Origin of the sequence: Priestia sp. YIM B13491, from assembly GCF_042787605.1 — a bacterium.
Taxonomy (GTDB): Bacteria; Bacillota; Bacilli; order Bacillales; family Bacillaceae_H; genus Priestia; species Priestia megaterium_E.
Map to the genome: position 1 here is coordinate 1 of NZ_JBHZOR010000010.1, position 57,671 is coordinate 57,671.

Here is a 57,671-nt window from a genome sequence, read left to right on the forward strand (position 1 = left end):
CCGTATGAGTTGAAAGGCTCACGTACGGTTCTTAGGGGAGTCAGGGGCAGTGATGCCCCTCGCTTACCCGACTAAACCCAATTTTTTCTAATACAAAAGCTTACCCTATTTTTGGGTAAGCTCATTATTACTACTGTTAATAGTAGAGCAGTAAAAACGGAAGGGAATTCCCTAGCACAAACTAGATAAAAAAATCTCAGATCCTCATCACGATTATTCTCTACTTATTCATGACTAAACTTTTTATTAGAAATCCAATAATTTGTTATAAAGAGTGTCAATAAAATCCAAACGAATGTCAATAGTAAATTACCTACTGCATTTGAATCTACTAATCCCGTCATTAGTGTTTCCATTGCATGCTTACTCATACTGGCTGGATTTAATTGATCCATTATTGGGTTCAGACCGACGATTATCCTACAACCTATAAGGAAAATAATTGAAATTAATGCAATAATACCTTGACTGTAAAAAATAGCACTTATCATTGTTGTGAAAGATACGATAAAAAGAACCCATACTAGATAAAATATTAACCCAGTAATCATGTGTGAAAATGGAACAGCAGTAAAAAGATAATTTACATATAGGTAAGAGGTAAAGTATCCAATTGTTACACTAAAAGCTGCCATCAAATAATTTGATACTATTTTTCCACCTATATATGAAGTAACAGTAACAGGTCGTGTTAAAATAAAGGCCAGCATACCGTTGGCTTTATCTGTTTGAATGATACCCATCATAGAAATTGCAAGAATCATAAGACCAAGCTGATCAAACTGAGATCCTAAAGTACTTGCTAGTACTTCTCCTCCTTTTTGTGCTGTCATACTCGGATCAATGGTAATTCCCTGACCACCGCCTCCTAATGCTTCTAGAATTGATGGCAAGTAATGAGTTATTACTGGCTGCGTTGCCCCTAAAAATACAAAAACAATCGGTAGCCAAATTACCTTAAAATCACGTAACATTTGAACATATTCTTTTTTTATCAGTACAATTAAGTTATTCATTTCTGCACCACCAATTTTAAGAAGATTTCTTCTAAAGTATCGTTATTCATTTCAAATTTAACGATGTCCACTTTATGTTCGAGTGCATTTTGCAGCAATAAATTTTTATTTTTTTCGATACTTTCAACCTTTACTTTGACTTTAAGCCCAATAACTTCTACGTCCTTTACGTAAGGCAGTTTTTTTACATGGTCTACCCACTTTCGGTCCTTCGCTGTGATTTCCACAATTAACTTATTTTCGCTATTGCGGTTTAAAAGTTCGGTAATCTTTGTATCTTCTATTTTTGTTCCATCTTTCATAATGACAAATCGTTCACAAATTTCTTCCGCATCGCTTAATATATGGGTTGATAATAAAATGGTTGTATCTTTTTTTATTTCTTCAATCAGGTTTAACACTTCTCTTCGACCGATTGGATCTAATGCGGATACCGGTTCATCCATAACAATAAGAGAAGGTTTATGTAGTAAGGCTTGTGCTATACCAAGTCGTTGTTTCATTCCTCCAGAAAATGTACCAACCTTTGAGTTTTCTTCGCCCTTTAGCCCAACTTTTGTCAGAATCTCCGGTATCGAGTTTGTTAATACTTCTTTTTTCAATCCCGAAAGTTGACCCATAAACGTAAGAGTTTCTCTTGCTGTCATCCAATGAAAAAAATTAGGGTACTGTGGTAGGTAACCAATTTCTCTTTTCATTTTAGATATTTTTTTCCCATTCAATAAAACTTCACCAGTATTTGGATCGATGATATCTGAAATCACTTTTATTAATGTAGATTTGCCTGCTCCATTTGGCCCGATTAACCCGACACATTCCCCTGATTTCAGTTCCATCGAGAAATTATTGACAGCAATTTTCTCTTTAAATGATTTTGTTACATTTATAATCTCTAATTTCAAGAGTTCTCACCATCCTTTCTCCCTATAACAAAGTAAAGAATAGGTCCAAGTGTATTAACAAAAAGAATAATTAGGGCCCATATAAGGACATTTTCTCTTGTCTTTCTATGTCGGTATAAATCAATTAGTGCGATTAAAACTAAAAGCGTCCCCACTGCAATAACTGGCAATATAACGGGCAGAAAAGCCATAAAATCAAGATCTTTAAGGTCGTTTAATCCATAATGTAGTTGCATTTTCAACATTCCTTCCTAATCTCATTATCATTATTAATAATGATAAATCAAATGCAGATTCGTTGCAATCATTATTCTCATTATTTATAATAAGAATTAAATTTAATAAATAATAAGGTGATTGGATGAGTACTAAAGTTGAAATATTAATGCATCCGGTGAGAATAAAGATTTGCCAAGCATTAATGAGAAATAGAGAAAATGGGTTAACACCATTAGAAATGGTGAAAATTCTTAAAGATGTGCCCCAAGCAACTCTATATAGGCATCTTCAAACTATGTTTGATTCTGGTATTGTTTGTGTAATTAAAGAAAAAAAAGTAAAATCGGTTTCCGAAAAATATTACGCTATAAATGAAGAAGAGGCAAAAATTGACGGAAGTGAATGGAGGGAATTATCTAGCAAGGAAAAGTTAGACTATATTTCTTATTACCAGTTATCACTTATGACACAATATCAAACTTATCTTAAGAAATTAGGGGAACAAAACAGCCAAGAGGACGGGGCAACTTTTTCTGTAGTGGAATTAAAGATAGATGAGGAACATTTTATACAATTTCAAAACGAATTAAACGAATTAATGACTAAATACTACCATACCCAGAGTAAGGGAAACGAAAAAGAAGCCCCAGTTCGGACCATCGCTATTACAATTATTCCAGATACTTAAACTAAGTAAATATTTAGGGGGATTTGGTAATTAGAATACCGGACAAGTACCCATTATTTACTCGACATTCAATTGATCGATTATGGTAGCTTTAAATCTTATAAAAATATAGGCTGATGATTCCTTAGCGCAGGAGTCATCGGCTTTCTTTTTGTCTAATCTTGCTAGGCTTATGTTAGCAGGGACCCTTACAAAAAGTCGTAAACAAACAACTAGAAATCCCTTAACCTGTTTTAGCAGAAGATTAAATGTAACAGGTTAATTCCACCTTCAATTTTCATGTTTCTTTTTATACCAGCCCTTAGTGTATAAATTCTCATATAATTCATTCGTAACTGATCCCTCAAAGATAAAAAATATGTAGAAATCCTCTTTTACTAAAAAACCATTTATTTCATCTTATTTTTTCTTTTGAATTCAAAACTCACCATATAAGCTATTCCTAACGAAATAACAGCAGCAATACTAATCTTTATGTAAGAAATCTCTAAAGCCCAAGGACCGTATTTATGTGGGTTCAAACGATACATAGACCACCACTGTCCATTTTCACCTTTAAAGAATGAGACGATAATCCATAAAAGAACTAAGAACAAAAACCATGAAAAAAAGATAATATAACTAGACAGTTTTTTATTCATTGATCAACCCTCCGTCTTCTCAATTCATATACAATGTTCTTCTCTCTTATTATAGTAACAATAATCGGGAAAACTTTAGAGTTTTTGTTGAATAAAGAACGTTTGTTCGTATATAATGAATGAAACAAACGTTCTTTTATTTAAGGAGTTCTTTTAATGGATTATGGGCAGCTACCAAACAGAATCATTATTTGTATCGACATGAAATCGTTTTTTGCCTCAGTCTCCTCTGTCATACGGGGGGTAAATCCATTGAAAACAAGGCTTGCGGTGGTAGGAGATACCAAAAGGTCAGGATCGGTTGTGTTAGCTGCCACACCCTTATTAAAGAAAGAAGGGATCAAAACAGGAAGTCGCCTTTTCGACATTCCTAAAAGGAAAGATATCCATGTGGTGAATCCATCCATGGAGAGATATATCAAGGCTTCGAACTATATTTCGAGTTTAGTGTTACAGTATGTGGCTCCTGAAGACTTTCATGCCTATAGCATTGATGAGTTGTTTATTGATGCGACAGCTTCTCTGCATTTGTTCGCTCAAACACCAGAAGAATTAGCTCACAAAATCATCAATGAGATTTATCGTAAGACACGGCTGACAGCTACCGCAGGCATCGGTCCGAATCTCTTACTGGCGAAGGTGAGCTTAGATCATGAGGCCAAGAATAGCCCAACAGGAGTTGCGTATTGGCGATATGAGGATATTCCCTTTAAGTTGTGGTCCATTCATCCGATGAAGGATTTCTGGGGGATCTCGTCTGCTACGGAAAGGCGCTTGAATCGTTTGGGCATTCACTCCATAAAAGAACTCGCTCTTTCTTCTGTAGAGATGTTACGTAAAGAATTTGGTGTCCTGGGGGAAGAGTTGCACCAACATGCGAATGGGATTGATTTTAGTCGTATTTCTGATGTGTACATTCCTAGCTCTCGTTCTTTCGGAAAGAGTCAAATTTTGTTTCGGGATTATACAAACCGAAAAGAAGTGGAATTATTGCTGTTGGAGCTATTGGATGATGTGTGTTTTCGTTTACGCATGCATCAAGTGGTGGCTCAAACAATCCATTTATCGATTGGCTACAGCAAACAAACAGGTAGAGGCTTCTCCAGACAAAAGAAAATGGGGAGAGCTTCGAACTTGAGCCAAGATATCTTTCCGTATTGTTTAACTATTTTACATACGCATGATAGTGGAATGCCGATTCGCTCCATTGGCATTTCATTATCCAATACAAGCATCCAGGAAGAGGAGCAAATGAGCTTATTTGAGGATATTGACCAACGTGAAAGAGCCTATGCTCTTGCTAAAACGATTGATGACATTCGGCTGCGTTATGGGAAGAATAGTGTACTACGTGCGTCTAGTCACCTTCCTCATTCAACAGCTCGTTATCGAAATGGCCTTATGGGTGGCCATAAAGCGTAAGGAGGAAAAAGAGATGGAACCTAGAGGAATGAAAAAATGGCGGCCATTCGCCACTATGCCAGAGCAATACATAGGGTTAAAGGAGATTATAAATAAGCAAGTAGAAGTAGCTCAACCTGTTTTAACAGAAGAGCAAATGAAACAAATCAATTTCATCTTGATTGAAGCCTTACATACAAATAAACAAGTATACCTTACCTATTACAAGAAAGGCCAATGCATAACAGAGACAGGATTCATTCAGTTTGTTGATTCCCTTGGGGATTTATATTTTAACCAGTGTGACACCTAAAAGAAAGCTGCCTCTTTATACATTCCGAGGTAGCTTTCTTCTTTGATTCTAATTCTCTCTAACTGGTTTTTTATAGAAGTTACAGGTGCATCAATCCGTATTGTAATTCCACCATGATACCTTCTTTATAAGGATAATTTCAATTTATAAACTTTAACTTCTCTTTTAGTTCTTCAACTTTCCTTTATCCAATTCTTCTCTCAAATGATTTTTCACATAGTCGTTCACAAACTCCTTCATATTATGGACATTCACTTTAATTGGGAACGTCTTACCTAATATTGAAGTAAAATCTAATGCGTATAAATAAAAAAAGATGTCTATAGATATTTAATTAAGATCCTTGTTTTATTATTATAAAATCATTGGTGTTATCTTTTAATTTTATAGAATTAGTCACCTTTTTCTGTTTTAAATCATATTTTTCAAGAGTTTTACTTTCTGTGAGATAATAAAGGCTATCTTTCCAGTATTTTGTTTTAATGATTGCTTTATTAATTTTTAATTCTGTTTGATATCTATAACTATCATTGTAAAGAACAAATGTTGTAGTATTTTTAGATGTATTATGTTTTATTAAAAATCCTTCTTTTAATGGAATAACTTCATTACCATTATTATATTTTAAATGAATCTCCCTTAGCTCGTTACTTTTGAGATTATAAATCAAAACTTTGCTTTCACTTTGCTTACCTTCTTCTAAATTAAACATTGTTAGATAAATTTTATTGTGTTTAACGTTCATATCTGACAGAGCGTATGGAATGCCTAATTGCACTTTCTTTAAGACTCTTAAATCTTTTGCCGAAAGAATATTCAAAGAAAATTGCTTATCTATGGGTTCATTCATATTTCTAGCTACAGTATATATTTTCTTACCGTATTCCTGTACTGAAAATGGTATGCCTTCTAATCTTTTGCTAACAAGTTCACCAGAGCTTTTTTTTAATTCATAAGTATAAAAATTTATATCATTTTTTTTATCAAAATTATAAACCATCAGTTCCCAATTACTATTATAAATACTAAATAAGGGATAAGGTAAAGAGGAATTTTGTTTCTTTACTTTTTCATTAGAAAGAGTAATTATTTTAGAATTATAGCTAGACAGTATATTGTACTCCTCTTCATCATAGGATATTTGAGTTAAACCTGATTCGTTTATATTTTTAGTTTTTATATTATCCAGTTCTTTGTCTAAAATTGTAACTTTGCTATTATTGCTATCTAAATCACTACTTAATACAGCTATAAATTCTCTGTGATTAGTACACCCGGTTAAAATACTTAAGAGTATACATATTATGGTTATATTCTTATACATTAAAATACTCCTAATTAAAAAGAAAGCGATATAAACTCATCGCTTTCTTTTTTTATAATATTACTTCAATTTATTACTTTTCCGAATATCAACAGGGAATACACCTGGGACACTACTTGAATCTAAATCATACCCTTGTTCTTTCCAAGCTCTCCATACCAACTGTGAGCAATACCATGAATCTGTTTTATTCTTGGAAGCAAAATTATAATTGTATGGCTCATATAGCTGAGCTTTAGTATATTTGACAGCTTTTGCTCTTTGAGAGGCCGTAGAATTTTTTACTCTTTGTACCTTCGCATCTTTCCATCTATTTTTCCAATTGTTGGACCAATAGCGTACTCCATCTTTAGATGGCCCTTTATTTCCATAAGCTTCAATGGTGTTAGCTGAGTCTACGACTATTGCAGCATGACCTCCTGGCCAGGCATTGGCGGTAGAACTACTTCCTTTCATAGTAGTCAATACATCCCCAGCACTTCCCATGGAACCAGACACAGCCGACGCATGATAATTATTTTGCTGGTCTGAAGATAATGACTCTTTTCTTATTTGGTTAACAGTTTCTTCTTTGACACTTTTTAGTTCTTTACTGTATTGACTGGAAAAATCACTATACTGTAATTCTTCACCCTTTTTTTGGTAGTAATCATCAGAATTTATTTCTTCAGCACTAGCGCTATTATAATTTCCCATTAACAAAGAAGTGCTTAAAGATAAAGTAATTATGGACAATAAAGCAGTTTTTCTGTTCATATAACATATCCTCCATTTTATTTTTTACTTAAAGATCCGTTACCACTTGTACCTTTGACATAAGGTGACATATTAAGTTGTTGTAACCTAATTGAATATGTACCATTTGTAAGAGATACTGTTTTGTTCAAGCTCTCTCCTGATTTTAGAGTCCAAAATTTAACTTCTCTATCAGGATAGCTATCGTAGGGGAACATTATAGAAACTCGCATACTAGCCTTTCCAGTGTTCTTAGCTTTGATAACGGCTGTGGTTTTTGTTTCTTTAGGCTTCGTAGAAAATATTTTCACCCATGACCCACTCGAACTAGTCTGGTTAGAAGTTAATTTTGCACTAGAACTGGCAGCTTGAGCTAGTGATGACGAAGTAAACACTAGAACAAGCATTAAAATTAATGCAGTTACCAACTTTTTAAATTTTGTAATTTTCTTCATAATTTATCTCTCCTTTCCATTTAACATATTACAAAAAAGTAAAATAATTGTAAATGGTATTTTGTTATTTTTTGTTATTTATTAGTTCAAATGTGATATATTCATTGTCGTATATTAAGATAAAATGGGAATGAAAATGCATTTAGTGTAAATTTACACTTTATGTATTGAAAATAAGCGCATATCCTGTATAATCTTAATAGTAAAATAAATCCAAAGGAGTATTAATAAAGATGAAAAGTATTTTTATTACTATCTTGTATTTAATTATAATAGTTGGGCTTATATTAATTTTTATTAATGATTTTTTTATGGTAAATCCAAGCATATTTCATTTTTCTGTAACAGAGAAGTTAGGGATTTCCCAATATAGCTATCTGGCTATATTTCTAGCTGTTTTTGTCCTTGCTTTATATTTACGCTTTGAAAAAAAGTTTTCGTTAAAGAAAACTATGATCATATCTTTAATTTTGTGTGTAATTATTATTCTAATTATGTTGATATTGATAGGAAGCGTTGCTGGTAATATATAAGCTATAAATTATATACCTATTCTAATGATAAGCATTTTTAATCAACATTTTATAACTAGAAGGACAAACATGAACAAAGATAATCAATTTTGTTCATGCTTGTCCTTTTATATACATGGAGAGAAAAGAGAGAGTACATATAAGGCTCAAAGAAAAGATATGTCAGATAGAAATACTATATAAAAAATAGCTGAAAAATTTAAATAGTAACGGGGAATAGAAAAGAATCATTTCTGTAATGCCTAACTTTGTTAGCTTCTCTTGAACAATCCTTCCTTCTTCATTTTTCTTTTATTTTTGCAACTTAACTTATAGCTTATAATTCGACTCATTTGTAACTCCCACTGCAAATATAAAAATTATTTTAAAAACCCTCTTTTCTCAGGAAACACTGTGCTAATCTTATTTTTTCTTATAAATCCAAAACCCATAATATAAGATATTGCTAACAAGATAACAACAGCAATAATAATCTTTATGTAAGAAAACCCTAAAGCCAAAAGACTGTGTTTTAGAAGATTAGACCCTTTGAAAACTAAGCTTGCTGTTGTAGTAGATACTAAATGGTCGAAATCTGTTGTATTAGCTGCCATACCATTAATAAAGAAACATATGCTTTTTGCTTTGGTGAAGAATACTACTCCTCTCCATCATATTTAATTGCTACCCTACTTTCCTTTTTGATCATCAAGATGAAGAAAAGCATTTAATTATAAATGTTGTAATAAAAGGAGAAGGCAAGTACCTTCTTTTTTATATAGCTATGTTTGTTTTTTAAATCTGGGATCTAGAATCTCTGACCAGCAAAAGAAAGCGTTGACATTTTCTTATATCATAAACTATAATAAGCGAAAGAAACCGGTTCCAAGTTAACTTCTTATTTACGAAATTGGCTCCTATGAAAGGAATCATTTAATTATATATATGTTGTTTTTTTAGTTTTTTTGGAACCGGTTCCTATTTGTTTGGGCTATATATTTTATAGATAGCAAGAAATATAGTCACAATCGAATCAGAAATATTAGTTTTTTTCTTATCAAAGTTTCGTTATACTATCATCACCAAAGGGGTGTTATCATCAAGTGGAAAAGGGTTACAAAGACATAGCTAGCAAAGTAGTTGAGGCAATAGGTGGAAGAGAAAACATTTCATCATTTGCTCATTGTGCAACAAGATTGCGTATTATGGTACATGATCAAACAAAAGTAAATCAAGAAGCAGTCGAAAATATAGAGAAAGTAAAAGGTGCATTTTATAATTCAGGACAATACCAAATTATCTTTGGTACAGGAACTGTTAATAAAGTATATGAAGCAGTGAATGAGTTGGGTATTAAAGGCACGTCTACATCTGAAGTAAAAGCAGAAGCTAAGAAACAAGGAAACGCTTTTCAACGAGCTATCCGAACCTTTGGTGACGTTTTCGTTCCAATTATTCCAGTTCTTGTTGCAACCGGATTATTTATGGGTTTACGTGGGGTACTAACGCAAGAAGCAGTGTTAAATTGGTTGGGTTATACACCCAATGATATCCCTGAAAACTTTATAATGTTTACACAAGTTGTCACAGATACAGCTTTTGCATTCTTACCAGCATTAATTGCATGGTCAGCCTTTAAAGTATTTGGTGGAAGCCCTGTTCTAGGAATTGTCTTGGGATTAATGTTAGTAAATCCAGCACTTCCAAACGCATATGCAGTAGGCTCAGGAGACGCACATCCTATTCACTTCTTTGGATTTATTCCAGTTGTAGGGTATCAGGGTTCTGTTTTACCAGCTTTCTTTGTAGGTCTTTTAGGGGCAAAATTAGAGCGTTGGATTCGTAAAAAAGTGCCCGATTCCATTGATTTAATACTCACGCCATTTCTAACATTATTGATCATGATTACATTAGGTCTCTTCGCTATCGGACCAGTTTTTCATTCATTAGAAAACATAATTCTAACAGGCACAAAAGCAATTTTAGATTTACCATTTGGTTTAGCTGGTATTATTATTGGTGGCCTACAACAAGTTGTTGTAATTACTGGCGTTCATCATATATTTAATTTACTTGAAATTCAATTATTAGCTGATACAAAATTTAATCCATTCAATCCATTAATCACTAGCGCAATCGTAGCTCAAGGGGCTGCAACGCTAGCAGTTGGATTGAAATCTAAAAATAAAAAAGTGAAAGCATTAGCATTCCCATCAGCATTTTCAGCCTTTTTAGGAATTACAGAACCTGCTATATTTGGAGTAAACCTAAGGTTCTTTAAACCCTTTATAATGGGCCTTATAGGAGGAGCAGTAGGGGGATTCTTAGCCTCGATTTTTCATCTAAAAGCAACAGGAATGTCTGTTACAGCTATTCCAGGATTATTATTGTACTTGAATAATCAGATTTTTATCTATATTTTCGTTAATTTGATTGCCTTTGCTGTATCATTTATTCTGACATGGCTGTTTGGTTATAACGACAAGATGCTTAAGAATCGGTAATTATATATAAATTATAAATTGTAATTAATAAACTACAATGAATGACATTAGAAAAATCCTTATATCTAGATCCAGTATAAGGCCTTTTTAGCAAAGCTCAATCATTGATGTTGTAGGAAAAGAGAAGATTAAAGCCCTTCTCTTTTTTATATAATTTTATTTACTTATTTTTAAAATCTGAAATATACAATCCTTCACGCTGCCACTGTTGCTCATTATGTTCTACTTTAGACGGTATATGTTAACTTTCTCGTATGGTATATAACGACATTTCCATCACGCAAATGACCTTCTACCGGAAAGGAGTAAAAGGTTTTTTGTTATCAATTATCATCAACATCTATACTAATTGCTAAATTAACTACATTATTTAAAGTAGCTTTATTTTCACTGTCTAACTTATTGCGCAAACGAAATAATATGTAGCTTTGTTGATTTTTCAATCTCCATCATTATTTCAGCCTTATTAATCAGGATTACATGTTATTTTTCCATACCTCAATGCATCGTAAATAGCACGTCCATCGCTTGAAGTTGTTTCTGTAAATTTAATAGGCAATAGCGAGAAGACAATATAATAAACAGAAAAATAGACAAACTGGTAAGAAAAGAGACTTGTTGAAAGAATGTCATCCATAACTAAACCATTTATAAGGAAAATAGAAGCTAAATTAGCAATGGCACCTCCAGCATAGACACAAGCATGGGTAAATCGATTGTCGTATTTTAGTTTTTCATATACACAAAAAGAATCCAAAAAATAAACGGATTTTATTTTAATTTTCTTCCATTTAAAAATCGTTTTTCCTTTTCCAATGGTAAAATCCACTCTCCCTCCGAAAAAGATCGCCATGATAGAATGACCTAATTGATGAACAAGAGACACAAGTGGTAGTACAAGTAAGAAAGAAAACAAGAACTTAGGCATATCACTGAATCCAAACACACTTCCATCTCCTTTATTATGAAATGATTTACTAAATGGTTCGCTTATTAAAATAGATAAAATCTACGTAATAGTGGACAGACTTTTTTTAACAGAGGTTGTGCCTTTTTTAATCATATGTACAATCCTCCGTTTGGCACTCTGAAAGGCCTTTAGTCAAAAGCTAGAGCCAATTAATTTTTAATAAAGCAGTAGTTAAAGGGATTAATAATCTTTGAGCATTGCCTATAAAGAAGAATATCTTCGCTGTGTTTTTGAATATTCTCCATAACAATAAACGACCCTATGTATCGTAAACAAAGTTACTAAGGTCGCTTATGCTATATTCTGATTTATTATTTTTTTATCTTTTTCTTTGTAACGAAATATCTGGTTTCTCATTAAGTTTCTGACAGAACTTCACTATCATGATTAATTTGATCGAACAAATAAGTAAGGTAAGATTCTAATTCGAATTGATCATCTTCAACAAAATCATCTAACACAGGCTTACTTTCTTCTCCCATTTTTAATCACTCCAACTTAATTTTTTTCGGTTTATTTTGCATGATGACCATGATTGTTTTTTTGTCCCATTTTTCTTAGAACAAAGCTTACAATTAACACCAGAATGATTGCTCCAATAATGGCTGGAATGATGGCAAAACCACCAACGACTGGTCCCCAACTTCCCAAGATCAGACCACCTAACCAAGAACCAATAAAACCAGCGATAATATTACCAATAATGCCTCCAGGAACGTCACGCCCTGTAATTAAACCGGCAAGCCAACCGATAATTCCACCTACAATTAGCATCCATAGAATTTCCATATACCATTCTCTCCTTTTAAAATAGTTAGTTGACTTTACCCTCGTCTAAAATCCATTAATCCTGTTATTTTTTTCCTCAATAAAGTTTTTCTCCTGATGTACTAAGATCATATAGCTCTGCTTGCAATCTATTTTTGTTCTTTTGGACACCTTCTAACGTCTCGTCCATTTTATGAAAAATATAAGTGACTAGACTAACCCCCAGCGTATAAATTGCTATCTTATAAACCATGACATCAATATAGGCTTTTTTTCATACTATATTTTGGGGGTGAGTAAATGGCAAGAGTAAGTTACCGAAGTGCAGACATTAACTTAATGGCAAGGATGATGCGAGCAGAAGCTGAAGGTGAAGGAAGACTAGGGATGTTATATGTTGGAAATGTAATTGTTAATCGTCTTGCAGCAAATTGTATAGACTTTAAAAATTTAAGAACCGTTTCACAAGTCATTTATCAAGTACAGGGGGGGAACTTTTCGTTTGAAGCTGTTCAAAAAGGCAATGTATTTTATCAAAGAGCGAGAGGTGTTGAAAAAAGATTAGCAAAGCAGAATCTGGATTATTGGAGACAACACCCAGCGAAATTTGCTCTTTGGTATTTTAATCCACATGCTCCGTGTCCTCCAACATGGTACGGTCAACCTGCATCTGGTCAATTTAAAAATCATTGTTATTATGAACCAAAACCTGATACATGTGCTAGTGTTTATAGAGGTTAGATTATCAAGAAGTTATGATTAATTCTGGAGTAATATGGGGGATCTGCGAATATAACATTTTAGTCGTAAGTGCTGGTAGCTAGCGTTATTTATTCAATGCAACTCCTATAGATTATGTGACAGTAGTCCGTTTAAAAAAACTTCCCCCCCACTGTAGCCTATTTCTTTAATCTTTGTTTTGATGTATTTTTATCTTGCGAAATAAAAAGGGAACTTCCTAGTTAGTAGGTATTCCCTTGTTTCGCATAAGCAGTTAATCAAATGAAACAAGAAATAGTACTAATAAGGTAAATAAATCATAAAAAAAGAGGAAGAAAGTTCTCTTCCTCTTTTTTATAGCGTTATCATTAACATTCCCTGTAATAAGCATATTAAATAATGTAATTACACGATGATAGACTTAATGAATTTCAGTAATGCCTGATAAACGAATAGAGAATATATTGTGTTGTTCATCCTCTAGAGAAAGAGTTTGATCATGAAGATTAAGATCATTTACACGTCCCTTACATGTTTGTAATAAACCGTTTTGATAATAGTTAATGGTAATGACACCTTTCTTTCTTAATGCTTTCAATATCATGCTCCGTTCCCCTTTCTTCCTAATAACTAATGTAGGAATGTGTTATTCAAATAAGTAATTATCATGCAGAATTTGTGAGAAAATCATACAAGTTAAAAGTTATATTGTTTTATATTATTTAGTATACAATAAACCTATAGGAAACGCTTACATTTTATTGTGTAAACTTTGTGAACTTTCAACAGGAAGAAAGCTCAAAGAATAAAAGAGGAAAAGAAATATATGTCTAGAATCTATATCTATGTTTCAATCCATCTATTGTACCTTCTTATAAATGAGCTTTTATTTAATGCTTAAAATATCATTCCGATTTTTAGCGCAAATTCTTTTTAATTGTTTAACAGGTGGAAATTCCCTGTACTTAATTCGTTTTAACTTCCATACTTTATGTATGTAGCATACCCTTGTCAATTTACCTCATTGCTTTAACTCGTAAGAGCATTGGTTTTAGAATCCTTCTAATGGATACACAAATTAATAATTGTACTTGGAAACGGAGCGATACGATGAATAAGACGTATGATGTCATCATTACCGGTGCTAGAGTTGCCGGCTCTACTCTTGCTATTTATCTTGGGAAGGCAGGTTTCCGTGTGTTGTTAGTAGACCAAGCGACCTTTCCAAAGGATACTTTATCAACCCATACTTTTTTCAATAATACTGTCGCTCTTCTTCGAGAGATCGGTGTCATGGACAAATTATTGAAAACAAACGCCCCACCGGTACAGGATATTAAATTTCAATTTGAGGATACCGCGATAGAAGGACTCATCCCTAAGGTTGACGGAGAAGAAAGTTGTTACTGCATTAGAAGAACTTATCTCGATCAGATCCTACTTGAACAAGCCAAATCACAAATGAATGTAACTGTTCTAGAAAGGTTTCGTGTGACGGATGTTATTCATGCTGACGATACAGTAGTAGGGGTGGAAGGTCTAGATGGCAATAACGAGAAACAAGAATTTTTAGCTGGCCTGGTAGTCGGGGCAGACGGCCGATCCTCAATTATTCGCAAGCTGGTAAAAAGTGAACTCAAAATAAGCATTTCGGCAAAAGTCGGCATCTATTTCGGGTACTTCTCTGAATTTCGCCATGACAATGTCCCTAAATTTGAAGTATACAAGATAAAAGATAACACAGCCATTCTCTTTCCAACGAATGATAATTTATATGTTATTGCCGGCATTTTCCCATTAGAAAATAAGGAATTGATAGGACGATTGAAATTAAATCCAGAAAGCAGTCTACGCAATTTCTTAACAGATAACTTTCCGAATACAACAATAGGGACGCGTTTAAAAAATGCGGAATTAGTAGAACCGATTAAAGGCATTCTCAGATATAATAATTACTGGTATAAAGGAATGGGAAAAGGGTGGGCGTTGGTTGGAGATGCAGTTTGTTTTAAAGATCCTGGCATGGCACAAGGTATCCATGATGCTATATGTGGAGCACGTATATTATCCAATATTCTCTCAAAATATAAGGGACAATCCAATCAATCAAATCAAATATCTGAAGAATATCAAAAGGCAATAGAAGACGAGTTTATGGTTCGGTTTCACATGGGATGTCAAATTTCGCAGAATGAACGCATCTCTGAACAACAGAATGCTGTCAATAAGCTAATCAGTTCTCATCCAGAGGCTATAGAGAAGTTTTTAGGGATTTATAATTACTCAAACGAGCCCGATGCTTTAGAAAAAGAACTCACACGAATTATGCAATCAATCTAGCAATGAGGGGAAGGTAAACCGAGAGCAGGAAGGGATATATCGAAAACAAAGATTTTATTCTGTTACGATTAGTACATTTTATCTAAAACATACTCAATATAAAGAGCCACTTGTTTCATACAAGTGGCTCTTTGTTACGTTGAATACATTAAATCATTCCCATCACTATTAGAGAAGTTTATGAATCTGCAAAGAATGGTGTTAGCTAATAATAGTCAGATAGCAATGGAAGAGAAATAACGGCAAGAAATAGCAAGAGCAAATGTGTATGTGTGTGATTTATAGGATGGCATATACACACATAATAATGAAAATAGCCAATACATAAAGTTCCACCATGTAAATATAGTACTTTCTCATTATTTCATATAATAAGTAACTAGCTCGTAGCAACGTTCTCTAGTCATTTCGTGTAAAATTCGAGCTTCTTCAGCATAAGCTAAAGTTCCTCCTCCAGCTTCTTTCAACTCTTTTTGAGAAGCAGCATCTCTATCTTTAATCCATTGGCGTTGTTTGATTTTCAAGTTGTTCATTTCTGATGCAGGTAATTGATTCTTTAATTCACCATAGATATCATTCAACATCTTGTCCCACATTTGATAATTTTCCCCTGAAGCTTGTCTTCTGTCACCATCAATCTGATCGTTAACTGGTTGTACTTCACTAGCTCTAGTCTGCTCTAGTAAATCAAAGTAATAAGCTTTTTTGCTATTAGTTATTGTTGTAGCTGGACTATTTGTTGATGGAGTGCTTGTAGTTGGACCAGTCTTTGATACAGTAGTAATCGGCCCATTTTTAGCTATATCAGTCAAGTATAATTGATTATTGATAAGCACGGCTGTGTACATCCAATTGTATTTATTTGTTTTTTGAGATCCATCTGGTTGTATAACAGATACGGTCTCTACAGTTTGTATTTTATAAAGAGGCCCATCAGAAGAGTTACCTGCTTTCGTAAAATTCACTACAGAATAATCTATCCAGTTCTCTTTAATACCCTTCTTATATAAATTGCTTACTAATGATTGTTGGTCACTATATAACGAACCTTTTAAAACATGCGCAACGTTACTGAACTGGCCTGTATTAATTGCAGTTGTTAGTCCATTTATGTAGTCATCCATTACTAGAGCTGCTGTATCTTTAGTAACAAAAGCGTCATCGGAGACTGTATTTGAATTAGTTGAGTTTTGCTGATTACTATTTTTGTGAACAACACTCGCATGATCGCTACCTTTTATAGTTGAAGGTTCCCCAGTATTATTTTCTGTAGCACTGTTACTATCTTGATTCGCTTTATTAGCACTATTATCACTGGTCTCCTGGCTACTAACCTCTCCAGTTTCCCCTGATTTCGAATCAACCTTTTCTTCTTGTTGACAGCCAGAAACCAGTAAAGAAGTTGCCGTAATTAATAAAAAAACACCTTTTTTATACATAGCTGTTCCCCCCTCTAAAAGTTGTTAATTTCCTGTGTATTTTACCAATATTAAAAGATAGTATAACAACGTTTTATTCCTTAGTAATGATATTATTTAGCAGTGAAATATTATAATTTTTTCAAAACAGTTTATTAATAATTAATTCGTAAAAAACAGTCTCAAAGTAAGAGACTGTCATCTTATTCCTTATGCTAGAGCAAGAATACTTTATAAATAGGAATTAGTTTTTAATCTTCCCATAGCTCATTCATCAGGTCTTCAATTTCTTTTTCTCTTTTCTTAGTTTCTTGCCTATCAATCGTCACTTTATTTCCTGTAATGTAAACAACATCTCCAACTTGTGTATCCTCAGGAAAGATATCTTTTGGATAATCTTTTGTTATGCCTTCAATTTCAACAACGGCAAATCCCTCTTCAAACCGATCAATAATCCCTTTTATCTTTTTCATAATTACCTCGATTTTTTAACAGAATAAGATGTTCCATCACCAGTGATAATAATCGTACCACTTTGGTCTGTTCGCAGAATACTTGCTTTTGAATTTTTTAGTAAGTTCACAACCTGAGAAGTAGGGTGTCCATAACTATTTTTACCCACACTAATGACTGCATACTTAGGCTTTACAGCGTCTAAGAAGTTTTTACTTGTAGACGTTTTGGCTCCATGATGGCCTACTTTCAGTACATCTGCACGTAGTGTTTTCTTCGCCTTAATCATGTCTGCTTCTGCTTTTGTTTCAGCATCACCTGTAAATAAAAATGTATTCTTCTTGTAAGCCATGTGTACAACAGCACTCCAGTCATTTAAATCACTGTTAGCATATGTTTTAGTAGGCCCTACAATTTGAGCATTTACATCTTTAACAGGTAACTTTACGCCTGCTTGTGCCGTTTTAATCGTTAATTTTTTCTTTTTCACAGCATTTAAAAAGTCTTTGTAAGCTTGCGTGTTATTACTTACTTTTGGTGCATAAACATTTTCTACTTTGAATGCATTAATGACTTCATCTAACCCACCAATGTGATCAGCATCAGGATGAGTAGAAATTAACACTTCTATATCATCGACTTTTCGTTTCTTTAAATAACTTACAACTGCATTTCCTTTACCTTTGTTTCCACCATCAATAACAATGTCCTCACCATTGGGAGCTTTAATATAGATACTATCTCCTTGACCAACATCAATGTAATGTACTTTCATGGTTTTAGGCGTTGCTGCGTATGAGGAAGCAGGAGCTGCAGCAATTCCTATTCCTATAGCAAGTGAAGAAACAATTTTGAAAACACGACTTTTCATTGTTTTATCCCCTTTTGATAAATGTATTTTTATTTGTATTGTTCGTTTATAGCAAAATTAATTTTACTATATGAAACCATCTGTTAATACATAAAAATTGAATATTTTTACTTATAAAAGTGAAAAAAGTCATGTTATATGTAAAGATAAGTAACAAAATGGAGGTAAATAGTAATGAAATGTGCTATTTTAAGAATTAGGTGAGATTGACATTTCAGGAGAAGTGGATCTTATGATCAAGCTACTACATATAGTTAATCGTAAATTCTCCAATATATATAATTAGCTTGAAAGAGAGGTGCTTTCGGATATTATGTTACTTTCGAATAGACAAAGATTATAATATAGAAGAGTAACAAAAAAGTGTTTTTTATAAAAGATGTTTCTATGCTACATATCTAGATAAATTTAAGCTCTGGCGTAACCGTAATGTGATTTATTTTAAAATTTTATAAAGGTGGCATGTAAATGGGGAAAGAACTCTTATTTGAATCGTATGTCTTGCTGTTTGATATTGAAATAACACTTGTCAATATAATAGAAAAAGAAATGACCACACATTACGGACATTTATGGCGACAAATTTTTTTCGCTGAAGGTGGAACTCAACTCTGCGATAATCTCCCCTTATTATTCCGATTAAATCTTCTTCAAGATATCTTCACTGATCATGAATTACACGACCTATGTATATTATCAGATATAAAAAACGCTTTAAATCAACAATCAACTATTTCTCGGGGTGATTTTGACTACCTGAAGTATTTCTCTCACCAACTAAACAGAAAAAAATTCCTCTCATTATCTGTCTAACTTTATTCAAAGTCAAAAATCTTATAAACACCTAAGCATAATAAGAATTAAATAGGGGTTATACTTTTAAGAACTTAATGAATATGAAAAGCCTACTTATATAAGAACAAGTAGGCTTTTCTGCTACGTTAAAGTCTATAAAACATTTATGGATCATTCTCAAAACAATTACAGCATCGTCTATTTACATTTGTAGAAAATCTTCTACTTTTACATCTTTCTTTAATCTTTTTAATCCTCTATTTATTTTATGCACAGTTGAGAACTTTGGTATGTACTGCTTATCGTTACACAATCTTGAAATCGTATGACGGCTCAGATTTGTTGCTTGTTCTAGTCCTAATTGGTTTATATCCTCTTGTTTATCTAACCATCTTCCAAAACGTGTTCTTTGTTTTCCTAAGCCTAGCATTACTATAACTCCTTTTTAGACCCAGTATGTCCTGTATGTTGTTTTTTTAAACTTTGGCAAAAAAACAACATATAGGACAAGCATTAGCTCATATCATAAATTAAGACGTCAAACAGAGACGTCAGATAAACCATCAGGAATGGAGCGAATAAGATGACAAAGGAACTAGCAATCTCGTTATTAAGTCGAAAAGACGTCTATTTGACGCTAAAAGGAAAACAGATGTTAGAGGATATGTTGAAAGAGAAAAACGTCTATGAAGAAAAATAAGAAGTCTAAAAATCACGTAGACACCTATAGACCAACCGTGCGGTATCATTCTATTTATCGTACATATGTAGATAATCTGTTTCAAGCTACGAAATTAGACCGAAATCAAATTATGAGGTGTGCGCTTTTTACAGCAGCGCACAACCCTGTTTTTTTAGAATTAATGAATCAATACAAAATGAGTGACGTCCCTCTCCCCTCCTCTCCATGGCAGCCTTCTTCCCACCCGTTATGGATGGAACAAGAGCCCAACATCGAAGAGAAAGGAGGAGGAGAACATGATGACCTTGAGAGAAAAGGAACGTCTGCAAACACTTCTACGTTACTTAGAACATCAACAGACAGCCAATCAATCTCTGGAACAACTATTGAGTCTAAACAACAACCCTCTAGCCATGAAAAGGCAGCACGAATTACGAGACGTCAACAAGCGATTGAGAGACGAACAAGGGCGGTTCCTACCTTACAATTATCAAACAATGGAGGAATTAGACTTGATTTTAGATAAAGAAGTGGAAATACAACGAAAACTGAAGATAGAGCCAATTGAAGGTTCTTATAATAGCTATCTAGTGGATGAGAAAGAAAAGAGAGATTGGAGTGGAAATATATATTTAGCATGTGTGGCGGCGATTTTAGTGATAGCTTTTTTTACCTGACGTCTTTTTAGAATAGTGTCGATATTTTGGTCATAAACATATAGCATGAATACAGTTAAGACCGCCTTATACACTATAAGTAATGGGCGGTCTTTGTTGTAATTATTCCATATATTTGTCAGGTAAAGACTTCCCAATCATCCAATCGTTCCAAAACGAAAGGTCAATGTTACCCTTATTTATTGCCTTTAGATTATGTTTAATTTCCTTTTGAGGAAGAGGGTTTGTTTTAACATCCTCCGGAAAAGAACGGTTTCCTGATGGATCATCCACTAATTTCAAAGCTTTTTGAAAATCTCGGTAAGTAGATGCTATCTTTACTTCCTTCCAAGTTGAACTATTCTTTTCTTTTTGTCCTATATAAACAGGAGAGTTTTTTTCATTAGCATGGATAAAGACAGGCAGCGTATATTCAATTGTGCCAATAACTAACCAGTTACCGTTCCATGCCTTTGAGGGAACCCCCTTTTCACTTACAGCGTACTGAACTTGTCCGGCAGGAATTTCTTCATTTCTGTATACGGTTAATGAATTAGCAAAAAGGTCCGCCATTTCTAAATCAAAACTTTTTCTTTGATTTTTAAAACTTTGAGGGACCGATGCATTTCCACCCTTTCGTTCAAAATGTATTGGTACTCCTTTATAATTGGATCCCTTGCTATAAACGATAGTAGCAGGAGAATACGTAACATTGAGCTGATTGTTGTGTATATCTGCCTCAAGATGTGAATCACCTTCAAGCATTCCGTAGGAAAGGATTTCTTTCTCATCTTTACCGTGATGAGTTAAAGTCAATTTATATCCAAAATCAGTAGTAGCTCCACAGTTTGTTTGATGGACTTTCATTACATAGCCACTCTTCATTTCTATTCTCTGAATGACATCATCGCTACATCCAATCTTTTGTACCATTACAAATAAGTATTTGCCACCCATCAATAAGATAAGGATACTTACAGCGATAGCTAGTAGTATTTTTTTGTTCTTTCTCACAAGTTTCCCTTTTCTCCTTATCATGTTTTAGTTTAGAGCAACGATTGATATATTGGTTAAAGAATCACAGTGAGAAGCCTATAATTCTTACTTTTGATATTCGTAAACAACAGGAACTTTATCCATTTTGACGGTTTTGGCCACAATATAACGACGATAGCCATCTTTTAAGACCTTTGAATCTTTTTCAATCGTCAACGGCTCATCTAAGCGACCTGTACGTTTTACAAAATCAATGACCTTCTGTGTTTTTTCAAGATTTGGGCGTGTTTTTAAAAACTCTTCAGGTACGATAATGTCCTCAAAGTTCAACAGATCCTGTGTTCCTTTTGGTTGATTCGGTAGGGTTTTAGGTTTTGGCTCAGCCTTTTTCTCTTGTACAGGTGTTTCTTCGGCTTCTGGTTGTACCGTTTCTACTTCTTTCTTCTGTTCATCTGCTACAGGTTTAGAAACAGGTGCTTGTTCTTCTCCCTGTTTAGTAGACTCTGTGTTCTTTTGTTCTTGAGAAGGCGCAGAATCCTCTTTTTTAGGTTCTTTTTTCGCATCTGACTCATTCTTCTCTTTGTCATTTTTGTTGGGGAGAACAGTAATCTGGAAACAGATCACCCCTACTTCACCAGGACATTCATCAATCGGAATATCCAGCGTTGGTTCCCCTTGAATTAAAATTTTTTCATGCATGATGCTTTTCTTCGTAAGCCCTGTTTTATTAAAGGCTTTCTTCGCAACAAACACCGTATACGAAATAAAGGTACTCTTCTTTAATCCTTTAGGCGCAGATGGTGACCCTTTTTCACGCATATCAAAGGCAACATAGCGATCATATTCTCGTAAAGGTCCTGTGGCTGATCCGGTCAAGGTAATTTTATGTGGCATAATAGTCTCCTCCTGCGTAGATTAGTAGTTATTGTTTATTTAGAACACAGTTCTAAATAAACATATTCTATTAAAACATCAGCTTCTAAGAGATTCCTACTTTTTTTGATTAGGAAGCTGTGTCTTTTAACTGGTTGTGTTGATGCAAACATTCTTGTTCCTCTGGCGTTAAAGCTTGTCCTAAGTCTTGCTTTACCTGAGCTATCTGCAACAAACTATACGTAGAGCTATGCTCTTGCAACAAGTTCTCTTCTTCTCGTGTTAGCTCTTGCCCTAAATCTTGCTTTAACTGAATCATTTCAAGCTGTTGATCCAAAGAAATCTCTGTTTCTTTTGGAGCTTCTTCTTGCTGCTGTTCAGCTTTTAACCAATTTGGAACTAGCTCCTTACGAATAATCCGTTTTGGTGTAGCGAATGTTGTTGTTTGACTTTCGTTATGTATAACTTCTTGTTGTGTTGCGTATACTGATGAATAATCCTGCTCTTTAGGCTTTGTTAATTCATAGAATTGATTTTTCGCAATCTGATAGATTAATCTACACATATCCCGTAGGGATAACGGGTTGCCTTGTTGATTGGCTTCATGCACATATTTATCTAATCCTACAATGGATGTATACGCAATATCATGTACTTGTTCTTTCTCAATCTTAATCTCTGTATCTTTTTTTACTGTTTTTGCAGCGTTTCGAATACGAGCATAGAAGTCTTGTAGTTGATGTCCATATTTACCTGCATAGACTTGATTGACTTTCTTAGGCACACCTTTGATGTAGGTGAATGCCTGTGAAACAGACATTAAATGATTATTTATATGATTTACAGGTAAATCAAGGTTAATAAAGGCATTCGGTGATTTATCGACCTCTAAGCTTGGTGTATCAACGTTTTCAGCACTTTCTGGATGCGTCACAGGACGTGTCACAGGAGTGGTCATTTCTTCTTGTTGAAGCGTTTGTATACCTGTTGTATCATGGGCAAAAAAGATTTCGTCGCAAATGTGATGAAAGTTCTTATGACTTTTAAGGATAAATACATAACTGTCCGGATGAGTACCTGTTGTATCTTCTTTAATGTAACGAGCGATAAGGATAAACGGTGTCGCTTTTAACGAGCGTACAAAACGAGAAACGGTACTTTTAGACACATTAAATTTCTTCATAAGCGTTTCAGAACGGATCGCTTGAATGCCCGTAGCCACTAGGTTATAGATGACATGATCGAGCATTTCCATTCTCTTTTTAGGAAATTCTTTATGTATAGCAGATTGTTGTTGTTTAAAGTGGGTACGAAGACTTTCTAAAAACTCTTCTTTCTTTTTACGAAGCGTGGACTTGTTGCTCCATAACCATTTGAACCGTCCATTGAAGGTATCTACATCTTTTAAATAACAGGTTAATATTTTTGTCATTTGTTCATCGTCTCCTTTAAGGAACACAAAAAAGACACTGTTTCCCTGGGAAAAGGAAAACAATGCCTTGATTTTGATGAACTAAGCCCTTGAAATAGATGTCAATTTCGTATAAAATAAAAACATAAGTTTTATTTTATAGAAAAACTAACTCTATTAACAAGAGACTTCGACAAGTGTTTTCCCTACCGTAACTAGGGGGAACGGTTTAAGAGTGTTGACAGCACTTCTTAAACAGTTGAAGTCTTTTTTCTATTCCGGTCCTTTTTGTTAGTTTTATTATAGCGTTAACTAGTCTCATAATTCAATAAAAATTAGCAAAATATATCAAAACGAGTATTTTAGGCTAATCTTTTTCATTTAGATAATAAATAATTTTAAAATTATTTATCTGAAAAATAAAATCTTTCTCTCTACTCTCAACCAGCATGCAAAGTGCAATTTTTAGTTTCAAGAAAAATAATCTTCCAAATGAAAGAGGCATTGCCCTTAGTTAATTCAGCTTAACTAAGGGCAATGCCTCTTTCATTTTTTATCTTTCACTAAAATTAGGTTAATCATTGATTTTATTTCATGTTATACTCTCTTTCAAGTCGATCTACTAAATGTTCACTTATGTAATCTTCGATGAAAGCACGTTTTTTATTATGATTTTCTTCCCTTTTAAAACTAAACAGACCAGTTTTCACAGTGGTAGTCCGTTCCTCTTCAGGTAAAATGCCCCATTTTTCAATGGCTTCTTTTTTTAATTTGTTCCTAATTTTCAATTCGTTTAGACGTTGCTCTTTTTCCAAGATTCTTTGGTTGTTTGTAGTTGTAGATGTTTCAGGAAGTGCCTTTAGTACATCTTGAAATTGAGATAAAATTTTTTGATTTGTTTGTCCACTTTGATTCATAAATGTTGTTAAAACCTGAACCATAGAATCAATTTTCTCAGTTGCCTCTGCTAATTGTTCTTCTAAATTCACTATTTTCTTCTCAAAAACTGTTTTCATAGGTTCATTCTTTTCTAACATCTCTGATGTTGTTTCTCCATTAAAATGTGAACGGATTTGCTTAATAGAATAACCATGTTCTTCTTTTAATCTCTTAGCCTCAAGTAACATATCAATTTCTTCTCTTTTGAAACGACGATGACCACCTTGAGTACGAATTCCTTGAATATTAAAGTCCTCTTGATATCTTCGAATTGTTTGATCAGACAGTCCAGTAAGTTTTATTACTTCACTTAATTTGAATTCTTCCTCAGTTTGTTTCAAATTAACCCCTCCTCTTCTCGATTATAATAACAATAAATTTGTTGTTATTATAACAGAACTGACATCAAATTTTGAGAGATTTAATAATGGATTTTTTGTTAGATTTACAGGTTCTTTTGCTATTTTTGATAGAATAGGCAATTCAAAGTCATAGTTCATTATAACAAAGTTCTTAAGAAGGCTAAAGAGATGAAATCTAACTGTGAATCTATAGTAAGTGACTGTTAAGTTTGGATTGGAGAAGGCTAAAGAGATGAAATCTAACTGTGAATCTATAGTAAGTGACTGTTAAGTTTGGATTGGAGAAGGCTAAAGAGATGAAATCTAACTGTGAATCTATAGTAAGTGACTGTTAAGTTTGGATTGGAGAAGGCTAAAGAGATGAAATCTAACTGTGAATCTATAGTAAGTGACTGTTAAGTTTGGATTGGAGAAGGCTAAAGAGATGAAATCTAACTGTGAATCTATAGTAAGCGACTGTTAAGTTTGGATTAGAGAAGGCTAAAGAGATGAAATCTAACTGTGAATCTATAGTAAGAAACTGTTAAGTTGAACTTATCTTCAACTACACTTTAGAAATCTGACTATAAATCTGTGATTAATTAATGTTAGGTTTAACTAAAGTTTAACTAAAGAGNGAATCTATAGTAAGCGACTGTTAAGTTTGGATTAGAGAAGGCTAAAGAGATGAAATCTAACTGTGAATCTATAGTAAGTAACTGTTAAGTTGAACTTATCTTCAACTACACTTTAGAAATCTGACTATAAATCTGTGATTAATTAATGTTAGGTTTAACTAAAGTTTAACTAAAGAGGGAGATGTTATTAAGAAACTATATTAAGTGAGCAATAAGTTTAACTTAAGTTTTACTAGCGCTAAAAAACTAACTATAAATCTATACGAGGCGGTTTCTTCTAACATAACAGGAACCGTAACCATTGAAAATCGTGTGTACCATGCGGCTAATAGCTCACTGGATATGGTCATCAAAATGGATCAAACAGATGAAGAAGAAGTAAGCTTTGTTGCACAAGAAAAAGCGAATCCAAACATCAAATTACCTGTTCATTTATTGCATGAAGATGATGGCTATTATGTGGTAAGAATCAGCGATTTATCTCCAAATTGGGAAGCACTTGCCTTTGATCTATACCAAGAGAATGAAGAAAAAGAAACGGTAAACGTAGATGATGTAACGAGTGATTCAGAAACAGATTCAACAGAAGAAATAGATGCTCATGCGTTAATTACAACGCTCTATTCTGACCAACGAAAAACAAAAAGTGAAGAAGGAAAAGGAATAAAAACCAAACAAGATTATGTGCTTTTAGTCAATGATTTGGAAAAAGATTTTGTTAAAGAGAAAATGAAAAACTATGAAAAGGCAATTAAGGTAGAAGCCAAACATAAACGTCAAACGCAACAAGAAATGAACGAATTACAACGTGATATGAAGTACCAAGTACAGGAGGAAAAAGCCGATACGGAATCAAAAATTGCGATGAAAAAGGATGCCATTCAATCGAGTGATGCAAGCATTCAGCTCTATAAAGATGAACAAAAAAGTTTACAAGAAAAGCTCCAAAAATTGAATAAAAAGCAACAGGATTTAGCCATGAAGTGAAAAAACACAGGGGGACGCAAAGGGGACATGGCTCCAAAACAGGGGGACATAAAGGGGACATCGGGATTTTAAAAGGGGACGTAAAAAGGACGTACACCAAAAAAAGGGGACGTAAAGGGGACATTTAGCGATTTTCTTTGTACCCACGGTTTTGCTAGGCTCTGCCTAGCCCCACACCTATGGTGGGGGCAAAAACCCCTTATGCTCTTCTCTCTTTTGTAGTGGTGAAGCACAATTTACAGGAAAGGAACGAATGTCATAGATATGTTTTTACAAAGTATCATTCTGATTGCTGTTGAAAAAATGGATGAGGTGACGAAAGAAAAGAATATTTCTTCCAAAGAATTTTAAAAGTGAGCTTAAAAAGGTGGGAGGTGCTGAGAGCGAAAAAGGATTATGACAAAGGGAGAAAAGAGAAATCACAAAATGGATGCATGAAATTTTTTGCACGGAATAATAGAGCATATTCTACAAATAAAAGAAATGCAACACAAGAAATGGAACGTTAAAAAAAGCAAAAGTTTGAAGACGAAATAAAGGTTGAGGCGTCTTCTTTTTTCATACTAGGAAGGTGGAAGGAGGGAAGAAGCAGCAAGCAAACCAACGAATTAAGATTTGATTATTATCAATAAGTATTACAACAAACTTGCTTATTTGCACAATAGCTATATTGAAGTATTTGATCCAGTAGCAACGAGTAAAATGTGGGAGAAAACACCTGTTGGCTTTTTTAAAGTTGTAAACAAGATTAAAAATCGTTCTTATCATATAGGTCATATACATGATATAAGGTTTGATGTAATGTCTTACTTCTTTCTCCCTAAATATTCTTTCTACTCTTTGTTTTTTCGACATTTTTTATACCTTCTCTTTTTTATAATGTAAAGTACACAAAAGCATAAAACAAGAGGAGGAGCGCAGATGAACATGGTAGCAGGTGTAGAAACAAGAGAAGAAAAGACGACCCTAAATGATGAAGAGATTGTTCAAGCGTTTCAAAAAGGCGACGAAGGTGTTTTCAATGTGCTCATAAAGAAATATGAGTATTTGGTCTGGTCAAAGGTAAAAAGATACTTCCTACTAGGAGGAGATCGAGAAGATCTCTTACAAGAAGCAAGGATAGGATTATATAAAGCTGTTCGCGATTTTAAAACCGAAGGGATGAGTTCATTTAGGGGATTTGCTGATCTATGCATTACACGTCAACTCATTACAGCTATAAAGGCAAGTGCTCGTCAAAAACATTCCCCCTTAAACAATGCCATCTCTTTAAACATACCTAAGAATTCAAAGCGATTGGAAGACGATTTGATTCTTATGGAGATGCTTCCTCACCCACGTGCTGTAAGCCCCGAACAAGCTACCGTGGAAAAAGAAAATAAAAGAGAAAGGGAACAGAGGTTACAAGAAATACTGTCACCTATTGAAAAAGATGTATTCGCTCTATATATGAAGGGACAAACGTATATGCAAATCTCTCAGGACCTACATCTTTCTCAAAAAACAGTAGATAATGCGCTTTACCGAATTAAGAAAAAAATGAAGCATCAAATGCAGTATCTGTATTTACAGCAATCATCCTGACAGACGTAGATAATTTACTGTAAGCTATCTCTCTTTAATATCTAATAGAAGAAACCTTCCCAAAAAATAGTTATTTATTTTTAATAGATTGATGATGAGTGAAACGAATATTTTGTAGAAATTTCGGGTTCTAAAAGCGTTGATTTATTACAAATAATAAATTATCCTATTACTAGTAAAAAAAGGAAGGGTGGACGTGAAACAATGATTAATTAATCCTATTTTCTAAGAAAAAATTCGTTAAATAATACGATGGTTTTTTCTGAATAGGATTAGACTGTACTTTTACATACAAATCAAATTGATCATTGTATTCCTTTCTTTCGGAATGTCATGCCAATATTGTTGTTGTATTGTACTTCCTCCTGTTCAGAAAATACGCAGGAGGTTTTTTGTTTTGGAAGAGAAATTACCCGTAAACCATTCAACAAAGTTGTTTGGAAACCGTGTTTTTCAAGCTATTATTATCTCTGGGGTATTCTTGCAAATAGGAATATGGGTTAGGAATTTTGCTGTACTTCTTTTCATAATGGAGAAGACAAACGGCGACCCATTTGCAGTATCTTTGATATCTGTAGCAGAATTTGCACCAATTTTTATTTTCTCTTTTATTGGCGGAACATTTGCAGATCGCTGGCGTCCAAAACGTACCATGGTGTGGTGTGATATTTTAAGTGCAATATCTGTATTTGCTGTGCTTGTCACGCTTATACTTGGATCTTGGCACATTGTTTTTTTCGCCACCTTAATTTCTGCAATCCTTTCCCAATTCTCCCAGCCTTCAGGGATGAAACTGTTTAAAATGCATTTACCGGAGGAGCAAATGCAGGTAGGGATGTCAGTCTATCAAACGGTCTTTGCGATATTCATGGTTCTAGGACCAATACTAGGGACATTTGCCTTTCAAGCCTTTGGTATAAATCTCTCCATTGCCATCACAGGTACAGCCTTTTTACTATCAGCAGCAGCACTCACTTTTCTACCTTCCGACCGAAAGATGGAAGAAGAGAGTGGGACTACATCACTGCTAAGTGAAATGAAAAGTGGTATTAAGTATGTTTTGGGGAAGAAAGAGTTGAGCCTGTTAGGTCTATGCTTTTTAGCAGCTGGACTAGGAATAGGGTTTATTCAGCCTCTCTCCATTTTTCTTGTAACAGAGCAGTTGGGTTTAGCAAAAGAAAATCTCCAGTGGTTACTTACAGCTAATGGAATTGGCATGATCTTAGGAGGAGCAGTAGTAATGATCTTTGCCAAAACAGTAGCACCGCAAAGGCTGCTGGCATTTGGAATGGTTGGTAATGCAATTGGGTTTGCCATAATGGGATTATCAGTAAATCTATGGCTGACGCTGGGAGCTCAGTTTCTAAATGGTCTCATGTTACCATGCATTCAGATCGGCATCAATACGATGATCTTACAGAGAACGGAGGCTGCTTTTATTGGCAGGGTCAATGGGATTCTAAGTCCTCTTTTTACAGGAGCCATGGTATTGACGATGAGTGTAGCTGGTATTCTAAAAGAGCAGTTTTCATTAGTTGCTATATTTGAGGCAGCAGCAGTCTTGTTTATTATAGGTTTGCTTTTTATATTACCTCTATATAATCTAAAAGAGGAGACAAAGCAGAAAGGTATAGAATTAGGAGAGTAAAAAACTAATTATGAATGCTTATCTAAATACCTATAATGAAAAAAAAGCATTTTTATTGTAAAGTACAACCAAAGGAAATTGAATAAAATACGGTATGTTTTAATTCTAAAAGATGTGGTACACATATAGTACAGTATCAATATCATGTAGAATTGAATGCTGTGAAAGGTTAAATACTTAGCTTAATGAAGGGACTGGTTCGGTTTTGAAAGACGTAACAGCGACTTCAGCAAATGTATTACCCCAATTGACAAGTAGGTATTGTGATTTAACGAATGGTACTCTCGTTATGAACCGTTATACGTAACGAAAGGGCCTCAAAAGGGCAATTGAACATGAGAATTATTTTATTGTAAGAGAGGGGAGCCTGCATCATTTTTGATGCAGGCTCTTATTATGTTGATGATATAAAGTAAGGTACATAAGGATTGAATCTGAATATTGCTTGTAGATACAAGTTCTACTTAATTTGAATAATTGTTGATATATGTAAGGTTTTGTAGATAACTAAATTGCTCCCACATATTGAATATTTATCCTATATCAAGTACAATAAGTTGAATATAAGTTCAACTTAAAAAAGAGGTGTTTATAAATGAAAATTTCACGTTTTAATAAAGATTGCGGTAACTCTGTTGATATGAACATTATGGATGGATATCTATTTGATTTTCCAACGAATGTAGTTGAACTTCAAAAAGAAGCTGCAGACTCTTTTTTCACAGATGCAGTTACAGCTCCAGAAGAATTCAAGAAACGCATTTTACTTTCTACAACCATTGAGGGGGAAGAGAAGGAGCGTTATTTCTTAGTAGGTGACATTGCAGCTAGTCAATTGCTGGCCAACAATCACATTAATAAATTACATAATAAAATTACAAGTCATATTCCATACATCACCTTTTTAGCTGCCATTGCGTATTACCATGCGTTACATGCAAAAAATAAAAAGGACACTACAATTGAAATTGACTATTTTTCTACCATGTTACCAATCTGGCTACTTAAGAAAGAGAGCACATTTGGGGCGGCTCAAAAAGCTATGGCTAATCGCTTCTTAGGCGACCATACGTTTACCGTGCATACGCCTGGTTTTGAAAATACTCTAAAAGTATTAGTGGAAGAAAGTGCATGCTTAAAAGAGGGAGAAAGTGCACGTTTTGCGTTAAAAAAAGACTTAACGCTTCAAGATCGGGAAGATGCGAATGAGTATGTAGAATGTGAAACAGTCATGGTGGACATAGGCGGTGGTTCCATTGATGTGGTTATTCTACCTGAAGGGTTGAAAGCTGCGAATAGCCGCGAATCATTTCAAAGCATTGAAGGCATTCCTTATTTAGCGCATATTGATAAATTGCGTAAAGAGAAATTTCTAGAATTATTTACAGACTTACGTGCCTTTGATCAATTTATTCTCGATAACTACAGCAAGCAAAAGTTTGTATTAAAAAACGAGAACACAGGTGAATCTATTGATTTAACAAGTACAATCAAATCTTCACTACGAGAATATGTGGAAATCTTATTGGCTAAATTAAATGATGTCGCACCACCACCAGCGAATAAACTACGTAAGTATGTGTACTGTGGTGGGGTAGCTCCCACTTTAGAAGTAGCGATCATGAATAGTATGCGCGAAAAAATTGGGGAAGAACGTACGGAGAAGTATCATAAGGTTCCCCAAGATAGCCGCCATTTAAATTTATTCGGCTTGGAGATTCGTAGTATTGGTTACGTTCAAAAGAAGCAAGCAGTAGAGAAGAAAGCCGTTAAATCCTAACAACGTAGGTGATAGGGATGTCAGAGCGTCAAAATGCGTTTACCATTAAGACAAATCGATTGAGTGATGAAGTTTATAATAAACTAGCTACATATGCTAAATCGCGTAAGTTAGGGGATTATATTTCCTCCTTAATTCTACGTGACCTAGACGGTTCATCTACTGAAAGAAAAGCAATTCAAGACCAAAAAACCTACGAAATGCTTGAACATATCAAGAATGAATTAGCTGATTTAAAAGAATTAGCCAAAACAACAGGGTTTGTAGGAAACGATTCCTTCAAAGAAGAAGAGCCTTCAAAGGTTCCCCAACTGAAAGAAGGAAAGGTTGCAGATTTAGCAAATATATCTGGCTCATTAGACGATGATGACTTAGAAGAATATAACGATTTTTAAATGAAAAGGCCACTAAAATTGATCAGCATCCCAATTTTAGTGGCTTTTCTATTTGAGTTACCACAGTCGGTAGTTCAGAAGGTTTAAGGAATGGATATCGTAGTCATTTGATTGAGATTTTGGCCAGATATAATCATAAACACTGGTTGGTTTTCGTTTCTACATTTGCAAACACATCCTGCTATCTTATAAAATAGGGGTAAGAAATAAGAAAGATAGGAAGAGGAATTCATGTCCACAAAATTAGTAAATTTACGAATTGATTTCGCTTTTAAACAATTATTTGGTACCAAAGGTAGCGAGGACATCTTAACAGGTTTTTTAAACGCTGTTTTAGAAAAGTCTCTAGAAGCACCCATTAAGTCTCTTCAATTGGAAGACCCACACCTTCACAAGGCTTATGAAGATGACAAGTTATCTATCTTAGATTTACTAGCTACATTGGATAACGGAACACAAGTGAATATCGAGATTCAACTTCGTAATACGCATGATATGGTCAAGCGTTCTTTGTATTATTGGAGTAAATTATATACGTCACAAATGCAAGAAGGGATGCCTTATCGTGCTTTACGAAAAACCATCACCATTAATTTATTGGATTTCATTTTATTCTCTTCAGATGAAGAATTTCAAACGACAGGTCAGTTGTGGGACACAACAAAGCAACGTGTTTTAAGCGATGATATTGAAATTCATTTTGTGGAAATTCCAAAGCTTGTGAAACAGTGGAGGGAAGAAAAAGTCAACCCATGGGAAAATGCATTCGTTCGTTGGATATTATTATTACCAGCTCATGAAGATGAATATTTAACTCAAACATTGGAGGAGATTGCGATGAATCAAGATCCAATTCTACAAAAAGCGATGGATAAATGGGAAAATATGAGTCATGATTCTTCATTCCGAAGCGCATATGAAGCGCGTGAGAAATTGCTACTTGATGAACAAGCTAAACTAGCCCATGCTCGTGAGGAAGGGCTAGAAGAAGGTATGGAAAAGGGATTGGAAAAAGGGAAAATCCAGTTGATTCGTAGCATGTATGAGAATGGTATGACTTTGGATGATATTGCAAAGTTTACCGGTTTAAGTATAGAAGAAGTAGGAAGAGTAATACGATAATATAGAGGGTGACAAAAGCTTTGCGAAAGGTTTCGTAAAGCTTTTTTATTTTATAATCGCTTCTCAACAAAATAGCCTAAAAAGGTACACCTTTTTAGACTATCTAGAATCAAATGATCAAATGTCTATTTAGTTAATAAATTTAATCTTTATGGACATATAAAAAGTATTTTACCTTTATAGACGAGATGTGATATTTAACTTTAGTTAACATAAAACGTGTTGCAAAAACATCGAAAAGTCCGTAAACGTATACTTTTACGGACGGCGAATTTAATTGTGTTCCAAACGTTAAAGCAATAAAGCCAAGGATTTTCTTTGAATTGTTGGGATTTTTTTAACTTCACCTAAATCGGTACACTTTCCTTTGTTATCTTTCATGAAATCATAGGCAAAACTATCACTCACTTTAGAAATCTGCATGTATGGCTATTAATTTCACTAGGTGTGTTAATCATTTATATTTACCAAAATTCACTCTCATTGTTACCGGACATTAGAATGATTAAATATAATTGTTTCAAAAAAACAACTCCAAATGTATATAACTATCCCTCATTCTGCGAATTTATAAAATTAGATCATTTCCCTCTATAATTATTGATAATTTTCAAATTGCAGAATATAATAATAACAAGAGTTTACCACAGGAAACTTTTTAGCGTACGGTAAATAAGCGTTTCATCATTTAAAAATGATTCCCTCATTATGAATAAAAAGAGTGAGAGGTAGCCTGGAACTATCTCTCACTCTTTTTATCATTATTTTACTTGTAGCTCAGCAATCATATCTTCTAGACGCTCTTTCTGTGCTTGAAGCTCTTCCATAGAAGGTTGATAAGATGAAATAGTTTGTTGTCCACCATATGCCTGTTTAGGTTGAACCAAACGTTGTAATTGCCCACCGTTTTGTTCATATAAACGGTAGCCTACTGCGCCTACCACTGTTCCTGATACAAATCCCATTAGAAAATCGCGATTAATCATTATAAAACTCCCCCATAATCTTAAGTTTTTTATATCAATTCATACAAAAGGTATGAATGAATATCTTACGTAATTGTAGATAGCTTTTGTGATTGCACTTTCTGCTTTTCATGTAACAATTCCAACACATTCACAATCCATGTAATCATTGCTACATATAGCATATTTGATGGCCCTAGAGATAACATCGTAACAATTCCAGTTAAAATATCTGGGTGCCTCATTTTATTGCTCGTACCATGGGATAAGACCGTATAGCCTGTCGCAACTACTGCTCCATATACGAGTGCATCTGGTTTATAAAAAGATGCTTTTCGAATACCTGCCAGTAGAAGTAATCCCCCAGAAAACAATGTACGTAGCCAATCGTTTCGTGTGGCAGGATCCATTTGAATCATAATATCATCTAATGGATCTAAACGCGTTTGCTGAAAAAAGATAGATACATAACGAAAAATGGTATTGCGAGAAAGTTGTGAAACATCATAGTAAATAAGCATGGTTTGAATAGTGGGTTCTATTCTCACACTCGTTATACCTTTTAAAGCAGAAAACATATGCTCTATTTCCACATGATTTTTCTTATCTCTCAATGCTGGGATATGAAATCGAATACGACCTGGTATATCATGCAGAACGTAGAATTTGGGATTCATTGGTTTCCCTCCCTAGCCATAAAATTCTTGCACTATTTATTACTACACCAATAGTGGCCGCATTATGAATAGCTGCTCCCACAATTGGAGAGAAGATACCTAAAGCACCGAATAAAATTGCAATACCATTAATAGCAAACGTGGCAATAAAGTTTTGTTTAATAATGTTCATGGTCTTTTTAGATAGTCCAACTAACTCAGAAAGCATTTCTGGGTTATCAGACGTAATAATAACATCACTGGCTTCTGAAGCAATGTCTGTTCGTTTAGCACCCATGGTTACACCTACATGAGCATGAGCTAAAGCTGGTGCATCGTTAATGCCGTCACCTACCATCATGACAGCTCCCGTTCTTCCATACTTCTTCACATAAAAGGCTTTATCATCTGGCAGAGCCTCTGCATGATACCAATTCAGTTTTAAGCGACGCGCCATCTCTCTTGCAACCGTTCTCTTGTCTCCAGTAAGCATAATGATGTCGTTGATACCTTGATGTCGAAGATTATTCACTGCGCGGTGCATACCAGAACGTATTTTGTCAAAAATGCTAACTACTCCTACAAGCGTTTGATCATAAGCAACATAAATCACATTTTCGTCGTTTTGCATTTGTTGAAGTAAGTTGGTTGTTTTAACTTTTAATTCATTCATAAAGCGTAAACTTCCAACAACAACTCTTTTACCATTTAGCCAAGTGGAAATTCCTTTTCCTACCGTTGTTTCTACCTGAGCATTATTGTCTCTAATAGGAATTAAAATGTTCCAATCTTTCGCTTGCTTCATAATTGCATTAGCAATAGGATGGGTAGAATTTTTCTCAGCTGCTGCAGCTAAACGAATGACATCTTCTTGATTAAAACCTTCAGCAGCAATTACTTGCTGAACCACAGGCGTTCCTTCTGTAATAGTTCCGGTCTTATCAAGAATAACTGTATTTAGTTTAGACATCTTTTCAATATGATCACTGCCTTTAACAATAGCCCCTTCTTTTGCAGCACGTCCAATGGATGCATATAAAGCTGTGGCCGTTGATAATTTAATTCCGCAAATAAAATCAATAACTAACATACTCATCGCTCTGTTAAGGTTTCGAGTGAAGAAAAATGTAAGCAGTGCTAAACCAAAAGAAACAGGAACCATTTTTTCAGCTACTGTATCGGCTATATTTTGAATAGGAGCGCGTTTATCTTGTGCTTCCTCCAACAGTTTCACAATTTTAGAGAGGGATGTATCTTCTCCTACTTTTTCAACTGTTACCGTAACGTGTCCACTCTGCAAAACACTTCCAGCGTACACATTATCTCCACCACTTACCTCTCGTGGCATATACTCCCCAGTAATTGAAGCTTCATCTGCTGTACCGGTCCCCTCTATTATGATTCCATCCACTGGGATCTTTTCTCCAGTAAAAACTACAACCTTATCACCAACTTGAATATCCTCGACTAAAACCTTTTCTTCAACGCCCTTTTCCTTTACTCTCCAGGCATATGAGACATCTAATTTTAGGACGGAGTGAATATAATGTTTGGTTTGTTCAGACGTATAGTCTGTTAATAGCTCACTAATAGTAGACATCAAAGTGATAATTAAAGCCGATCCTGGATTCTTCATATACAAAGAAGCGAATATAGAAGCAGCTGTTAATGTGTTGGCATTCCCTTTTCGTTCTTTTAAGACATGAACAACACCATCTTTAATTACCTCATAGGAAGTACCAATAGCAGTAAAGGTGCTAAGCCAATAGGAAGCTGCCTTTACTATAGCAGGATATGAAGAACGTTGAAGGTACCAGTTAACTAAAAATATGGTCCCACAAGCTATGATGGGTATAGCTTTCTTCCATGGATATGTTGCTTGCTTAAGTGTGTGTTTATATTTATAGATGAATGATTTTAGGCTGTATAAAGAAAGAGTAATATGATGATAAATTAGTAGACTTCCGGTTACTTGATTATAGCTTGCAGAATATATCCCTGGAAAAGAGCGTAACCAAGTTTCAATATGGCTTATTTCCAGCTGTTTAGGTACATAAAACCGGGTTCTTCCAGGAAGAGAATGAGCTACCTTTATCCCGAACACCATCACCTATTCTTTTCCCCCCTTACTCTTAATGATGTTGTATGACCAATAAAGTAAGCTTGCAGAAAACGCAGGCGCACTTCCAAAGGTCTGAATTCCTTTCCCTAATAAAAATAGAACAAATAAACTATCAAAGTCAGCAAAGCCATTAGTTTGCTTTTTAATCCCTTTATCTATAAATCCAAGTGTGTTAGTCATGCCGTTCATCAATGTAGCATCTTTGTTTAAAATGGCGTTAGCTGCTATTTGTACGATATAACTCATCAGTTCATCTAGCTCTTCCTGGTTAATATGAGGTACAACAAATTGAAGCAGCAAACTTCCGGTTAGTTCTGAAGCTTCTGATGTTAGAATAAGAGGATGTTTTTTTACTTCTTCCGTTAGAGCATGTGCAATGATACGGTGCTTCCAACTGTCACATTGTATACGGAGCCGCCCCGGCATCGCATGCACTACTTTTATTTTTTGATCACGGAATTGAGACATAATTTTTGGAGCAATAAAAGAGGCACCTAAACCAATTACAGTAGGAAGCATGCTCATTCCTCCCTTTCCTTAAGACTTATATTCTTCTTGATATATTTGTTCAATAAGTTGAAACCACTCTTCAAGTTCTTTGTTATTTGTCATATGGGAAGCTTTATATGTAATAAGTAAACTTCCTGTATCTGGTGTAAATATTGCATCATACACAAGGACTTGAGACTTCAAATTTAATATAATTAATTCAATTAGTTTTTTATTCTCTTTCCAAATAGTTGAACGAAGTCTAATTCTTCCTGGAATAAAATGCACAAGATCAATTTGTAACTTATGTAGTTTTCTTTCTACATGCTTCATCAGTATCTTCTCTTTAATGCTCATCAATATTTTAGATACCACCAATCATTTTTCTTTATTTTACCAACTTATATATTTTATAACAATATGAGTATTAAAATACTGTAAATTTTATTACGCGCAAGTAAGCAATAAAATTATCTCTGTTTTAGGATAATGATAGATATATTTTTTATAAAAAGAATGAATCTATATAAAAAAGAATGAAAGGTGTTATTCTTTCATTCTTTTTCTTTACTTTAGATGTTTAAAGTCTCTTTATATTCATATTTAGCATTAGAATGAACCAAATATTTTTCCTTATACCATTAAATTGTCCTTAAGGAAAATTATTGTCTCGAAAGCAATAAATATGGGTGGTAATGAAGATATAGTTATTCCAAAACGAATCATAAAGAGGAATGTTTATAAGAAATTCTATATACTGTCTCGGTCAGTCTTTCTCTTAATTTAGTTTAGTGTGCAGTTTGCCGTACTAATTTTAGTTTCTTTTATGTTAACGTTAAGGACAACTTTCGCATGGGTTTCTTTAAGCAGAGCTATCCATTTATTTAAGTCCAATCCTTCAAAATGTATTTTTGTAATATTCACCAATTAAATGAAGAGATTACAGAAAGCCAAATCTCCAATTAGTAACTATGCTCTTGAAAAAACCACTATATTCTGGTGCTAAATTCAATGATGCTAAGATAAGAAATGGAAAAACTAAATGTATTAATTTTTCTCAGTTCTATATCTTATAATTTTTACATAATATATATCTAATCGTAATCATTACGTTTTATTAAGGAGATATAACCATTATTTTCGAGGTTTTTATCTTTTAAATAAATTTTTTATATTAACTCTTTTTTATTAGGTGCATAATGTGTTTAAACTCTATCATATAGTTTTAGTAATTGGAGGTGAAATGATAGATTATGACAACTCTATCACAGTTAAGTAAAGACCTAATAGGTGTGCTGTTGCTAGTGCTTTTTGGTTATTGTTTTTTCTTTGTCGATATAAATACGCACGATTTAGCTATCCCAGCATCTCTATTAAATGTAAACTCCATTTTTTTAAGCATTGTACTTGAGGCTATACCCTTCATTTTAATCGGAGTATTTGCATCTGCCCTGATTCAAGTATTTGTCTCAGAAGAATTCATTCAACGTCTAATTCCAAAAAATCCGTATATAGCTCTTTTACCAGCTGTTCTAGTAAGTGCTCTTTTACCTATTTGTGAATGTGCCATTATTCCAGTTGTAAGGCGTTTATTAAAAAAAGGAATGCCTCTTCATATCGGTATTGTCATTCTAGTTGGTGCACCTATTTTAAATCCTGTTGTCTTTGCTGCTACTTTTTATGCATTTCAGTCAAATACGTCTATCGTTTACAGTCGTATGGGACTGGCTGTCGTAGCTTGTCTGTTAATTGGTTTTTCCATTTACTTCTTTTTTAAAAATTCAAATCAGCTACGACATGTACACGTTCACGAACATGAAGAAGCGAAAGCAGGAAATAAGTTAAAACAAACGTTGTATCATGCTAGTGATGAATTTTTTGACATGGGCAAATACTTACTATGCGGCGCCCTCGTAGCAAGTCTGTTTCAAACCTTTTTAGATAGACAATTATTAACAAACCTTGCAAGTAATGAATTTATGTCTTCTGCCGTTATGATGGGATTTGCTTATGTACTGTCACTTTGTTCAGAAGCAGATGCTTTTGTTGCTTCATCTTTTTCTCATACATTTTCACCTACAGCTCTTCTTGCCTTTCTACTATATGGTCCTATGATGGATTTTAAAAACACCATTATGCTATTGTCTTTTTTTAAAAAACGTTTTGCATTTAGTCTGATTCTTATCATTACTGTGGTTGTATACGTTATTGTCATGACTTATGGGATAGTTAGTAGATAGGAGAAGTGATATGAAAAAAATTGACCAGCAATTTGTCATCTATATAAGGGGGATATTACTAATTGGTTTTTCCCTCCTTATGTTTAAACTCATATTAACAGGTAAAATCATTCAATTTATTGCGCCTAAAATGATGCCTTTTATATTATTTTCTTCTGGTACCTTTTTTTTGTTGGGAATTATACAAATTTGGCGAAGTAGTATCAATAAGGATTTATCTTGTGAATGTGGTCATGATCATACGGAAAAAGGAAAAATTCGAACAACGTTTTTTTACTCTTTATTTCTATTACCTATTATGACGGGCTTTTTATTTTCAAATCACACACTTGATAGTTCGGTTGCAGTAAGAAGAGGGTTAAGCTTTTCAGTTAATACGCCTGATACTCCACAACAAGCCGGAAATGATGAAAAAATTGACACCACTAATTCAGAATTGGAAAAGGATACGAATGATTTCCTGTTTGGAAATTCAGAGGAAACACCAAAGAATGTTCCAACAAGACACCAAAATAGTATTGCTGCTAAAGTAGCACCTAAAGGTTTTTATGAATTACTTGAAAAGAAGCTACTCAAAAAACCGAAAATTTCTATAAATGATACGGATTATATTCCAGTCATGAACATTATTGAAAACAATACAGATCAGTTTGTTGGAAAAAAAATCGAAGTCAGTGGCTTTGTATACCATGAAAAAGGATTTAAAGATAATCAATTTGTTGTTGCTCGTTTTGGAATATCTTGTTGTGCAGCAGATGCATCTGTATACGGCTTATTATCTACACTAGAAAATGCCTCAACATTAAAAAAAGATACTTGGGTTCATATAAAAGGAATTATACAAAAAACTACGTATAACGAAGAAAATGTCCCCTATATTCAGGTTCAACAGATTGAGTCCATTGACCAGCCTGACAATCCGTACGTATATGAACTTTATCAAGGTGAACAACTGATAGGCCCTGAAGAATAAAAAGACTATAAGATATATGTATGCTACCAAGGGCCAACTACACGTAATTTATTCGTTATGTTAGATACTTGGGAAATACAATGGTGTCTAAAAAACTATACTTTTAAGGACTGTAAAATTTCTTATTCTATTTAATAAGTGGAGAAACGTTCTCAAAGGAGATTAACTTTAATTTTACATAGAACAAGAACAATTAATGCGAATCTCAGCGCTTTAATTTTTTTGATTTTTACTATCATCGATCCTTCAAGATCCTGTTACCATAAACATGATTATTAGAACAAAAAGAAGGTTCCTTGTCGAATGTTAAGGAACCTTCTTTTTGTTCATTATCTCAGTTTCTTTTCAACAATTTCATCCTGAAGTTTTTCAATAAATTTATCTAAATTGAACGTTTCAGACTTTTCCTCTCCGTGTTTTCGTACATTTACGGAGTTACTTTCCATTTCCTTATCTCCTAATACCAAAATATAAGGAACCTTAGCCACTTGAGCTTCTCGAATCTTATATCCGAGCTTTTGTTCTCGATTATCTAATTCTACTCGAATTCCCTTCTGTCCTAACGTTTCTTTAATTTGTTGTGCATATTGCTGGTGAGCTTTCAGCGATACGGGAATAACCTTTACCTGTACAGGTGCCAACCATGTTGGGAAGACACCTCCAAAGTGTTCAATTAAAATCCCAAAGAAACGGTCAAGAGATCCAAAAATTGCACGGTGAATGACAACTGGACGCTGTTTTTCGTTCTTTTCGTTAATAAAATTCAAATCAAATTTTTCTGGAAGCTGGAAGTCTAATTGAATTGTTGCACATTGATGACTTCTTTTTAAGGCATCTTTAATATGAAAATCGATTTTAGGACCATAAAATGCTCCGTCGCCTTCATTCAGTTTATAATCAAAGTTCAATTTTTTTAATACGTTTTCTAAAGAGCTTTCAGCAAGTTCCCATAAGCTATCTTCTCCCATTGAGTCTTCTGGTCGAGTTGAAAGTTCAATATCATATTCAAAACCAAATGTTTTGTAGATATAATCGACTAATTCAATGACCGATTTAATTTCACTTTCAATTTGTTCAGGAGTAACAAAGATATGAGCATCGTCCTGACAAAACGTACGTACTCTTAATAATCCATTTAGAGCCCCACTGAATTCGTGACGGTGAACTTGACCGAATTCTCCCATTCGAATGGGTAAATCTCTATAGGAATGGAGCTTATTTTTAAAGATAAGCATATGACCAGGACAGTTCATGGGCTTTAATGCAAATTTAGCGTTATCCACTTCTGAAAAATACATATTATCCTTATAATGATCCCAGTGACCAGACTTTTCCCATAATTGTTGATTCATCATAAAAGGAGTACGTACTTCTTCGTAATTATGCTTTTCTTGAACGGATCGTAGGAATTGCTCCAGCTGATTTTTAACCATTTGTCCTTTAGCTAGATAAAAAGGCATTCCAGGTGCTTCATCAGAAAACATAAATAATTCTAGTTCATTTCCCAATTTTCTATGGTCTCTTTTCGCTGCTTCTTCTAGAAACATCAGATACTCATTTAACTGTTTTTGAGAACGAAAAGCTACGCCATATACACGTTGTAACATTTGGTTGTCGCTGTTACCTCTCCAGTATGCTCCTGATACTTTTGTTAATTTAAACGCCTTAACCATTCCAGTAGAAGGAAGATGTGGGCCTCGACATAAATCGAAAAATTCCCCTTGTTTATAAATCGTAACTGTTTCATTCATAGGAATATCACGTAATAACTCCAGTTTCAACTCGTCGTTTATCTCGCTAAATATTCTTTCAGCTTCACTACGTGTCACTTCAGTACGTTCAATAGGATGATTTTCATTAATAATTTTCTTCATTTCATGTTCGAGTTGTAGTAACTCATTAGAAGCAATCGTTGTAGAAAGATCCATATCGTAATAAAATCCATCTTCAATAACTGGTCCTACCCCTAACTTCACATTCTTATGTACTCTTTTTACTGCCTGAGCAAGTATGTGAGCTGTTGTATGCCTCATAATTTCTAGACCTTCGTCAGAATCTACTGTTAAAATTTCGATTTCTGCATTTTGATTAATGGCTCGATGCAAATCATACAATTCTCCATTTACTTTACCCGCAATAGCTTTCTTCTTTAGGCTAGAACTAATGGATTCTGCAATAGCATGTAATGTAATACCTTTTGAAAATTCTTTCTCATTTCCATCTAAAAAACGAATTTGAACCAAATCTTTACTCATGATAACCTCTCCTATTTAAATAAAGTCAAAAAAAAAACATACTCGTCCCTAAGTAAGGGACGAGTATGTTTTCACACGTGGTACCACCCAAATTCCCATCAATATAAATATATCAATGGCTCTGGTGCTGTAACGTCGCAAACGTTATTAATTACTACTAGTTCACTAATAAAGCTCCAAGGTGGTAAATTATCTTTCTTTCTTAAGGGCTCACAGCCAAAGACCCTATTCTCTGTAAAGAAGTGTAAAAATAATTCATGTCCTTTTCGTTGCTTACCTATTTATTTTTGAACATAAAAAACCGCACTCATCCCTCTAACAGGGACGAGTGCGGTCGTGGTACCACCCTAATTTTATAAAACACTACAAGTGTTATATTCTCAAAAAGATAACGGATTTCCCGATTGCGGTTACTCTATCTACATATTTCCCCACAATAGCTCCAAGGTGGTAAATTATTTCTCTTTCTTAAGGGCTCACAGCCAAAGGCCCTATTCTCTGTAAAGAAATATAAAAATAATTCGTGTCCTTTTCAACGCTCAACATGTTCATTTCCAATAAATAGAATTATAATTTATATTATTTGTAAATGTCAATACTTAATTCTAAATATGTAATTAATTAGAATTAATTTATGTTTCAGATATGCACGTAAATTTCTCCCTAAAAACTAATTTAGAGGAGCTGGCATATGCATAAAAAATGAGACCTACACAAACATAAAGTAATTTACGTAATCCTATTTCGTTGAGTTAGAAAAATAGCAAAATAAAAAGCAACCCCGACATGGCGGACGAGGTTGCTTCTTCATGATTCAAACTTAGTGAAGAATCATAGCATAGCACCATAACTAATAATATCATATCTTTACCATATATACTATATTTTACATATGTCGCATATGAATAAAAGGTGCACTTTTTATTCATCTATTTGTCACTCAGCCCGAGGCCAAACATTGATAAATCAAGGATGTATAAAAAGCTGCATAAACCATAAAAAGAGAACTCAACAAACCCCTTATGCGGCAAGGGGTCTCTTTGATGATGTCTTCCGGAAAGAGGTATTATGTTAAGTATGAGTATAAAGATAAGTTATACCAATCAAAGGTTGTCCAGTTCAAGTCTGTTTAACCAGTTATGCACTAATTCATTAAATACATCAGTTTGTTCAATTTGTAGGTTGTGACCAGCCATATCAAGCACTGCAAAAGTGGCCCTTGGGTAATCTTCGATTAGTTGCCACGCATCCTGATAGCCCACTACATTATCCTGACGCCCTGTTATAATGAGTGTGGGATGCTCAAGTTTAAATGAAATATCAAAGGTAAAGCCATATCCATTTTGACGAATGCTGTTTACAAATTCATGATTTGTTTGTTTAGAAGGAAGTAAAATTTCATTTTGAAACCTCTCCCATTCAGTTTGACCTTGGACTACCCCCATGGAACAAAATTCATCAGCCTCCTCTGGAGACAAACGTGATATCAAGTCGTTGTCTTTCTTTAGAACAGTCTGTTGGGGCACCACTCTTTCATCATGTTCAGGTATAATCAATGGTGCCATTAGTAGTAATCCACGAACTTTTTCCTGACGTGAATGAACTATACCTCTGGCAATGTATCCTCCATATGAATTGCCACAAACAATAAACTGTTGGTCAGGTATAATTTCGTCCAAAAGACATAATATCGCTTCTAAAATATTATCAGAGTTCTGAATAGATAATTGAGGCTCGGAATTGCCCATCCCTGGTAAGTCTATGTATATTCTCTTCCAATGGCTTCGTTTCTCGAATAACGGTTCCATTGCATTTAACATCACTTGATGGTCAAGTGTCCAACCATGCAACATAACGATGGGATATCCATCTCCAATTACTTTATGGTAAATCGACAAATTTCTTTCCCCTTTCTGTGTATGCCAAATGTATCTGCATGAACATTTGATGTTCCCATACATATATTGTAATCTTAACAAAATTTCTTTTGAAAATGGATTTATTTTGATCATTGTATAACCATTAGTTTATTGGTTTATATATTAATCTGTATTAATATCTAAAAAAGAGAAAAAGAGCACTGGCAAATGATTATGTGCTCTTTTTCGTTCCTGTAAGCTACACTATGTTAACTAGACTCGCATATGATATTCATTCAGTTCTCTCTTTATAATGTGTTAAAATGTAATTATAAGGAAAAAGGGAGATGTTTATATGTTTACAGTGGGGATCGATGTTAAGAAAACAGAAAAAGAATTAATCATAAAATGGCAACTTGCTAAATTTAATATTGCACTAGAGGATATTATTGAAGTTACGGAAGATGATACATATGGCGGTAAAGAAGCTGATGCAATCCGTATAGGTCCTCCATATGGAACAACTGATCGAATCTTCATTAAAACTAAGAAGCAAGATTATATACTTTTCACTACAAACAGGGCAACAATCTTAAACAGAATACACTCATAATCAATAATTTTTATGTACATATAATGGCCATATCTAACCGTAGATGTGGCCATTAATATTTAGCTTTACTATCGGGAATTTATATTGTGGTAACTAAATATAGCTTAATTCGGGGCAAACAGAAAATTTAATTTACATAATTTAAAATTATTGGAAATTTATATTAATCATTATTAAACTATAAGGAGAGTTTAAAAAGGTAAAAGTATTGGAGGATTAAAGTGAAGAAACAACGATCATTTTTTTTATGTTTAATTCTAGGTGTAACTTTAGGAATAGTGTCTAAGTACTTAGATACTTTCACTGGTTACGATGGAAATTGGTTAATGAATATTCCCTCGTATTTAGGAGATCTATTTACAAGGTTAGGCATCTGGATATTAATTGCTACAACAATAGCTGCATATAGCAAAACACAGATTGATTCTGCTCTTAACACATTCATATTTTTTATAGGAATGCTTATTAGTTATTATCTCTATTCAGCCTATCTATTTGGCGTTTTTTCAACCAGTGATATTATATATTGGAGTATTCTCGCAGTAGTGTCTCCTTTCCTAGCAGTAATTGTATGGAGTGCTAAAAATAATACCAGTTTATCTTGGATTTTACCAGCACTGCCTATAGCATTGATGTTAACTCTTTCGCTAGGTTCAGGATTTTTTTATATTGCATTAAATCACATTGAAGAATTAATTATGTCTGTTATTTTGTGTTTCATCTTTTACCAATCTCGAAAGCAATTAATAGTAATAATGTTTGTTTCCTTTGGTCTGTCGTTCGTTATTAAACAAATAAGCCCATTCCATTTTTGATTCCGGTATATGGATTATGGTAACTAGAAGTAAATGTTCTATACATATAAAATATACCTAACTAAGTACATTAAAAGGAGATGTTCCTATATTGTTGGATTATATACGGTTAGACTGGGATTTACCTATTTTACCTCAATTACCTAATGACTTTAAGTCTGCTGCTATTCTATTTCATCCTTTTATTCAGATGCCCAATGGCTGGGAAAAATCAAAGAGAGAAAATCCTTATCAGAATATATATCCTAGTGATGAGGAAATGATTAACCTTAGCGAACCTATATCATGGAAAGAAGTAATGTCCAAGAGTAATTTAAAATCTTATAAGGAATTGTCATTAGCACTGCATACTTCTACCGGTGCGCTTAGATATCAATATAAAAGGGAGGATTTGGCCAATCTATTCAACTCCTATCTTGAAATTACTCCTGATTTATATTATCCAGATTCTGATCGCACTTCATTATTTATAATCGATAGTTTATTAAAAGTTCTTTGTTCAAAGAACTCAAATACTCTCTATTTCTCTGAACCTATTTATGGCATGAATGGTTCATTTGAAGCCCAGGATAAGTCACCTTTAGAAATAGGTAACTTATCCCCTAATGATTTAATTATTACAGATAAAAATATGGGTTTTGCGTTTATGAGCATCTATGATTCGTTTACAACATTGCTTCTAGCCAAAGAAATAAATATTGAGAACACAATTAAGTCCGTTAATCTTGAAGCTTTAATATGTGATAAAGAAACATCTCTTAGTTGGTTCCTTTAGTAGGTGCCTAAAAATGATTTTATGGTAACTAGAAGACTATAGTATATAGGCTGTAATAGGGCTATTACGAAGGAAAGAGTAAGGAGTGCTAAAGTGTCTGTTGAAAGAGATAATATGATTAATTCTTTAAGAAAAAATGTTATTCCTACTTTGAGAGATCGTGGTTTTAAAGGTTCCTTTCCTCATTTTTATCGGAAACTGGAGAATCGTGTTGATTTGTTAATGTTTCAATTTAGTGCTTGGGGTGGAGTTCTCTACATAGAGGTTTCTAAATGTTCTCCAGAAGGTCATATAGATGTATCTCAAATGTTTTATACACCTAACAAGGTAAAGGTCTATAATATTGATACCCCCCATAGACAAAGGTTAGGAAAAGAAATAGGTGAAATGTTTGAATTTAATAAAGATAACACAGAAGTGATTTCATTGAACGTAAGAGAATCATTGAAAGAAGGAGAAGAATGGTGGAATTCTTCTCCTAATTGGTGGGTTTAATACCATAATTAAGTAACTATAAAAGTTGTTGTGTACACTTAAGTTGTATATGATATTCATAGTTATAAGTGCTCAAAAGGCAGGGATATTGTATGAAAGATAATTTGATAAAGAAGATATATGAACAGGGTTATCCTGATGCACAAACTGCACCTTTAGTGTCTCTAGAAGAGTTTTTCGAAGGTAATGAAGATGAAGGCTCTATTGGCTGTAACCTTATGGACCATCCAGGAATTGATACTTTTTATTCTGTTTTATTTGAGATTAAAAGTAAGCCAAGTGTACAAGATGTACTTGTTGAAATTATGGAAGTTGAAGACGGGGAATATTGGCCATTTTCGGAAAGAATCTATATCCTATCAAGCGCTAATCCCGAAGAAATAGAGGAATGGGTTAAAACCTTAGAACCTGACGAGATCGAGGAAGGTTATATGTTTGGTACCCCCCTATTGCTCCAGAGTTGTATCCTAATCATAAAGTGTTTGGAGTTTGGTGGGATTGATAAATAAAGCTTTATCTAAGTTGACCTCTTTTGTTGTAATCCCACTACTTATCATGTTAGGTATGCTATTTTTCGCAATGAATTTTGGTGAAAGTTAAAAGAAGCGAGCACAGAACGCTTGCTTCTTTGGTCTACTTAATCAGCACATTTGTCCCAATTAAAAGGCTTCTGCTCAAGTTTTTCTGCTTTTTTTTCATCGACTGTCATAACAACCCAAATGTTCCCCATTTTATTTAATACTTTCAATACGTTATTTCCGTCAACTCTCTTATAAAGGAAATATCCTCTTGTTCCTTCTAAGCCATTTTCCAAAAATAATCTCATTGATCCAATGCTACCTCCGACAAACAAGTGTTGCAATGAGATCTGATCAGAGTGGTCATTCATGCTATCTCCTGCTTTTAAATCTAATTCTCTGTTTGTGAATTCCTGAAACCCAGATAAATCTAAGCTATAACTTTTAACAATATCTCTTAGCACCCTATCATCAAGTTTTTTATGATACTCTTCAAATTCCTCGCTACAAGCTTTCTCAGGTTGATTTCTTTCTTCTGTTGAATTGGCAAATACAGTTCTGTAACTTGTGCCATAAGCGAAAATACTAAGTATCAGCAATAAAAGAACTGCCCTTTTATTCATATAACTCACCCTATATTCATATTTTGTTGTATTTTTGCCCAGTTAGATTGTGATTATCCTTCAGGTTTCCTAAAGTAAATGCTGCTTTGATTCCTTCCTAATAAATATGTATTCAATAGGGGATAGTAACTAAAAAATGTGAGGGAATAACATGAAAAAACTTACCTTAGTTATAGTTTTATCGTTTATAGTACTTGTTTATCCATATCAAGCCAATGCAAGTAAAATGCCTTGTAGTCTGATATTAGAACCTTTAGATAAACATTTAAAAAACGCAAAAGGCACAGCTCTAATTTACAAAGTACAATTGAATCCACCCAGTTTTGCTCGAACAAACATTAGTATTATGGCTGCCCACCTCCCTCACCCTTCTACTTATGGTAGGTATGATCAATATGAAGGATTTGCAACCATTCCAGGTTACATTAGTTGGCGTTTTAAACTATATTCTACACCTGAAGAAGATGGCGTTACGTGGGCTGGAAAGTTCGATTGGATTACGGAAGAGATGAAAAACGTCAAGATACAGGTGCGCCCTTCAAATTCTAAAACAGAAAAATTAGGATCACCACTCTTACAAGGTACCCTTTCATCTTGTAATTGAGCTAAATAGCCTACTACTTGAAACGATTCGTTTAGTTTAATACATGCTCATTCAATATTCCTAAACTTTATGTAGGTGATTAAAAAAGAAACCTTTGTCCATATAGACAAAGGTTTTTCAAATTTATTAGAATAGGGGGAATATGTTATTAGTCTGACCAGATTTATAGATTCATATACATATAAATTTAAAATTAAATGTTTTAATAGACTCTGTTTTTAAAAAATAACCTCATATAATTCCTGTTGTCATTTAAGTAAATAATAAATTATTTCATTTATTATTAAGGTTTTACCATTTACTCTAACTGACGACAAATATGGAGTTATTCTCTATCTATATATAAATTGTATAATCTTATAGAGAATGATACGAGATTAAAATGTATATAGATTTTTAAGTAAATTTAATTTAATTTTATTAATAGAAGTAATGGTTAACGTATTTTATTAAAAATAGTGTTAACTATTACATGCCTTGTAGAAAAACTGCGTATTTGTCGTCAGTAAGAGTAAATATTAAAACTATTATTTTTATAAGGTAGTTTATATATTTACTTCTTTACATAAAATAAATTGATTTTATATTTTTAAATTAACTTAACTTATTAAAAATGCCTTAATGATAAATACTTATAAATTTTACATTAAGATAAAGTGAATAAAACAATTTCTTAAAAGATAAATAGAGGGTAGAGTGGTATATGAGAAGAGATTAAATCTCTATGTGTCGTCAATAAGTGTAATTAATAAAACGTTTATCTTCAAAAGCTAATTTTTATCTTTTCTCTGATAAATATAATGAATTGATCATCACTATCATTTCTCTTTAAGCAATTATCTATTAATTATGTTGTTATATCCAATTGAAGATATCTAAAAAATATCTAAAATTAATATAGGAGTGTAATCATGCATATTACATATTATTCTATGTCTCACTTCATCTATCAACCTTGCATAAAAAGAGCGCAAAAGGGAATACTGTTTGCAAAAGAGAAAAGATAAAGGGGTTGACGTTTTATGGGAAATAATGTACTTAACGGAATGGATTCGGTTGATCCAAATTTGCGTGATGAAATGTTGGCTGAATTGTTTTTGGATCAAATGATGAATGACTTTAAAAGAAGTAAAATCCTCGAGAAAATTGATCACTCCTTAAAGAATAAAGATAAAGAAGCTTTTTTACGTTTAACAGAGAAATTAAAATCTGTCTCTTAATAAAAACAATATAACATAGAAGAAACTCGTCAAAAGAAGCCTTTGCTCAACAAGAGCAAAGGCTTCTTTTCATAAATTTCTCCTATATTCAAATCAGATTAACTTCCCTTTGTATAAGAAATAAATAGAAGAATAATACTACCTGGTAAATAAAAGAATTTCTTATGGAGTAAATAACGATATTTTAAGGGTGTTTGTGTCTAGCCCCTTCTTAATATAAAGGTAAATAGGGTGATTAGTATGGGGAAATCAATGGTTTCCTATCTTCCAGAGTGGCAAGTTTTTATACAAGTGTTAATAGCATTTTTTATTCCATATATAATCTCTAGATTGTTTAATTGGATTCGTACTTCAGAGGAAGAGTGATGAAATTGAAAACAAACAGGAATCTGTATCTAAAAATTTAGCTAATCCATTTACACGTGATTTCAATTCAAATGTAAAGGGTTTGGAAGAAATTGGTTATAATTCTAACGTTCATTTTAGGGAGTTTATTATAGGACGTACCGGCATTCAAGCATGCAGTCTTCGTTGAAGGACTATCAGATAGAGATCTTATTGATAAACATACTTTGTCATCATTGATGGCTGATTTTTCAGCAGAATCCCAATTGAAACAGCCTTACGAAAAGGGTAGCTTATGATGAAAGGAAGTGAACTGTGGATAATGCTCAATTCAAACGATCGTATTACGACACCTCAAGCAACCGTGGTTGTTATCAATTTTATACTTGGAACAGGAATTCTTACTTTGCCCAGGACAGTGACGGAACAAGTAAAAACACCAGATGTTTGGTTAAGTGTTATTTTAGGCGGAATAATTGCCATGATAGCAGGAGTAATTATGGTGAAATTAAGTCGAAAATTTCCTAAAAAAACGTTTTATCAATACAGTCAAGAAATTGTAGGGAAATGGATGGGCAAGTTATTTAGTTTCTTCATAATAGGTTATTTTTTAGTACTTGGTGGTTTTCATGCCCGTTCATTGGCAGAAGTAACAGGATATCTATTGTTGGAAGGAACCCCTAAATGGGCTATTATTATGCCCTTTATGTGGGCAAGTCTCTACCTAATCAGAGGGGGGATAAATCCAATTGCTCGTCTATTTGAGATTATATTACCTATTACGGTTATTCTTTTTTTACTTGTTGCCTTTATGAGTATCAAAATATTTGAAGTAGACAATCTGCGCCCGGTACTAGGTTCAGGTATCACTCCGGTGCTAAAAGGCATAAAAACAACTGCTCTTGCATTCACGGGTCCTGAAATCATGTTAATCATTTTAGCTTTTATGAAAGAACCACACAAAGCAGGAAAAGCTGTACTAGTTGGAATTACTATTCCTTTATTCATTTATGTGATTACTGTTGTAATGGTGATCGGAGCGTTATCAGTTGATGGAGTAGTTACAAGAACATGGCCCACACTTGATTTGATACGAAGTTTTGAGCTGACTGGTTTGATTTTTGAACGATTTGATTCTCTGTTGCTGGTGGTATGGATTATGCAAATGTTTACTTCTTTTACTGTTAACCATTACGCTGCTTCATTAGGACTATCTCAACTTTTCCAAAAGAACATTCATCCATTTATGTATGGCGTGCTTCCCGTTATTTATCTCATTTCCATGATCCCCAAAAACATCAATGATGTATTTAAAGTAGGGGATATGGTTGGCAACGCTGCCTTAGTTTTATTTGGCTTTTTGCCACTGCTTCTTCTCATCATTTCAAAAGTAAAGGGGAGAAAGTATGAAACACAACTTTAATCACATACAGTTCTTATTGGTTTTACTTTCTGTTTTTTTGCTCGTTCCTCTGATGGGCTGCTGGAGTAGTCATGAAATTGAAGAAAGAAGTTTAGGGGTAGGTGTGGCGCTTGATAAGGGGAAGGAGTCCATGATTGAAAAAGAATTTGATGAACAAGGAGGGGGATATGCGAGAAAGAACCTGATTACGTCAACCTATCAACTTATCACCCCACAAGTGGCAAGTTCAACCACTAAACAAGGAGGTCCTCAACAGAAATCTTATGTAAATGTGTCTGAAACAGGAGATTCTGCTTTTCAAATGATTCGTGAATTATCTTTAAGAAATGATACTCCTTTAACTAGTCCCCATATGAAAGTGATGGTTATCGGCGAGGCCCTTGCACGATCGTATAGTTTGGAACAATTAGTGGATCAAAGTCTTCGTGACAATGATTTTAGACCAAGTTGTCTAATGTTTATTAGTAAAGGGAGAGCAAGCGACACACTCGAATCAAAAACAGCAGGAGAGATCCCAGCATTTCGTTTGTCTGCAATGGTGGAAAATGCCTATCGAACAACGAGAATTTTACCTCCTATGTCGCTTATTAAACTAGAGAGCAAGATCCAATCACAATCTAGTTTTCTGTTGCAAAATGTAGTATCAGCAAATGGAGAAATCAAATTTGAAGGTGCAGGTATAATTAAAGGAAAAACAAACAAAATGATTGGTTTTTTGAATGAGGAAGAACTGGATGGTCTGACTTGGATCACAGGTAAAGGAAAAGGTGGCCTAGTAAAAAGCTTTGATAAAAAGACCGGTCAGCTGATCGTATATGAAATAGAGTCTATGAAAAGTCACATTCAACCCTATGTGAAAGGAAATAATATCTCTTTTGATGTACACGTTGAATCAGTGGGAAGGCTATCTGAAAGTTGGGTGACCTCAGGGAGCACTTTTAACAATCAATTTTTGCAGAACGCACAAAAAACTTCAGAAAAAAAAGTAAAGTACCTGGTAAAAAACGTACTAGAAAAAATGCAAAAAGAATATCGAGTCGATGTTGCGGGTTTCGGAAATCGATTGAGAATTAAGCATCCTAGAGTATGGATGAGGGCTAAAGAGAATTGGGATCAAACATTTAGTGGAGTTCCGATTAACTACGATGTGAAATTAAGGATTAAAGATTATGGAGCGTCAGGATCAACGAAGTAAGCTTTTAAGTTTAACTTTGCTTATTTTGATGTCAAAAATGAAAGAAAGCTCCAAGGAATAACCTTGAGGCTTTCTGAAAAGTATTCATCCTATACTTATTTAAGAGCTTCTTTTAATTCTTTTCCGGGTTTAAACGCAGGAACTTTTGAAGCTGGAATCGTCATTTCTTCACCAGTTTGGGGATTACGTCCAGTACGAGCTGCACGTTCACGTACTTCAAATGTACCGAATCCAATCAATTGAATTTTTTCTTCATTAGCAAGTGTATTAGAAATCGTTTCAAACAATGCATCTACAGCTTTTTTAGTATCTTGTTTCGTTAGTTCTGATTTTGTTGCAACTGCATCGATTAATTCAGCTTTTTTCATATGTAAATACCTCATTTCTTACTGCATATATAGTATGTATATGTAGAACATATCACAGTCTTTATAAAATGTTCAAATATAAGCACTCATTTGAGGATTTAAAAAGTTATCTAATAAACTAGATGCTGAGATTTGCTTTAAGACAAAATGAACCCCATTCAAGACAGAAGAAACTCGTCAAAAAGGGAGCTTTGCTCAATAAGAACAAAGCTTCCTTTTTGACGAGTTTCTCCTATTTTCAAATGGATGTAACCTTTGCATCAGAATATTTATTATTTATTCAGTCTAGATGACCTGTAATTAAGAAGGGTTTTTCCTTGTACTATGCTAAAACCTATTAATCCTCCAATAATAGCTGGAACAATCCAACCTAGTCCTACTTTGTACATAGGGAGAACTCTAATAAAGAAACTATTAATAGATGAAATGTGAATACCGCCCGTATTTAATCCATCAAATAGACTAATAATAAATGTCAAAAGTAAGCTCCCTTGATAAACTTCAGTTTTTCCTTTAAATAAAGGATGAAAAAAAGTTAAGAATATCAATACAATAGCTAATGGATAAATAGCTGTTAATAGAGGTATAGAAATAGCAATTAACTGTGTTAACCCGATGTTAGCAACGATTGCACTAAAACCACATAGACTAATAGCAAGTATTTTATAAGGTATCTTTGGAAATAGTTTATGAAAGAATGAAGAACAAGAAGCAACAAGTCCTACACTAGTTGTTAAACAAGCTACCGTAATCATTAATCCTAATAATATTCCACCGTAAGCTCCAAAATAATAATTCGAGACTTTTACCAAAACAGTACCTCCGTTATCTAAGTGTCCAAGTTTTTCTACACTTGAAGCACCCATGTAAGAAAGAGCCGTATAAATGGTTATTAGGATAATCGCAGCAATTCCTGTTGCCTTTGCACAAATAGTCATAATGTGTTTTTTTGTTTTTGCGCCTTTTTCCTTAATAGCATTAATAATTATAATTCCAAAAACAAAAGCTGCAAGAGCATCCATTGTTAAATAACCTTCCTGAAATCCCTTGAAAAATGAGTGAATTTTATAGTTCTTCGTAGGTGCCTGAAAATCCCCAATCGGATTAATAAAAGCCATCGCTACAAGAATTCCAATAAATGTTAACTTAATAGGCGTTAGGAATTTTCCGATAATATTGATAGTTTTAACAGGGTTTAGTGAGAAAAAGCATGTGATGCTAAAAAAGATGATGGTGAAAATAAATAAAGGTATATGGTCTAGATCTTCCGCCAAAAAAGGTTTGACGCCTATCTCAAAAGAAACGGTTCCTGCTCTTGGTATGGAAAATAAAGGACCAATCGCTAAATAAAGTACGGTTGTAAATATAAGAGCAAACACAGGGTGTACGCGACTTGCTAGTGACTGTACATCATCTTTTCCTGAAAAACCAAATGCTAACACACCAAGTAACGGTAACCCAACTCCGGTTACTAAAAATCCGGCATTAGCTGACCAAATATTTATTCCTGCTGATTGACCAAGCATTGGTGGGAAAATTAAATTTCCTGCCCCGAAGAATAGAGCAAATAACATTAAACCAATAACTACTATAAATGAAAATGGCACTTTATCCGACATATAAAACCTCCATAAAATAACAACTTTCACTATTTTTATATAAATGAAACAAGAGGCCGAAAGAATGTACAGGGTTTTTTAGAGAACTTTTCGGCCTTTTCCTGTTTTGGCTTGTCGTGGCATTACGATAAATAGGAATTCGACTTTTCCTATAGCTCTCGAACATATGAGAAAAGAGAAAAAGATGCCCTAGGCATCTAATAAAACAAGTAAAATATCTCAATAACATCGTTAAAATAAGCTCTTGCTATTATAAGTAAATTCCTTTTTTTACGAGTTTTCCTATTCTAAATTATGCCCATGAGATAGGATGGACTTAAATCTTAAAATCTTTACATTTTGAATGAACACTCTTTCTTTTGTAGATATATCTAGTTTAGCTAACCTTACAATTTCATCTGGATTATTGATGGATTGGATGACTATAGAATTATTGATTATTTTATTGTTTTTTAATATAGAATAGTCTACCGTAAAGATCTTTAACTTTCCTACCTTATTTTTTACCATAACAACTATCTCCACATACTTATAAAATACTGGTACTAGAAATCAATTTTTATACAACTTTTTCTTTATCTAATTGAGATTCTATTGTTCTCTCCCTTAATCTCATTTCTTCATTTACTTTGGTGGCTTCCTTGAGGTATTCTGTCTTAAATCCACTCTTTACAGCCCAAACATAAAAAACAAGAGACAAACATGTAATGATCAGCATGTCCCAACCGTATGGAATAACATTTATTCCACCAAATTTTTCACTTCCTAAATATGAAATAACTATCATACATAATAAGTAAGTAACCATCCAAAGTCCTGCTAGGAAGTTCTTTTGAAATCCCTTCCATTTCAACTTTGCTTGATAATAAAAGTATATAGGAAGACCCATTATAATAATGAATAACACCTGTCCTGTAAGTGGCCATCTCGCCCAGTAAAGAGTTAATGACGCAAATATAAAACCCAGTGGTGCAATAATACTTAATCCTTTTAGACGTAATGGTCTATAGAATTCTTTCCCCGTTCTTCTTAACGTCATAGCTGTAACAGGCCCTGTAATATAAGAGATTAATGTCGCAACTGAAATAATTTCAGCTAATACACCCCAACCTCTAAAGAGAAATAAAAAAATGAATGATACTGCTAAATTGAAAAACATTGCTTGACGTGGCACACCATAAATAGGATGCAATGTCCCTAAAACACCAGGTAAATATTTATTCTTTTCCATACCGTATATCATACGAGATGTAGTAGCCGTATAGGTGATTCCCGTTCCAGAAGGAGAAACAAATGCATCAGCGTACAATACAATCACAAGCCAGTTAATACCTAAAGCAATAGCCAAATCAGCAAATGGAGAGTTGAAATTAAGGTGACTCCATCCATGAACAACCATAGAAGGAGAAACTGCCCCAATAAATGCCACCTGTAATAAGATATAAATAACGGTAGCAATTAGAATCGATCCTACTACAGCTAATGGAATAGAACGCCCAGGATTCTTTGCTTCTCCAGCCATATTAATAGGGCTTTGAAAACCATTAAATGCAAATACAATACCGGACGTTGCTACCGCCGTCAGTACGCTTGCCCAACCATTTGGCGCGATGCCTTCTCCAGACGTAAAATTTCCACTATGAAAACCCGCAAATAGAAGTGATCCAATTGTTAAGCCAGGAATCACTATCTTAAAGATTGTGATGAGTGAATTTGCTTTGGAAAAGAGACTTACTGTCCAATAATTTAGTAAGAAATAAATAAGTAATAAAGCAGAAGCAATGCCTAATCCAGGTAAAGTAAGCGTGCCATTTTTCACTAAACTACTTGTCCACTTTGCCCATTCCCAGGGCCAAGAACTCATGTATTGTACAGATGCAACAGCTTCAACTGGGATAACAGATACAATAGCAATCCAGTTTGCCCAAGCAGCAATAAATCCAAGAAATGATCCATGAGAATATTGTGTATATTTAACCATACCTCCTGCTTCTGGAAACATAGATCCAAGCTCACTGTAAGAAAGTCCAATAAATAAAATAACAATCATACCGATAATCCAGGAAATAATAGCAGCAGGTCCAGCAATTTGAGCTGCTCTCCATGCCCCGAATAACCAACCTGAACCAATGATTGAACCTAGTCCAACCATTGTTAAAGAAAAAGTTCCCATCCTGCGATGTAAATGATTCATTTTTTAACCTCTCTCATATAAGTTGTAGTAATTATAGAAAGACTATTACATCCTCCAAAATCCCTTTCTTTATAAGGGAAGGATTATAGTAGATATTGTAGTCTGCTTAGCTTCAAAAGGAGTGGATACATCAGCGTAATTCGAAGAGATAGTGATACTCCTTTAAGTCATTAATAAGGATACAATGAGAGCAACTTTTTTTCTGTAG

Annotated in this window: 58 protein-coding genes, 1 pseudogene and 2 other annotated features; of the genes and pseudogenes, 28 read left to right on the forward strand and 31 right to left on the reverse strand. The window is 33.9% G+C overall.

The features are described from left to right. Positions 1 to 224: 224 nt before the first annotated feature. The 3 genes from ACFX4E_RS24160 to ACFX4E_RS24170 are packed head-to-tail and all read right to left on the reverse strand — an operon-like array spanning position 225 to position 2,154. Positions 225 to 1,016 carry an ABC transporter permease gene (locus ACFX4E_RS24160; protein WP_377259442.1) on the reverse strand — a complete coding sequence of 264 codons (792 nt, stop codon included), beginning with the start codon at positions 1,014 to 1,016 and terminating at the stop codon, positions 225 to 227. Next, positions 1,013 to 1,918 carry an ABC transporter ATP-binding protein gene (locus tag ACFX4E_RS24165; RefSeq protein ID WP_230185300.1) on the reverse strand — a complete coding sequence of 302 codons (906 nt, stop codon included), beginning with the start codon at positions 1,916 to 1,918 and terminating at the stop codon, positions 1,013 to 1,015. Before ACFX4E_RS24165 ends, ACFX4E_RS24160 begins: the two co-directional genes overlap by 4 nt. After that, positions 1,915 to 2,154, reverse strand: a complete 240-nt coding sequence (locus ACFX4E_RS24170) for a PLD nuclease N-terminal domain-containing protein (protein WP_192101212.1) — start codon at positions 2,152 to 2,154, stop codon at positions 1,915 to 1,917. The genes ACFX4E_RS24165 and ACFX4E_RS24170 overlap by 4 nt, the downstream gene beginning before the upstream one ends. A 125-nt stretch (positions 2,155 to 2,279) precedes the next feature. Between ACFX4E_RS24170 and ACFX4E_RS24175 the strand changes: the two genes are divergently transcribed. Beyond that, positions 2,280 to 2,825 (forward strand): transcriptional regulator, encoded by a 546-nt coding sequence (locus ACFX4E_RS24175; protein ID WP_230185299.1) that lies wholly within the window; start codon positions 2,280 to 2,282, stop codon positions 2,823 to 2,825. A gap of 389 nt (positions 2,826 to 3,214) precedes the next feature. On the opposite strand, the gene ACFX4E_RS24180 is transcribed toward ACFX4E_RS24175, so the two are convergent. Then, the gene (locus ACFX4E_RS24180) at positions 3,215 to 3,466 is read right to left on the reverse strand and encodes a hypothetical protein (RefSeq protein WP_377257006.1); all 252 of its coding nucleotides are present in this window, start codon (positions 3,464 to 3,466) and stop codon (positions 3,215 to 3,217) included. Positions 3,467 to 3,622: 156 nt separating this feature from the next. Between ACFX4E_RS24180 and ACFX4E_RS24185 the strand changes: the two genes are divergently transcribed. Together ACFX4E_RS24185 and ACFX4E_RS24190 are read left to right on the forward strand one after the other, a co-directional pair. Further along, positions 3,623 to 4,888: a Y-family DNA polymerase gene (locus ACFX4E_RS24185; protein WP_377257009.1), complete on the forward strand. Its 1,266-nt coding sequence runs from the start codon at positions 3,623 to 3,625 to the stop codon at positions 4,886 to 4,888. 13 nt (positions 4,889 to 4,901) lie between these two features. Next, on the forward strand, positions 4,902 to 5,180 hold the full coding sequence (locus tag ACFX4E_RS24190) for a YolD-like family protein (protein WP_377257012.1): 279 nt from the start codon (positions 4,902 to 4,904) through the stop codon (positions 5,178 to 5,180). A gap of 334 nt (positions 5,181 to 5,514) precedes the next feature. On the opposite strand, the gene ACFX4E_RS24195 is transcribed toward ACFX4E_RS24190, so the two are convergent. Genes ACFX4E_RS24195 through ACFX4E_RS24205 form a run of 3 tightly spaced genes read right to left on the reverse strand, consistent with a single transcriptional unit; the run spans position 5,515 to position 7,694 of the window. Then, the gene (locus ACFX4E_RS24195; RefSeq protein WP_377257015.1) at positions 5,515 to 6,504 is read right to left on the reverse strand and encodes a hypothetical protein; all 990 of its coding nucleotides are present in this window, start codon (positions 6,502 to 6,504) and stop codon (positions 5,515 to 5,517) included. Between the two features lie 60 nt (positions 6,505 to 6,564). Beyond that, entirely contained in the window at positions 6,565 to 7,260 is a 696-nt protein-coding gene (locus ACFX4E_RS24200) for a YiiX/YebB-like N1pC/P60 family cysteine hydrolase (RefSeq protein WP_377257018.1), read from the reverse strand. 17 nt (positions 7,261 to 7,277) lie between these two features. Continuing rightward, complete coding sequence (locus ACFX4E_RS24205) at positions 7,278 to 7,694, reverse strand: hypothetical protein (protein WP_377259439.1); 417 nt, start codon at positions 7,692 to 7,694, stop codon at positions 7,278 to 7,280. A 233-nt stretch (positions 7,695 to 7,927) separates the two neighbouring features. On the opposite strand from ACFX4E_RS24205, the gene ACFX4E_RS24210 reads away from it, so the two are divergent. The 3 genes and pseudogenes from ACFX4E_RS24210 (at position 7,928) to ACFX4E_RS24220 (ending at position 10,710) form a co-directional block, all read left to right on the forward strand. Beyond that, positions 7,928 to 8,227 carry a hypothetical protein gene (locus tag ACFX4E_RS24210; RefSeq protein ID WP_377257021.1) on the forward strand — a complete coding sequence of 100 codons (300 nt, stop codon included), beginning with the start codon at positions 7,928 to 7,930 and terminating at the stop codon, positions 8,225 to 8,227. Positions 8,228 to 8,746: 519 nt separating this feature from the next. Continuing rightward, positions 8,747 to 8,836: pseudogene (locus ACFX4E_RS24215) on the forward strand (hypothetical protein); the annotation flags it as partial. Positions 8,837 to 9,309: 473 nt separating this feature from the next. Further along, positions 9,310 to 10,710, forward strand: a complete 1,401-nt coding sequence (locus tag ACFX4E_RS24220; protein WP_057242571.1) for a sucrose-specific PTS transporter subunit IIBC — start codon at positions 9,310 to 9,312, stop codon at positions 10,708 to 10,710. Positions 10,711 to 11,176: 466 nt separating this feature from the next. Here ACFX4E_RS24220 and ACFX4E_RS24225 read toward each other — a convergent pair whose 3' ends face one another. From ACFX4E_RS24225 to ACFX4E_RS24235, 3 genes are all read right to left on the reverse strand, one after another. Next, the gene (locus ACFX4E_RS24225) at positions 11,177 to 11,656 is read right to left on the reverse strand and encodes a site-2 protease family protein (RefSeq protein ID WP_029324144.1); all 480 of its coding nucleotides are present in this window, start codon (positions 11,654 to 11,656) and stop codon (positions 11,177 to 11,179) included. Positions 11,657 to 12,036: 380 nt separating this feature from the next. After that, positions 12,037 to 12,162, reverse strand: coding sequence for a hypothetical protein (locus tag ACFX4E_RS24230; RefSeq protein WP_016765074.1), 126 nt, complete (start codon positions 12,160 to 12,162; stop codon positions 12,037 to 12,039). Between the two features lie 31 nt (positions 12,163 to 12,193). After that, on the reverse strand, positions 12,194 to 12,469 hold the full coding sequence (locus tag ACFX4E_RS24235) for a GlsB/YeaQ/YmgE family stress response membrane protein (RefSeq protein WP_280157767.1): 276 nt from the start codon (positions 12,467 to 12,469) through the stop codon (positions 12,194 to 12,196). Positions 12,470 to 12,748: 279 nt separating this feature from the next. Here ACFX4E_RS24235 and ACFX4E_RS24240 point away from each other — a divergent pair, with 279 nt between their 5' ends. Then, entirely contained in the window at positions 12,749 to 13,189 is a 441-nt protein-coding gene (locus ACFX4E_RS24240) for a cell wall hydrolase (protein ID WP_013084397.1), read from the forward strand. Between the two features lie 400 nt (positions 13,190 to 13,589). Here the strand turns inward: ACFX4E_RS24240 and ACFX4E_RS24245 are convergent, their stop codons facing one another. Continuing rightward, positions 13,590 to 13,772: a YolD-like family protein gene (locus ACFX4E_RS24245; protein WP_029324141.1), complete on the reverse strand. Its 183-nt coding sequence runs from the start codon at positions 13,770 to 13,772 to the stop codon at positions 13,590 to 13,592. A 506-nt stretch (positions 13,773 to 14,278) separates the two neighbouring features. Here ACFX4E_RS24245 and ACFX4E_RS24250 point away from each other — a divergent pair. Beyond that, a complete protein-coding gene (locus ACFX4E_RS24250; RefSeq protein WP_377257030.1) occupies positions 14,279 to 15,508 on the forward strand; it encodes an NAD(P)/FAD-dependent oxidoreductase in 1,230 nt (409 codons plus the stop codon). A gap of 359 nt (positions 15,509 to 15,867) precedes the next feature. Here the strand turns inward: ACFX4E_RS24250 and ACFX4E_RS24255 are convergent, their stop codons facing one another. The 3 genes from ACFX4E_RS24255 to ACFX4E_RS24265 form a co-directional block, all read right to left on the reverse strand. Continuing rightward, complete coding sequence (locus ACFX4E_RS24255) at positions 15,868 to 16,947, reverse strand: lysozyme inhibitor LprI family protein (RefSeq protein WP_377257033.1); 1,080 nt, start codon at positions 16,945 to 16,947, stop codon at positions 15,868 to 15,870. 230 nt (positions 16,948 to 17,177) lie between these two features. Continuing rightward, complete coding sequence (locus ACFX4E_RS24260; RefSeq protein ID WP_377257036.1) at positions 17,178 to 17,399, reverse strand: DUF3006 domain-containing protein; 222 nt, start codon at positions 17,397 to 17,399, stop codon at positions 17,178 to 17,180. Between the two features lie 2 nt (positions 17,400 to 17,401). After that, positions 17,402 to 18,250, reverse strand: a complete 849-nt coding sequence (locus tag ACFX4E_RS24265) for a ComEC/Rec2 family competence protein (protein ID WP_483879842.1) — start codon at positions 18,248 to 18,250, stop codon at positions 17,402 to 17,404. Positions 18,251 to 18,718: 468 nt separating this feature from the next. On the opposite strand from ACFX4E_RS24265, the gene ACFX4E_RS24270 reads away from it, so the two are divergent. After that, positions 18,719 to 19,063 carry a hypothetical protein gene (locus tag ACFX4E_RS24270; RefSeq protein ID WP_377257039.1) on the forward strand — a complete coding sequence of 115 codons (345 nt, stop codon included), beginning with the start codon at positions 18,719 to 18,721 and terminating at the stop codon, positions 19,061 to 19,063. A 184-nt stretch (positions 19,064 to 19,247) separates the two neighbouring features. Here ACFX4E_RS24270 and ACFX4E_RS24275 read toward each other — a convergent pair whose 3' ends face one another. After that, a complete protein-coding gene (locus ACFX4E_RS24275; RefSeq protein WP_108674990.1) occupies positions 19,248 to 19,475 on the reverse strand; it encodes a helix-turn-helix domain-containing protein in 228 nt (75 codons plus the stop codon). 256 nt (positions 19,476 to 19,731) lie between these two features. Here ACFX4E_RS24275 and ACFX4E_RS24280 point away from each other — a divergent pair, with 256 nt between their 5' ends. Next, positions 19,732 to 20,253 (forward strand): hypothetical protein, encoded by a 522-nt coding sequence (locus tag ACFX4E_RS24280; RefSeq protein ID WP_377257042.1) that lies wholly within the window; start codon positions 19,732 to 19,734, stop codon positions 20,251 to 20,253. After that, positions 20,240 to 20,404 (forward strand): hypothetical protein, encoded by a 165-nt coding sequence (locus ACFX4E_RS24285; protein ID WP_279621200.1) that lies wholly within the window; start codon positions 20,240 to 20,242, stop codon positions 20,402 to 20,404. The genes ACFX4E_RS24280 and ACFX4E_RS24285 overlap by 14 nt, the downstream gene beginning before the upstream one ends. Before the next feature lie 102 nt (positions 20,405 to 20,506). On the opposite strand, the gene ACFX4E_RS24290 is transcribed toward ACFX4E_RS24285, so the two are convergent. The 4 genes from ACFX4E_RS24290 to ACFX4E_RS24305 form a co-directional block, all read right to left on the reverse strand. After that, positions 20,507 to 21,397, reverse strand: coding sequence for a hypothetical protein (locus tag ACFX4E_RS24290; protein WP_377257045.1), 891 nt, complete (start codon positions 21,395 to 21,397; stop codon positions 20,507 to 20,509). An 87-nt stretch (positions 21,398 to 21,484) separates the two neighbouring features. After that, complete coding sequence (locus tag ACFX4E_RS24295; RefSeq protein WP_377257048.1) at positions 21,485 to 22,273, reverse strand: ParB N-terminal domain-containing protein; 789 nt, start codon at positions 22,271 to 22,273, stop codon at positions 21,485 to 21,487. A 109-nt stretch (positions 22,274 to 22,382) separates the two neighbouring features. After that, the gene (locus tag ACFX4E_RS24300; protein WP_377257051.1) at positions 22,383 to 23,684 is read right to left on the reverse strand and encodes a replication protein; all 1,302 of its coding nucleotides are present in this window, start codon (positions 23,682 to 23,684) and stop codon (positions 22,383 to 22,385) included. A gap of 566 nt (positions 23,685 to 24,250) precedes the next feature. Continuing rightward, positions 24,251 to 24,943 carry a helix-turn-helix domain-containing protein gene (locus ACFX4E_RS24305; RefSeq protein WP_345936446.1) on the reverse strand — a complete coding sequence of 231 codons (693 nt, stop codon included), beginning with the start codon at positions 24,941 to 24,943 and terminating at the stop codon, positions 24,251 to 24,253. A gap of 842 nt (positions 24,944 to 25,785) precedes the next feature. Between ACFX4E_RS24305 and ACFX4E_RS24310 the strand changes: the two genes are divergently transcribed. The 6 genes from ACFX4E_RS24310 (at position 25,786) to ACFX4E_RS24335 (ending at position 33,097) form a co-directional block, all read left to right on the forward strand. After that, positions 25,786 to 26,568: a hypothetical protein gene (locus tag ACFX4E_RS24310; protein ID WP_377256836.1), complete on the forward strand. Its 783-nt coding sequence runs from the start codon at positions 25,786 to 25,788 to the stop codon at positions 26,566 to 26,568. 921 nt (positions 26,569 to 27,489) lie between these two features. Then, complete coding sequence (gene sigH, locus ACFX4E_RS24315; RefSeq protein ID WP_016766094.1) at positions 27,490 to 28,152, forward strand: RNA polymerase sporulation sigma factor SigH; 663 nt, start codon at positions 27,490 to 27,492, stop codon at positions 28,150 to 28,152. Positions 28,153 to 28,549: 397 nt separating this feature from the next. Next, positions 28,550 to 29,800 (forward strand): MFS transporter, encoded by a 1,251-nt coding sequence (locus ACFX4E_RS24320; protein WP_377256839.1) that lies wholly within the window; start codon positions 28,550 to 28,552, stop codon positions 29,798 to 29,800. A 595-nt stretch (positions 29,801 to 30,395) separates the two neighbouring features. Continuing rightward, a complete protein-coding gene (locus ACFX4E_RS24325) occupies positions 30,396 to 31,580 on the forward strand; it encodes an Alp7A family actin-like protein (RefSeq protein WP_016766092.1) in 1,185 nt (394 codons plus the stop codon). A gap of 17 nt (positions 31,581 to 31,597) precedes the next feature. Continuing rightward, positions 31,598 to 31,975, forward strand: coding sequence for a hypothetical protein (locus ACFX4E_RS24330; protein ID WP_016766091.1), 378 nt, complete (start codon positions 31,598 to 31,600; stop codon positions 31,973 to 31,975). Between the two features lie 231 nt (positions 31,976 to 32,206). Next, a complete protein-coding gene (locus tag ACFX4E_RS24335; protein ID WP_377256845.1) occupies positions 32,207 to 33,097 on the forward strand; it encodes an Rpn family recombination-promoting nuclease/putative transposase in 891 nt (296 codons plus the stop codon). Positions 33,098 to 33,858: 761 nt separating this feature from the next. On the opposite strand, the gene ACFX4E_RS24340 is transcribed toward ACFX4E_RS24335, so the two are convergent. The 5 genes from ACFX4E_RS24340 to ACFX4E_RS24360 all read right to left on the reverse strand — a co-directional run bounded on the left by ACFX4E_RS24340 (position 33,859) and on the right by ACFX4E_RS24360 (position 37,662). Continuing rightward, positions 33,859 to 34,083 carry a hypothetical protein gene (locus ACFX4E_RS24340; protein WP_011106165.1) on the reverse strand — a complete coding sequence of 75 codons (225 nt, stop codon included), beginning with the start codon at positions 34,081 to 34,083 and terminating at the stop codon, positions 33,859 to 33,861. A 65-nt stretch (positions 34,084 to 34,148) separates the two neighbouring features. Next, positions 34,149 to 34,739 (reverse strand): HMA2 domain-containing protein, encoded by a 591-nt coding sequence (locus ACFX4E_RS24345; RefSeq protein WP_048021443.1) that lies wholly within the window; start codon positions 34,737 to 34,739, stop codon positions 34,149 to 34,151. Further along, entirely contained in the window at positions 34,711 to 36,825 is a 2,115-nt protein-coding gene (locus ACFX4E_RS24350) for a heavy metal translocating P-type ATPase (protein ID WP_377259550.1), read from the reverse strand. The genes ACFX4E_RS24345 and ACFX4E_RS24350 overlap by 29 nt, the downstream gene beginning before the upstream one ends. Positions 36,826 to 36,828: 3 nt before the next feature. Further along, positions 36,829 to 37,359, reverse strand: coding sequence for an HMA2 domain-containing protein (locus ACFX4E_RS24355; protein WP_377259547.1), 531 nt, complete (start codon positions 37,357 to 37,359; stop codon positions 36,829 to 36,831). 18 nt (positions 37,360 to 37,377) lie between these two features. Then, positions 37,378 to 37,662 carry an HMA2 domain-containing protein gene (locus tag ACFX4E_RS24360; RefSeq protein WP_377259544.1) on the reverse strand — a complete coding sequence of 95 codons (285 nt, stop codon included), beginning with the start codon at positions 37,660 to 37,662 and terminating at the stop codon, positions 37,378 to 37,380. A 920-nt stretch (positions 37,663 to 38,582) separates the two neighbouring features. Between ACFX4E_RS24360 and ACFX4E_RS24365 the strand changes: the two genes are divergently transcribed. Further along, positions 38,583 to 39,569: a permease gene (locus ACFX4E_RS24365; protein ID WP_377259541.1), complete on the forward strand. Its 987-nt coding sequence runs from the start codon at positions 38,583 to 38,585 to the stop codon at positions 39,567 to 39,569. 10 nt (positions 39,570 to 39,579) lie between these two features. Further along, on the forward strand, positions 39,580 to 40,542 hold the full coding sequence (locus ACFX4E_RS24370) for a TIGR03943 family putative permease subunit (protein ID WP_377259538.1): 963 nt from the start codon (positions 39,580 to 39,582) through the stop codon (positions 40,540 to 40,542). Between the two features lie 329 nt (positions 40,543 to 40,871). Here ACFX4E_RS24370 and thrS read toward each other — a convergent pair whose 3' ends face one another. After that, positions 40,872 to 42,797 carry a threonine--tRNA ligase gene (gene thrS / locus ACFX4E_RS24375; protein ID WP_377259535.1) on the reverse strand — a complete coding sequence of 642 codons (1,926 nt, stop codon included), beginning with the start codon at positions 42,795 to 42,797 and terminating at the stop codon, positions 40,872 to 40,874. A 52-nt stretch (positions 42,798 to 42,849) separates the two neighbouring features. Beyond that, positions 42,850 to 43,076, reverse strand: a binding site (T-box leader). Between the two features lie 38 nt (positions 43,077 to 43,114). Continuing rightward, positions 43,115 to 43,342, reverse strand: a binding site (T-box leader). Positions 43,343 to 43,900: 558 nt separating this feature from the next. Beyond that, entirely contained in the window at positions 43,901 to 44,695 is a 795-nt protein-coding gene (locus ACFX4E_RS24380; RefSeq protein WP_377259532.1) for an alpha/beta fold hydrolase, read from the reverse strand. Between the two features lie 316 nt (positions 44,696 to 45,011). Here ACFX4E_RS24380 and ACFX4E_RS24385 point away from each other — a divergent pair, with 316 nt between their 5' ends. The 5 genes from ACFX4E_RS24385 to ACFX4E_RS24405 all read left to right on the forward strand — a co-directional run bounded on the left by ACFX4E_RS24385 (position 45,012) and on the right by ACFX4E_RS24405 (position 47,863). Continuing rightward, positions 45,012 to 45,269, forward strand: a complete 258-nt coding sequence (locus ACFX4E_RS24385) for a SunI/YnzG family protein (RefSeq protein ID WP_098526020.1) — start codon at positions 45,012 to 45,014, stop codon at positions 45,267 to 45,269. Between the two features lie 221 nt (positions 45,270 to 45,490). Beyond that, the gene (locus tag ACFX4E_RS24390; RefSeq protein WP_377259529.1) at positions 45,491 to 46,084 is read left to right on the forward strand and encodes a hypothetical protein; all 594 of its coding nucleotides are present in this window, start codon (positions 45,491 to 45,493) and stop codon (positions 46,082 to 46,084) included. 91 nt (positions 46,085 to 46,175) lie between these two features. Further along, positions 46,176 to 46,859: a DUF2711 family protein gene (locus tag ACFX4E_RS24395; RefSeq protein ID WP_377259526.1), complete on the forward strand. Its 684-nt coding sequence runs from the start codon at positions 46,176 to 46,178 to the stop codon at positions 46,857 to 46,859. 93 nt (positions 46,860 to 46,952) lie between these two features. Further along, positions 46,953 to 47,354, forward strand: a complete 402-nt coding sequence (locus ACFX4E_RS24400; protein WP_377259523.1) for a DUF4304 domain-containing protein — start codon at positions 46,953 to 46,955, stop codon at positions 47,352 to 47,354. Positions 47,355 to 47,446: 92 nt separating this feature from the next. After that, on the forward strand, positions 47,447 to 47,863 hold the full coding sequence (locus ACFX4E_RS24405) for a hypothetical protein (protein ID WP_377579917.1): 417 nt from the start codon (positions 47,447 to 47,449) through the stop codon (positions 47,861 to 47,863). Positions 47,864 to 47,991: 128 nt separating this feature from the next. Here the strand turns inward: ACFX4E_RS24405 and ACFX4E_RS24410 are convergent, their stop codons facing one another. Beyond that, entirely contained in the window at positions 47,992 to 48,495 is a 504-nt protein-coding gene (locus ACFX4E_RS24410; protein ID WP_377259517.1) for a hypothetical protein, read from the reverse strand. A gap of 151 nt (positions 48,496 to 48,646) precedes the next feature. Here ACFX4E_RS24410 and ACFX4E_RS24415 point away from each other — a divergent pair, with 151 nt between their 5' ends. The 4 genes from ACFX4E_RS24415 to ACFX4E_RS24430 all read left to right on the forward strand — a co-directional run bounded on the left by ACFX4E_RS24415 (position 48,647) and on the right by ACFX4E_RS24430 (position 53,282). Beyond that, entirely contained in the window at positions 48,647 to 49,099 is a 453-nt protein-coding gene (locus ACFX4E_RS24415; protein WP_247807467.1) for a YoqH family protein, read from the forward strand. Positions 49,100 to 50,121: 1,022 nt separating this feature from the next. Next, positions 50,122 to 50,319, forward strand: coding sequence for an IDEAL domain-containing protein (locus ACFX4E_RS24420; RefSeq protein WP_098525980.1), 198 nt, complete (start codon positions 50,122 to 50,124; stop codon positions 50,317 to 50,319). A 640-nt stretch (positions 50,320 to 50,959) separates the two neighbouring features. Next, positions 50,960 to 52,087, forward strand: coding sequence for a spore germination protein (locus ACFX4E_RS24425; protein ID WP_377256639.1), 1,128 nt, complete (start codon positions 50,960 to 50,962; stop codon positions 52,085 to 52,087). Beyond that, on the forward strand, positions 52,071 to 53,282 hold the full coding sequence (locus tag ACFX4E_RS24430; protein ID WP_377259511.1) for a Ger(x)C family spore germination protein: 1,212 nt from the start codon (positions 52,071 to 52,073) through the stop codon (positions 53,280 to 53,282). The genes ACFX4E_RS24425 and ACFX4E_RS24430 overlap by 17 nt, the downstream gene beginning before the upstream one ends. Positions 53,283 to 53,377: 95 nt before the next feature. On the opposite strand, the gene ACFX4E_RS24435 is transcribed toward ACFX4E_RS24430, so the two are convergent. The 4 genes from ACFX4E_RS24435 to ACFX4E_RS24450 form a co-directional block, all read right to left on the reverse strand. Continuing rightward, positions 53,378 to 53,650, reverse strand: a complete 273-nt coding sequence (locus ACFX4E_RS24435; RefSeq protein ID WP_013083575.1) for an HU family DNA-binding protein — start codon at positions 53,648 to 53,650, stop codon at positions 53,378 to 53,380. Between the two features lie 272 nt (positions 53,651 to 53,922). After that, the gene (brnQ, locus tag ACFX4E_RS24440; RefSeq protein ID WP_098525976.1) at positions 53,923 to 55,269 is read right to left on the reverse strand and encodes a branched-chain amino acid transport system II carrier protein; all 1,347 of its coding nucleotides are present in this window, start codon (positions 55,267 to 55,269) and stop codon (positions 53,923 to 53,925) included. Between the two features lie 282 nt (positions 55,270 to 55,551). After that, positions 55,552 to 55,779 carry a hypothetical protein gene (locus tag ACFX4E_RS24445; protein ID WP_043980840.1) on the reverse strand — a complete coding sequence of 76 codons (228 nt, stop codon included), beginning with the start codon at positions 55,777 to 55,779 and terminating at the stop codon, positions 55,552 to 55,554. Positions 55,780 to 55,828: 49 nt separating this feature from the next. Next, entirely contained in the window at positions 55,829 to 57,463 is a 1,635-nt protein-coding gene (locus ACFX4E_RS24450; protein WP_377256632.1) for a glutamate/serine transporter AimA, read from the reverse strand. Positions 57,464 to 57,671: the final 208 nt, after the last annotated feature.

Coding starts and splice junctions, on each gene's coding strand:
- ACFX4E_RS24160 (WP_377259442.1), bottom strand. CDS start 1,016: ATGAATAACTTAATTGTACTGATAAAAAAAGAATATGTTCAAATGTTA.
- ACFX4E_RS24265 (WP_483879842.1), bottom strand. CDS start 18,250: ATGAAAAGTCGTGTTTTCAAAATTGTTTCTTCACTTGCTATAGGAATA.
- ACFX4E_RS24180 (WP_377257006.1), bottom strand. CDS start 3,466: ATGAATAAAAAACTGTCTAGTTATATTATCTTTTTTTCATGGTTTTTG.
- ACFX4E_RS24260 (WP_377257036.1), bottom strand. CDS start 17,399: ATGAAAAAGATAAAAGGGATTATTGATCGGTTTGAAGAGGGATTTGCC.
- ACFX4E_RS24255 (WP_377257033.1), bottom strand. CDS start 16,947: ATGTATAAAAAAGGTGTTTTTTTATTAATTACGGCAACTTCTTTACTG.
- ACFX4E_RS24235 (WP_280157767.1), bottom strand. CDS start 12,469: ATGGAAATTCTATGGATGCTAATTGTAGGTGGAATTATCGGTTGGCTT.
- brnQ (WP_098525976.1), bottom strand. CDS start 55,269: ATGTCGGATAAAGTGCCATTTTCATTTATAGTAGTTATTGGTTTAATG.
- ACFX4E_RS24350 (WP_377259550.1), bottom strand. CDS start 36,825: ATGGTGTTCGGGATAAAGGTAGCTCATTCTCTTCCTGGAAGAACCCGG.
- ACFX4E_RS24275 (WP_108674990.1), bottom strand. CDS start 19,475: ATGCTAGGCTTAGGAAAACAAAGAACACGTTTTGGAAGATGGTTAGAT.
- ACFX4E_RS24330 (WP_016766091.1), top strand. CDS start 31,598: ATGTCAGAGCGTCAAAATGCGTTTACCATTAAGACAAATCGATTGAGT.
- ACFX4E_RS24300 (WP_377257051.1), bottom strand. CDS start 23,684: ATGACAAAAATATTAACCTGTTATTTAAAAGATGTAGATACCTTCAAT.
- ACFX4E_RS24205 (WP_377259439.1), bottom strand. CDS start 7,694: ATGAAGAAAATTACAAAATTTAAAAAGTTGGTAACTGCATTAATTTTA.
- ACFX4E_RS24190 (WP_377257012.1), top strand. CDS start 4,902: ATGGAACCTAGAGGAATGAAAAAATGGCGGCCATTCGCCACTATGCCA.
- ACFX4E_RS24365 (WP_377259541.1), top strand. CDS start 38,583: ATGACAACTCTATCACAGTTAAGTAAAGACCTAATAGGTGTGCTGTTG.
- ACFX4E_RS24335 (WP_377256845.1), top strand. CDS start 32,207: ATGTCCACAAAATTAGTAAATTTACGAATTGATTTCGCTTTTAAACAA.
- ACFX4E_RS24170 (WP_192101212.1), bottom strand. CDS start 2,154: ATGCAACTACATTATGGATTAAACGACCTTAAAGATCTTGATTTTATG.
- ACFX4E_RS24230 (WP_016765074.1), bottom strand. CDS start 12,162: ATGGGAGAAGAAAGTAAGCCTGTGTTAGATGATTTTGTTGAAGATGAT.
- ACFX4E_RS24435 (WP_013083575.1), bottom strand. CDS start 53,650: ATGAAAAAAGCTGAATTAATCGATGCAGTTGCAACAAAATCAGAACTA.
- ACFX4E_RS24210 (WP_377257021.1), top strand. CDS start 7,928: ATGAAAAGTATTTTTATTACTATCTTGTATTTAATTATAATAGTTGGG.
- ACFX4E_RS24280 (WP_377257042.1), top strand. CDS start 19,732: ATGAAGAAAAATAAGAAGTCTAAAAATCACGTAGACACCTATAGACCA.
- ACFX4E_RS24370 (WP_377259538.1), top strand. CDS start 39,580: ATGAAAAAAATTGACCAGCAATTTGTCATCTATATAAGGGGGATATTA.
- ACFX4E_RS24430 (WP_377259511.1), top strand. CDS start 52,071: ATGAAACACAACTTTAATCACATACAGTTCTTATTGGTTTTACTTTCT.
- ACFX4E_RS24450 (WP_377256632.1), bottom strand. CDS start 57,463: ATGAATCATTTACATCGCAGGATGGGAACTTTTTCTTTAACAATGGTT.
- ACFX4E_RS24385 (WP_098526020.1), top strand. CDS start 45,012: ATGTTTACAGTGGGGATCGATGTTAAGAAAACAGAAAAAGAATTAATC.
- ACFX4E_RS24245 (WP_029324141.1), bottom strand. CDS start 13,772: ATGATATTGAAAGCATTAAGAAAGAAAGGTGTCATTACCATTAACTAT.
- ACFX4E_RS24425 (WP_377256639.1), top strand. CDS start 50,960: ATGATGAAAGGAAGTGAACTGTGGATAATGCTCAATTCAAACGATCGT.
- ACFX4E_RS24175 (WP_230185299.1), top strand. CDS start 2,280: ATGAGTACTAAAGTTGAAATATTAATGCATCCGGTGAGAATAAAGATT.
- ACFX4E_RS24195 (WP_377257015.1), bottom strand. CDS start 6,504: ATGTATAAGAATATAACCATAATATGTATACTCTTAAGTATTTTAACC.
- thrS (WP_377259535.1), bottom strand. CDS start 42,797: ATGAGTAAAGATTTGGTTCAAATTCGTTTTTTAGATGGAAATGAGAAA.
- ACFX4E_RS24445 (WP_043980840.1), bottom strand. CDS start 55,779: ATGGTAAAAAATAAGGTAGGAAAGTTAAAGATCTTTACGGTAGACTAT.
- ACFX4E_RS24360 (WP_377259544.1), bottom strand. CDS start 37,662: ATGAAGCATGTAGAAAGAAAACTACATAAGTTACAAATTGATCTTGTG.
- ACFX4E_RS24185 (WP_377257009.1), top strand. CDS start 3,623: ATGGATTATGGGCAGCTACCAAACAGAATCATTATTTGTATCGACATG.
- ACFX4E_RS24295 (WP_377257048.1), bottom strand. CDS start 22,273: ATGCCACATAAAATTACCTTGACCGGATCAGCCACAGGACCTTTACGA.
- ACFX4E_RS24270 (WP_377257039.1), top strand. CDS start 18,719: ATGGGGAAAGAACTCTTATTTGAATCGTATGTCTTGCTGTTTGATATT.
- ACFX4E_RS24355 (WP_377259547.1), bottom strand. CDS start 37,359: ATGCTTCCTACTGTAATTGGTTTAGGTGCCTCTTTTATTGCTCCAAAA.
- sigH (WP_016766094.1), top strand. CDS start 27,490: ATGAACATGGTAGCAGGTGTAGAAACAAGAGAAGAAAAGACGACCCTA.
- ACFX4E_RS24405 (WP_377579917.1), top strand. CDS start 47,447: ATGAAAGATAATTTGATAAAGAAGATATATGAACAGGGTTATCCTGAT.
- ACFX4E_RS24340 (WP_011106165.1), bottom strand. CDS start 34,083: ATGATTAATCGCGATTTTCTAATGGGATTTGTATCAGGAACAGTGGTA.
- ACFX4E_RS24410 (WP_377259517.1), bottom strand. CDS start 48,495: ATGAATAAAAGGGCAGTTCTTTTATTGCTGATACTTAGTATTTTCGCT.
- ACFX4E_RS24240 (WP_013084397.1), top strand. CDS start 12,749: ATGGCAAGAGTAAGTTACCGAAGTGCAGACATTAACTTAATGGCAAGG.
- ACFX4E_RS24345 (WP_048021443.1), bottom strand. CDS start 34,739: ATGAATCCCAAATTCTACGTTCTGCATGATATACCAGGTCGTATTCGA.
- ACFX4E_RS24200 (WP_377257018.1), bottom strand. CDS start 7,260: ATGAACAGAAAAACTGCTTTATTGTCCATAATTACTTTATCTTTAAGC.
- ACFX4E_RS24250 (WP_377257030.1), top strand. CDS start 14,279: ATGAATAAGACGTATGATGTCATCATTACCGGTGCTAGAGTTGCCGGC.
- ACFX4E_RS24415 (WP_247807467.1), top strand. CDS start 48,647: ATGAAAAAACTTACCTTAGTTATAGTTTTATCGTTTATAGTACTTGTT.
- ACFX4E_RS24420 (WP_098525980.1), top strand. CDS start 50,122: ATGGGAAATAATGTACTTAACGGAATGGATTCGGTTGATCCAAATTTG.
- ACFX4E_RS24325 (WP_016766092.1), top strand. CDS start 30,396: ATGAAAATTTCACGTTTTAATAAAGATTGCGGTAACTCTGTTGATATG.